The organism is Anaerostipes sp. 992a, assembly GCF_001940245.1.
In the GTDB taxonomy this organism is placed as follows: domain Bacteria; phylum Bacillota; class Clostridia; order Lachnospirales; family Lachnospiraceae; genus Fimousia.
In genome coordinates this window covers 1-45,000 of record NZ_MJIG01000006.1, presented here as the reverse complement: position 1 = coordinate 45,000, position 45,000 = coordinate 1, and the positions used below count along the sequence as shown (strand labels likewise).

The window sequence follows — 45,000 nt, the reverse complement described above, 5'->3', positions numbered from 1 at the left end:
CTTACTGAAAATCTCCAGTGTATAATTTCCCTCTGTTTCATCCACATCATGTTCGCGGACAATGGCAAAGTGATTCTCATCATAAGCAATGCTCTTGATTGTAGCATTGACCTTAATCTCCTTCTTTAAAGAAGGCTTGCTTCCAATCTGATAAATGGAGATTCGGTCATCTCCAAACGCACAGATCGTATGTTTTCCAAGAAATGTGACTGTCGGCACAATGGTATCCTCATAATCAAATCCACCCAATATATTTTCTGTCTTGGCACCATCCTCACTAAAATCATAGAAAGTCAGCCGATTCTTCGTCGTCACTCCATCTACAATAAAATAGCTGGCACACAAAATGGTGCCATCCGGTGATAAGGTAATATCCAATGGATATCCATTCTTGTCAATGCTGGTCTGAATACTCACCAGCTTCTCTCCAGACAACTTATACATCTCGATATAATTGGTACTTTGGGAAGAAAGTGCCACTGCAACGACTCCCTGCTCTGCAACTTCTGCATCGGTAATAGAATATGCCGTTTGAAAAGAATACTTCTTTCCCTTTGCATTAAATACATACACCTGGCTGCCATTCTTGTCCATGATCATAACATACTCTCCACAAACCTTAACCACAGGATTTTTTACTGAATACTTTTTTGACCAGATCTTCTTCCCACTGCTGTTATAATAGGCCACCTGATTCTCATTGTATTTTACAATTCCATCCTTGTAAACCTCCATATTCTTCTTAGTGCTCCCCTCGTCTGACACCGTCACAACTTTAGAATATGTCTGAAACTCTCTATACTGATAAGCCCATAATGCAGAAAGCAGAACTACTATCATCACTGCAGCCAGTAAAATCCTGTATCTAAAATACAGCTTCTTACGTCTGCTGGCACGCTCTATTTTCTCTGCGCTGTTTACATAAATTGAAAATTCTTCCATCTGTATTCCCCTTTAGCATTGGTACATTCATAATCCATTTACTTCATTAAGTGACCCTATTATAACACAACGCTTCTATTTTATCACTGGAATTTTCAATTCCTGTCCTGGATATATGGAATCCCCTGCCTGCAAATTATTTTCCTCCATAAGCTGTTCCACATAATCTTTGGAACCCAAAACAGCCTTGCTGATCTTCGTTAAAGTATCCCCTCTTTGTACCGTATATATATCTTTTCCAGTCATGGCTTCGGTCTTTTCTCCGTCCGTACCACTTTCCTCTTCTGCCGCGGTATCAGAGGTAAATACCGCCGATACAGACTCATTTTCCTTCTCTGTCCGTTTTCCAACCTGTCGGAGCCTGTTGGAAATGACAGCAACTGTTTGATCAGAGATCATATCTCCTCCAAATAGAAGATAGGTGGCCGATGCACCCATAAAAAACATAAGGAACGCTGCAGCAACGGCCTTTCCCAATACCTGCCCGGCCCCTCTGCGCTTTTGGGACAGCTTTTTCCGCGACTGCCGCACAATTCTTTCATCCCGCTTCTGCTCAAGCATCCTTTCATAAGATGCTGCTGCTTTATTTTCCTCCCGCTTATCAATCAGATATTCCTGCATTTCCTTATTCTTAACATAATAAATATAATATCCATTTTGCCGCAGTAGATCCTGCCCCCGATACGCATACATGGCCTCCTCTTCCTCCAGAGGATCTCTCACATATAAAATCTTCCCATCTCCAGGAAAATTCTCAAAATGGGTTTTCTTGATCTTGTCATTTAACCGGACGGACATTCCCATCCTGCACAAATACCACCCCACTACCTGGGCCTGTCCAAAATACTGCTCTTTCGTATCATAGATCTTCTTCCACACTTCATCATCAAATACCGTTTCATCCAGATCCAGCTCTATATTCTGGGCCTCCATGGCCCCTTTGACAAATACATAAGTAAAGCTGTCCTCCCTCTGGATCTCCCCAAATAAAATGGCTCCCCGTACATAAGTCCTACTGTCTTTTGTAATTGCAGATAAATATGTCATTACATAATCTTCTATATAAATTTTAGTCAGTCCTGCTGCTTCACCAATCTGACGAAAGTTTTTTGGCAATTTCACTGATTTTCCACCCCTTTTCTATTCTTATGAGGAGCATATCATAATCCTTTTGGAGCCTTTGCCAAATTCCGTCGAGGAACTTATAAATTTTATCTGATTTTTACGACATTTTTTCTGTTTAAAATTTCCTCTTACGTAAATACTAATGACGTATCAATGATTTGTGGAGGTATTCTAATGAAAAAGACCCTATACTTTCATCCGGATCAGGCATCCGCTTTAAATGATTTTTCCCAACAGCTGCTCCGTTTTATAAAAAAAACAAAAAAAGACAGCCAAACCTTAGTCCTGGTCTGTATCGGTACAGACCGGGCTACCGGTGACTGTCTTGGTCCTCTGGTAGGACACTATCTAGAACAACAGCTGTCCTCCCGGCTTCCTTTTATTTTTGGTAATCTTTCTCATCCCGTTCATGCCGCTAATTTAACGGAAACCCTGACCAATATTCAGGATGGGATTCCCTCTCCTTATATTATCGTTATCGATGCCTGCCTCGGCACCCCCGGACATGTGGGATATGTGACCCTGTCCAATCATGCCCTTCATCCGGGAAAAGGTGTGAACAAATCCCTGCCTTCCTTCGGCCAGATTGCCATTACCGGCATTGTAGACTGTTTTGGAGAAGAAAACTATTCCATCATCCAGAGCACACGCCTTCACCAGGTGGTCCATCTGGCAACTTTTATTGCAAACGGGATTGAAAAGGTTTTTTCTATTTAAAGATCAAGCTTCATATCTCCATCCTTAATCAGACCTTTTCTTCTCATAAATTCTGCGATCACATAGGTTAAAATGGCTGGTGCGATCACATGCATCACTATGATTTCGATAAGTACAACCTTGGATGCCAGTCCTTCTCCAACCATGGTCTGATAGCCCATGATCTGTCCAACCAGACCCGCTGTTCCCATTCCAGATCCAATGGCATTGTTGGTCATCTTTAATACAATCGTAGAAACTGGTCCCAAAATGGCGCTGGCCAATGTAGGCGGAACCCAGATCAGTGGTTTTCTCACAATATTGGGAACCTGAAGCATGGATGTACCAATTCCCTGAGCCACAAGTCCTCCAAACTTATTCTCTTTAAAGCTTGCTACTGCAAATCCTACCATCTGTGTGCTACAGCCTACGGCAGCTGCTCCTGCTGCAATTCCGGATAAATTTAATACTACACCTAAAGCTGCAGAACTGATCGGCAAAGTTAAGATCATCCCCATCAATACGGACACAATGATTCCCATTAAAAATGGCTGCTGCTCCGTTCCCCATTGAATCATGGCACCTAACTGGGCCATAAACTGTGAAATCGGAGGTCCTACGAACAAGCCTACCATGCCGCCCAGTAAAATGGTTACCATAGGAGTAACCAAAATATCCAGCTTGGTCTTTCCAGATACCAGATGTCCCAGCTCAATCCCTACATAAGCTGCAATAAATGCTCCCAGCGGTTCACCTGCTCCTGTCAGATGCAGAGCTCCTTCCACAATCACCTCACCAGCCAAAAGCTTACTGGCAAATGCTCCGATCATACCTGCACTGGCTGCAGATACCGTGACCAATGGAGATTCTCCATATTTATGTGCCACGCCCACACCAATTCCAGCTCCTGTAAGCACTTTTGCCACAGATGACATCATGACCAGATAATTTCCAGTCTCGCCTCCTACAATCGTTCCAATCTGACTGATGATGGTGCCCACGATCAGCGTGGCAAAAAGCCCCATCGCCATTCCGGATAATCCATCAATAAATACCCGATTTAACCATTTCTTTATCATTTATCTTCCTCCACTAAAAATCCTTTTTCTCTTAATGCATGTTCGATTCTCTGCAGTGTCTCCTCACTTTCTGCTTCAACCGTATGGATATGATTTCCGTTGGTCAATGCAAACAGCGGCTCCGTCTTCTGCTCTTCAATCTTCCTAATAAATTCATCCGCATCTCTTCGATTCTGGATGATCAGATCCGCAGTAATACTGCCATATACGTTATGCGTTACCGATACATCCAGCATCCTTCCACCATTATCTACAATGGCATATAGTTCATCGCAGATCTGATCTCTGTTATGCGCCACCTCAAATACTCTCTTTACTTTGCTCTTATCCTCTTTATATAGAAGATAGCCCCTGGTAGTGCTGATAATATTCTTATCAGAAGCCCTAAGAAGTGCCATATCCTGTACGATCACTTGTCTGCTCACTCCCATTTTCCTAGCCAGCACTGCTCCTGGCATCGGTTTGGCTGATATCTCAAGCTCCTTTATCAGCTGCCTTCTCCTTTCCTCTCCTGTCATATCTATTGCCTTTCTTTTGTCTTGTCTGTTAACATGTCACCTCATTATATCACAGATTCCTTTCTTTACAACCGTCCAAAAAGCAGATATACTGAAATTAAAGAATAAAATGATGAGAATCATGAATGGTGGAAAGAGAGGACTCCTTATGTTCCGAATGTGGGGTAAACTATTTAAGCAGAATCGCCTTATAAAGGATACTGTCATCACATATGAAGATACAACTATGACACGAACGCAAAAAGTATATGCTTCTTTGGAAGATATCTGTTATGAATTTGATTTAGAAAAGCCGATGTGGTTAGAATCTACGAAAATGGATTTTCTTTACCACAGCAAAACCAGATTTACCAGTGATAACTTTATCGAATCCATTGATTTCGATTACCTTGAAATACAGATAATTGAAGAAGATTAACCACAATCATAGTATAATTGAAATCTCTCTTTTTCTATAATATTACATGAATACGCCTTGAGGCCAACAAAACTTATAGAAAAGAGGGATATTTTTTTGTTCACAAAGGATAAAGACAAAGATGAATTATTGCGTATCCGGAAAATCGAAACTGCCTACCGCAAATACGGTAAAATTCTGGTCGCAGAAGTACAAAAACACTATTTTAAAAATCAACAGATTGCAGAAGACATTGTTCAGACCACTTTTGAACGCGTCATCAAATACGGACATGACTTTGCCACTTACGACGATAAGGTAGCCTTCCGCTTCCTTTACTCCATCATGAAACATGAAGCTTACAAATTGAAAAAGAAGGAACAGAAGCTCTCCCAGATAGCTGATGTTGATCAGATCATGAACGATCTATCCTTACCTCCAATTGAATCCTCCACTAATCCAGAGTTCTTATACTTAGAAAGAACGATCGTTCGCGAGGCAATGAAACAACTACCAGATGACTATGCATCCATACTATATCTGCACTACTACCATGGATATAAATTTCGTGAAATTGGTGATTTTCTTGGTATTTCAGAAAATACAGCCATTCAAAAATGCTATTACATCCGCAAAAAGCTAAAGCAGATACTCATAAAGGAGGGATTTCATGATGAAGCAGACAGATAACTTTGAGGATAAGATTTTAGATGACCTGTTAACGGATTCTATGGATGAGCTATACGACTTGGATGAAATCTCCTTTGACGATGCAGTGGAACCATCGAAATCGTTCACAGACTCTATGGATGCCATGTTCCAGTCTGAATACAAGAAGCTGTCTCGAAGACGCCGTCGCCGAACACTTCCAAAAATTGCTGCTGCCGTTGCTCTGTTCTTTCTCATCGGCATGATTTCCATCAGCCGTGTCACCGCATGGAAGGAACCGATCTATAATTTCTTCTTTAAGCCGAGTCAGGATGGAGAGAAGTCAAAGGTAAAGATTACAGAGCTGGAAGAAGAGGATGAGTTCCAGAAATATCTGCCGGATTATGTGCCGGAGGGATTTGAGTTGGTGGATAGTGAGTATGATGAAAATTTAGAACAAAAACTTTTTGTTTATAAAAATAATAAATTATTTTTCAATATCACAATATTAAAAGATGACTTTGATCAATATATGGATACTCAGAATTATAAAAAAATTAAATATTTGAATAGGACATACTATATAAATATGAATCACGACTTTTTATGGTATTACAACAATTATATTTTTACATTTACCAGTAACCTTGAAAAACATGAATGCTATAAAATCGTTCAATCTATTAATTAATTTATAATATTTTTATTTCCCAATGAATTTAATTAGTAGAGAACAAAAGGGAGAAAAAAATGAAAAGAAAGTATTTAAAAAGATGTCTCTGTCTCTTACTAACATTTGTATTATTATTTAGTGTAACAGTATCTGCCGACGATACAACTCCAGAAGATTTTGAAGATGATAACACAACAACTACTATTGACTTTTCAGAACCAAGCGATACTACTATAGATGATACTGTATGGACAAGAGAATATGACGACGGAACAGAAGAAATAGTAACATATGAAGATTTAAATCCAAGCCCTTACTTACGATGGAATGCCATTTCTACAGTTGGTATGAGTTTGGACTTTAAGACAGGCGGAAAGGCGGTTTTTGCTACCACTGTAACTACTCGAAGTACTTCATATTCCATGAAAATAGTCACTAAACTGCAAAGCTATCGCAGTGGTACTTGGAAAACACTTTATACAAAAACAAAAACTTCTAGCAGTACTGGTGCTATGAACTCTGGTTCCTATTACGTAACCAAGGGCTACAAGTATCGTACCCGCAACACCATTACTATTTACAATTCCAGTGGTAAGGTAATCGAAACAGATACGTTAAACTGTACCAGAACTTATAACTAATCCATTTGGATTACAAACAATGATGTAACTATTCAATTAATCACAATAATTTTGTTCTCTAACCAAAAGCTGTGGTCTTTCATGACTGCAGCTTTTCTTATGGAAGGCGTAGAATCGATTCTTTTTATGCAAAAAACCTTTGAAAAATTTTTTAAAATTTTTTCTAATATTCTTCTCTTATCATGGATTTATTATATGAAGAGAAAAAAGACAAAAGAATTCTGTATACATTTTCTTTCATGGGTTTTATCCATACACAAACATATATACCAACTAAATCACCAAATAACAAACCATGGATAAAATATTTGAAAAACAACAATAAAGCCGACAATTGATAGGAGTTCAGGGTCTTTTGATTGTTCATTTTTGAATTTGAAGGAGCATGTTGTGCTTTTCAAGTTGGATACGGATGCAACATCTTGATAAAAGAAATAAATGATGATTTCAAGACTATCCAATTGCAGATTTATCTGACTTTGAGAGGTTACAGAACGATCTTTTACATGTATTTCTCTTCACTTTTTTCGGAGCCGCAACGAAACATTCAATTCCAGTAATAAAAGGCTTGCGAATTACTATATGTATTAATATCGTACAGGGAAGCAGTCACTCGTCCTCATACCGCGGGTGGCTGTTTTCTATTATCCAATCGGTAATACAAAAGGAAGCACCGATGAACAGTGCTTCCTTAACCTTTACATTCTCTATTGTGTTGTACTGCCAAATCCTCCATTGCGAACGGCATCTGCTTCATCATCCAGAGTAATTCCATATTCTACAAAAATCCCCTGCATCATCCCCATACCGGCATCAATGGAAACCACTTTTCCTTCATTCGAATCATTGGTCAGCTTTACAAAAATATGACCTTCATTGTCAGAATCATAATAATCACTATCGATAATCCCTACTGTATTATTCAACTGGAGTCGATATTTAAATCCCAGTCCGCTTCTTGGATAACACTTTAACACCCAGTTATCTTCCATCCACACCCGGATACCGGTTGGAATCTTAATAGTCTCACCTGGTTTCAGTTTGAAACTCAACGGACTAAAGAAATCATAGCCTGCTGAGCCTTTGGTTGCTCTCTTTGGCAGCTCGATAAATTCATACACTCGTCTGACTTCTTCTTCGAAAGAAGTGCCAAAACAATCGGTCCATCCTTCATAAAACTGCTCAAAGCTTACTTTATGAAACTGTGCAATTCTCTTCATCTGTTATTTCCTCTTCTTCTGTCCTTCTATTTTTCTTACAGGCCTTTCGCTGGTGATTTTGCCTGTTTTCCCTCTTCTGGCTCTTTTACAGTCATATTTTATCAGACCTTTGATATTTATTCAACGTTAATCTTACCAAGATTGTTGAGATTGCCAAAGGTAAATCCTTCGTTTTCCAAATTGGTCAATACGGTATCCAATGCTTCAGCATTAGAGCTGGATACATTGTGCATAAGTGGAATGGCACCATTGTGATAATACTTTTTAAAATGGTCAATGACGTAGTCCGCTCCCGGCTGCTTATTCACATCATAATCCATATATGCCATACTCCAGAAAATCGTCTTATAGCCAAGATCTTTACAAATCTGAAGGGTCCGTTCACTGTATTCTCCCATAGGCGGACGAACAAAGCGGTCCATCTCATATCCTGTCGCTTCTTTGCAATAATCCGCACAGGTAATCAGCTCCTCCTTAATGTCCCGCTGCGAAAGCTCGGGCATGCTCTGATGCTTGACTGTGTGATTTCCTACCAGATGCCCCTCTTTCTTCATACGCTTTACCAAATCCACATTATCCCTGATATAAGTCTGGGTCACAAAAAACATGGCACAGGCCTTATGTTTTTTTAACGTATCCAGAATTGATTCCGTATATCCATTTTCATATCCACAATCAAAGGTCAGATAGATCACCTTCTTTTTCTTGTTTTTGGTATCCACGTAATAAGCATCGTATTTTGACAGATTGATTTCCTGCTGTGCCTGTGATTGCTCATGATTCTCCATGCGTTTGAGCCACCAGGACTGCTTCTGATTGGATAGTGTTGATAAATCTACAGAATCATTGGCTGTTGCCGGTACCTTTTCCGTCGTCTTCTCCTCCTGCAAAGAGGTTTCTTCCTGCTGCACTTCCATCTCTTTTGTATGCCCGCACCCAGTCAGACAGATTGCCAGTACCATGATCAGCCAGGTTCTTTTTTTCATTAAAATTCCCACCATTCCTTCAAGATCTGTCCAAACACCTCTATTTCCTCCTGAGACAGCTTTTCCTCTCTGGACACCGCTGCCTCTTCTTCCATCCTTCTTCTCTGACGCATCGGCTTTCCTACTGCCGCCTTCTTCTTATTTATCATTCCCTTTTCGATGGATAACAACAGATTCGTTCTGACAAGAGGGACGGCGGCTTTCGAATCAATCAAAAGCTCCATGATGAAAAATACCATCATCAGGTTCATTCCTGTTCCAAAGATCCAGTCTTCTTTTCCCTGACACGCTGCCAGTCCTATGATCAAAGCACATACCAATGGAATTTTACAAAACACTCTGCTTTTTAATCCACAAATGCGGTCCATTTCCATGTATTTATCCACAAAGTTTTCCGGGTTTTCCACCCGAAAGTTTAACTGCCCATATCCATCAAATCTTTTTTTCAATGACTTTAGCCACCTGGTATGTACTCTCTCCATCTGTTCTGACTCGCCAATCAGCCTGTTATAATGTATGAGAATACCTATCTTTGACAGAACTCCGATCAACACTGCTGCTTCCAGGGCAAATGCCCAAAATGACTGTTCCATGATTTTCTGTAACATAAAAAAACTCCCTTCTTTATTACATAACGCTTCCAATGCGTCTTAGAAATTTCTCTGGCCTGAGATACTTTCATTATAAAAAGAAGAGAGTTGTTTCTCATTAAAATTCGTTCGTCAAATGTGGATTATAATTTTGCAAACATCGCCTTTAACAGTCGAACTGTGTGTATAATTGCCTGTTCTTCAAATTCATTGTAATTCATTGTCGCACTGTGATCTGCCTTATCAGAAATAGCACGGATGACTACAAAAGGAATCTGATTCAAATATGCCACCTGGGCCATCGCCGCTCCTTCCATCTCGGCACAGTATCCTTGAAACTGCTGAATCAGATCATTTTTCTTCTCATCAGAGCTGATAAACTGATCACCGCTCAATACCCGTCCTACATATACGGAAATCTCCGGATTGACCTCTTCACATGCCTCCTTCGCCTTGGCGATCAAGTTCTGGTCACCATAGAAAACAGACTGCTCCATCTGCGGAATCACTCCCAGATCATATCCAAATCCGGTAGCATCCATATCATGTTGCAGCGTATCCGAAGATATGACAATGTCTCCAATATTGATCGGACCATAAAGTCCACCTGCCACACCGGTGTTGATCAGTGCATCCACGCCATAGATGCTTGCCAGAATCTGTGTACAGGCCGCCATATTCACCTTGCCGATGCCACTTTTTACAACCACGGCTTTCTTTCCCCATAAGCTTCCGTTATAAAAATCCATACCGGCCATTGTCTTTTTTTCGCTATCTGTCATCTGCCCGATCAGCTGCTCTACCTCTTCAGGCATCGCACCGATAATTCCAATATATTCCATACATTTCCTCCTGTGTTTTATCACTCATATTTAACCTTCTTCAGTATAGCATAGGAAGCGAAAAGCTTCCAGCTGGTGATAAAAAATCATGAAATCCCCAATTCGCTGTTTTTATTTCTAAAATCTATGCTATAATGTCCGTTGAAGCAGGATTCATAAAAGAACCTTTTTGCTTCACACCAAATGATTGTATACAAGAAAGGACGATTCTCTATGATTTATAAGACAAAAGGGACCTGTGCCCGTTCTATTGAATTTGAAGTAGAAGACGGAATTTTAAAAGATATTACATTTATTGGCGGATGCCAGGGAAATACGCAGGGAGTAGCTGCACTGGCAAAAGGACTTCCAGTCAATGAAGTAATCGACAAGCTTTCCGGCATTCAATGTGGTTTTCGCGGTACCTCCTGCCCTGATCAGCTGGCACTTGCATTAAAACGCTATCAGGAAGAGCATTAGGAGGTAGTTATGAAACGAATTATTTTAACCGGTGGCGGTACTGCCGGACACGTAACCCCTAATATGGCTCTTGTACCTGCACTGCAGAAAAAAGGCTTCGATATTCGTTATATCGGCTCTTACGAAGGAATGGAGCGCAAGCTGATCGAAGATATCAACATTCCTTATTATGGGATTTCTTCTGGTAAGCTGCGCCGCTACTTTGATCTTAAAAACTTTTCCGATCCATTTAAAGTGATGAAGGGATATTTTGAAGCCAGAGCTTTCATGCGTAAATTAAAACCAGACATCGTCTTTTCCAAAGGCGGTTTTGTTACAGTTCCTGTCGTTTTAGCTGCAAAACATAAAGGCATTCCTGTCATTATCCATGAATCCGATATGACTCCAGGTCTGGCTAACAAGCTAAGCCTTCCAAGTGCTTCTAAAGTCTGCTGTAACTTCCCGGAAACCTTAAAGCACCTTCCAGAAGGAAAGGCTGTTCTCACCGGATCTCCAATCCGTGAAGAGTTGTTCCAGGGAGATAAAGAAAAGGGATTACAGTTCTGTGGGTTTGACCATACAAAACCAGTTCTTCTGATCATGGGCGGAAGCTTAGGCTCTGTAGCCATCAACAATGCAGTCAGAGGAGAACTGGATACTTTATTAAAAAAATTCCAAATTGTTCATTTATGTGGAAATGGCAATCTGGACAAATCCTTAGAGGGCACTTCTGGCTATGTACAGTTTGAATACATTAAAGATGAGCTGAGGGACTTATTTGCATGTGCGGATCTTATGATTTCCCGTGCTGGTGCCAATGCCATCTGCGAGATTCTGGCCTTAAGAAAACCAAATATCTTAATTCCTCTTTCCGCACAGGCAAGTCGTGGAGACCAGATCTTAAATGCTGCTTCCTTCGAAAAGCAGGGCTACAGCTTTGTGCTTCAGGAAGAAGATGTTACGGAAGAAAGCCTGTTAAATGCAGTAAATACTGTATATGAAAAACGAGCAGATTATGTACACGCAATGGAACAAAGCAAACTGGCTGATCCGATTGCAACTATTATGGGATTGATCGACGAATTAGTAAAATAAATATGGAGGTAATAATGAAATGGAAACAATTATCAACAATATGATTACCAGAAGAAGTATTCGTAAATATAAATCTGATATGATTCCAAAAGAAACACTGGATACCATTCTGAAAGCTGGTACTTATGCTGCTACTGGAATGGGAAAGCAGTCTCCAATTATTATTGCGGTAACCAATAAAGAACTTCGAGATAAACTTTCTGCCATGAATGCCAAAATCATGGGAACCGATTCTGATCCATTTTATGGAGCACCTGTGGTACTCATCGTTTTAGCGAACAAAGAACGCCCAACTTATACCTATGATGGAAGTCTTGTCATGGGCAATCTTATGAACGCAGCCCATGCTTGTGGCATTGGAAGCTGCTGGATTCACCGTGCAAAAGAAGAATTTGAATCCGAAGAAGGAAAAGAACTCCTAAAATCCCTGGGTATTGAAGGTGATTATGAAGGAATCGGACATTGTGTCTTAGGATATATAGACGGAGAAGAACCAGAAGCTGCTCCTAGAAAAGATTCCTATGTTTTTTATGTAGAATAAGGGTGCCAGAACGTAAGAACAACCTGATGTCTGAATCTATCCAGACATCAGGTTGTTCTAATATTCCGCATATATCCTTTCGAAGAGAGAAACCTTACTTCCGATCAAAGAATGGTGATTTTCCACTGATGGACACTGGAATTCCCATGACTACCTGTGCTTTTCCCTCAAACAGATCCATCGCAATGGCTGCTTTTCCAATGGAATACATCACACGGGTATCTGCCCGCAAATCTGCCCCTACAGATACTGCTGATCCAATGGCAATCCCAAGATCCATACTGTCAAAGACACAAGTTCCTCCTGCTTTACTGCATCCCTCACAGCTTCCAAAATGGCAATAACCACATCCCTCTCCCAAACCACGTTTTCCTTCTTTCACACCAATCAATACCAGTGCCTGAGCTTGAAGAAGATTTCCTGCATCCCGGACATAAAAAGCAATGTTCTGCTGCTCTCCCATCTCCTTAAGCTTTGCAGCCAGCTGATCCTTTTCTTCCCCTGATAAAACCATGGTCTCAATGTAATCGATTCCTCTGGCCTTTGGTGCTGTTCTGGCTGCTGCACACATGTGCATTCCAATCTCCACTGCTGCTTTTGCTTCTATTTCTGCACTTTTGTAAATCATTTGACTTCCTCCTGTTCTCCAATGTTTTGTAGCTGTGACATAACCTCCAGAAATGTCTCCATTTTTTCTTCCCCTATCTCCTCATATACTCTTGTTTGTGCCCTTTGCCAGCCTTCCTGTGCCTGCTCCAATGCATCCTTTCCCTGCTGGGTCAAATGCCACTGACTGTTTCGTTTTCCCTTAAGTGAAGCATCCATGATCATCCCTTCTGCCGCAAGCCTAGACAGATTTCTCGCAAGAGTTGACCTTTCCAGATGTACCTCATTGGCAATCTGGCTGGTACTGCACCCAGGATTCTTTGTAATCTTCTCCATCAACTGATACTGGGAAATAGTCAATCCATTGGCTTCCAGAGCCTGATTATACAAAGCTGTAAGGGCCTGACTGCTTCTCCTGAGTCTGATACAAATACAAGGCAGATCTTTTGGTTTCATGCTTACCTCCTTTTGTTGTATATACACCATTTTAAATTATTTTTTCACATCTGTCAATTCAAATGAATACTGCTTTCATAGCCTTCCTATCCGCCGCAATGCGATCCTCACGCAGTGTTTTTATGGAATAGAAAAAGAAATATCCTATTCCATAAAAAAGGAGCCTCGCCCCAAAAGTAACATCCATCCAATCTCACTTTTTATGCGAAACTCCTATTTTTATAATCCTATATATTCTAGCAGATTTCTGCTCCTGGAGGCATATCCTTCTCTGGTCCAACGATGGCTAATTCACCCTTTTCGTTTTCTGCACAAAGAATCATTCCTTCAGATAATACTCCTGCTAACTTGGCTGGTTTTAAGTTGACAAGCACCATTACCTTCTTGCCTACCATCTCTTCTGGTGTATAATGTGCCTTAATTCCAGATACGATCTGTTTTACCTGAGATCCAATCTTTACCTGAGAGCAAAGAAGCTTTTTGGATTTCTTCACTTCTTCACAAGCAATGATCTCTCCAACCTGGAACTGCATCTTCATAAAGTCATCGAAGGTAACCTCTGGTTTTGGTTCTATGTCGATGAATGGGCCTTCTGCCTCTAACTTCTGTTTCTTCTGAAGCTCTTCTACTTCCTTCATCACTTCTTTTACATCCAGACGTGCGAATAAGATTTCTGGTTTTTCTGTTACCTTTGTTCCATTCACATAGGAGCCAAATGTATCCAGTTCTTCAAATGTCTTCTTCTTTGCATTTAACTGAGCCAGAATCTTTTCGGTTGTCTCTGGCATAAATGGTTCTAACAGTGCTGCACCTGTGCAGATTCCTTCTACCAGGTTATAAAGAACAGTTGCCAGACGATCCTTCTTGCTTTCGTCCTTTGCCAGAGCCCAAGGCATTGTCTCATCGATATATTTATTGCATCGTTTAAATAACGTAAAGATTTCTGTCATCGCATCTGCAACTCTTAAATCTGCCATCTTTTTCACTACTTTGGCTTTTGTACCAGTTACGACTGCTTTTAAGTCTGCATCTACCTCTTCTTCCACACCTTTATCTTCTACGATTCCATCAAAATATTTATTAGACATGGAAATAGTACGATTTACCAGATTTCCAAGTGTATTGGCAAGATCAGAGTTCATACGCTCTACCATTAATTCCCAGGAAATCACTCCATCATTTTCAAATGGCATCTCATGAAGTACGAAGTAACGTACAGCATCTACACCAAAGAAATCAACCAAATCATCTGCGTATAATACATTACCTTTGGATTTGCTCATCTTGCCATCTCCCTGTAACAACCATGGATGTCCAAATACCTGTTTTGGAAGAGGCAGATCCAATGCCATTAAGATAATTGGCCAGTAGATGGTATGGAAACGGATAATATCTTTTCCGATCAGATGCAAGTCTGCCGGCCAGAACTTGTTAAACTGTTCAGATCCGTCTTCATGATCAGCATCATATCCAATACCAGTAATATAGTTGGTCAACGCATCCAGCCATACATATACGATATGTCCTTCATCAAAATCAACAGGAATTCCCCATTTGAAAGAAGTTCTGGATACACATAAATCCTGCAGTCCTGGAAGCAGGAAGTTATTCATCATCTCGTTCTTACGGGATTCTGGCTGAATGAATTCCGGATGGGTATTAATGTGTTCGATCAAACGATCTGCATACTTACTTAATTTTAAGAAATAAGCTTCTTCCTTAGCTGGCTGTACTTCACGTCCACAGTCAGGACACTTGCCATCTACTAACTGAGATTCTGTAAAGAAGGATTCACAAGGAGTACAATAAAGTCCTTCATAATATCCTTTATAGATATCCCCTTTTTCATATAATTTCTTAAAAATCTTTTGAACCTGCTTTTCATGATACTCATCTGTTGTACGAATAAATTTATCATAGGAAGTATTCATCAAATCCCAGATTCTCTTGATCTCACCAGATACATTATCCACAAATTCCTTTGGAGAAATTCCTGCATCCTCTGCTTTTAACTCGATCTTCTGTCCATGTTCATCCGTACCTGTCTGAAAGAACACATCATATCCTTCTAATCTTTTAAATCTTGCAATACTATCTGCCAAAACGATCTCATAGGTATTTCCAATATGAGGCTTCCCAGATGTATATGCAATCGCTGTCGTCATATAATACGGTTTTTTACTCATCATTTTCCTCCGTCTTTCTCTTTTCATAGGCAATTATTCTAAGCACCTATGGCTTATCGTATCCTTTATTATAGTACATTGCACGATTAATCGTCAATGGACCAATCCCTCCTTTCCAAAAGATTTCCACATACTTTTTTCCTTCTTTTCATAGTTATTTGTAGAAAGACTTTTCTAAAAAGAATATGATCGAGGTTCTTTAATTATGAAGCGACATTTATTTTGTTTTTTCTTTATTCTGTTTATCAGCATTGGTTCTATGACCGTCGTATCCTTTCTCTTCGGGGCAAAGGAACCTACTTCTGGTGTTCAAAAGGATTTTACCGGCTATCTGGACCAACTCTTTGAAGATTGGGTAAGCGCAGACAGCATTACTCTTCACTATCGCTTATCTGCTCCAGAAAAATACGGCATTCATGCCTCCGCTCCCAGCCTGTCCGGCTCCTACTTTTCTGATGCTGATGACTACGAAAACGAATTAAAAAAGCTTCATTCTTTTTCCTCTTCATCCCTGAATAGAAAACAGAAAAAACTTTATCACATATTAGAAGATTACCTGACGAGACAAAAGAATCTGGCCCAGTTTCCTCTCTATCAAACAGTTTTTTCTCCGACTACCGGTCTCCAGGCCCAGCTTCCTGTGACCTTATGTGAATATCCACTCCGGACCGAAGAGGATATTCTGACCTATTTTGCCCTGCTTGAACAGATTCCCGATTACTTCCACCAGCTTTTTGAGCAGGAAGAGAAAAAATCTGCCCAAGGATTATTTGTCTGTGATCGTATTTTGGATCAGATTATCTCTCAGATGAATGCCTTCTTAAAGGAAAAAGAAAAAACGCCTCTTATTACCACCTTTGATGAACGGATATCCTCCCTTTCCCTCAGCCCAAAGCAGAAAAAATCATATGCTGCAAGAAACCAATCCCTCATTCTCCATACCGTTCTGCCAGCCTACCGTACACTGATGCAAAATCTTCTTTCGTTAAAGGGGACCGGAACCAATGATCTTGGGCTCTGCTATTATGATAGAGGAAAAGAATACTATGCAGCTCTGACTGCTGCCCTCACCGGCTCCGATCGTAGTCCTGCTCAGATGATCCAAATGACCGAAGACAATATCTCCGACTGCTATGACGAACTGGAAGAAATCCTATATCTCCATCCAGCTTCCTATGACCGCTTTTTAGATACAGACCTTTCAGAGCTTGTACCGTCTACTGAAAAAGACATACTAAGCTGGCTGCGCAATCATCTTTCAAAAGATTTTCCTACTCCTGCAAACGTATCCTTTCAGGTAAAAACTGTACCAAGCTGTCTGGAAGCTTACGTGAGCCCCGCATTTTACATGATTCCTTCCATCGATTCCTTTCACGATAATACCATTTATTTAAATCAATTTTCCCTTTCCTCCCTTACGTCTCCTTACAGTGTCCTGGCCCACGAAGGTTATCCTGGTCATTTGTACCAGATCACATATTTTTATAGCCATCTGGACCATCCCATTCACACACTCTGCGATTATAACGGTTATGTGGAAGGATGGGCCACCTATGCAGAAAATCTTAGTTATACATTTTTAGACTATGGGAAGGATAGTGCTATTATTGCCCGACTTTTTCAGATTAATCATATCTTAAATCTGGCAATTCCATCTCGCATTGACCTTGGTGTACATTATGAAGGATGGAACAAAAGAAATGTCACTAAATTTTTATCCCATCTGGGATTGGAAAAAGAAGAAGTATCGGAAGATATCTTTGACAGTATTCTGGCCGAACCCGGTAATTACTTATCTTACTATATTGGTTTTTTAGAAATATTGTCAACAAAGCAACATTACGACAATATAGCCAAAGAAACAAACAATTATGAGGATTTTTATTGTAGCTTTCTCACAAATGGTCCCTGTGATTTTTCTTATTTTACAAACTTTCCCACAAACCAAGATTGAAACTCAGCATCCGAATTGACACATTTGCCAAAATACACTATAATATTGGAGTAGTTTTTCAAATATGGTTATGAAGTTTTATAAAGTTTATTATTCATTCAAGAAATACAATCTGATATATAGATGTGAACTAGGAGGAACAATTATGTCAACAAAAGCAAATTATACTCATGACGAAATCGGCGCTGGTAAGATCGGTTTTTCAAAAACACGTTCTATCATTGAAGCCGCTTTTTATGGAAACAATGTTCAGAAAGTAACTTCTTTAAAACAGGCTTATAATTTAGCAAAGAACTCTCCAGGTACTATCGTAACCGATATGCCTGTTTACAAAGGAGAAGAATTTGGTCTGGAAAAAGATGCAAAGGTATTACTATTCAATGACGGTTCTGTAACTGGCCGTTGTGCTGCTGCAAGACGTATTGCCGGTGCCAATGGTGTAGACACAGATGATCTGGATAAGAAATTAATGGATGCTGTCTATGATACCCGTTGGAAGACATTATACCATGCTGAAGTTATCATCGGACTTGACCCTGAATTCATGGTAAAGGCTCATCTTCTGATTCCGGAAGGAGAAGAGAACATCTTATACTCCTGGATGTTAAACTTCCAGTATTTCTCTTCTGGATATTCCAAAATGTATAAGGAATCCCGTCCGATTGCAAATGAACCAGATATCTACATCTTCTCTAATCCTCAGTGGTCTCATCCAGAGCATCCTCTGGGACTGACCTACTTCAACACAGATACAAACTGTGCTGCTTTATTGGGAATGAAGTACTTCGGAGAACATAAAAAAGGAACTCTGACCATCGGTTGGGCAATTGCAAACCGAAATGGCTATGCTTCCTGCCACGGTGGACAGAAAGAATATACACTTCCTGATGGAAGCTCCTATGTAGCTTCTGTATTTGGTTTATCAGGATCTGGTAAATCTACCATCACTCATGCAAAGCATGATGGCAAATATCCTGTAACCGTACTGCATGATGATGCTTTTATCATCAACACAGATACAGCATCTTCCATCGCTATGGAACCAACTTACTTCGATAAGACAGCAGACTATCCAACAGGATGTGAAGATAATAAATTCCTTCTGACTGCTCAGAACTGCTCTGCAACCATCGATTCTGAAGGTAAAGTCGTTCTGGTTACAGAAGATATCCGTAATGGTAATGGACGTGCCATCAAATCCAAATTATGGTCTCCAAACCGCGTAGACCGCATCAATGCTCCAGTAAACGGCATCTTCTGGATCATGAAAGACCCAACCATTCCACCATTGGTAAAATTAAATGGTGCCTCTCTGGCATCTGTTATGGGGGCTACTCTTGCAACAAAACGTTCCAGTGCAGAACGTCTTGCTCCTGGTGTTGACCCTAATAAATTAGTTGTAGAACCATATGCAAACCCATTCCGTACATATCCACTGGCTAATGACTATGAAAAATTCAAAAAGCTGGTAGAAGAACGTAATGTAGACTGCTATATTTTAAATACTGGCGAATTCATGGGCAAAGATATAAAACCAAAAGATACTTTAGGGGTTATCGAACAGGTAATCGAAGGAAAAGCAAACTTCAAGCCTTTCGGTCCAATCTCTGATATTGAAGTATTAGAATGGGATGGATTCATTCCTGATTTCGACGATCCAGAATATGTAGAAACATTGAAAGCAAGAATGCAGGATCGTGTTACTTTCGTAAAAGAAAGAAGCAAGAAAAAAGGTGGATTTGATAAACTTCCTGCTGATGCATTAGAAGCATTGGAAAAGATTCTTAGAGAATTAGAAGCATAATATGCTATAAATACCAAAAAGCTACAGTCTTTCGTACTGTAGCTTCAGACTGTAGACAAAGTCCCGGCGAAAGCCGGGCTTTTCTATGTTTACGACCGTTTTTCTGATATAATTGAAATATCAGAAAGGCGGTGTTTTTTATGATGACAAAAAATGCAGACAAAAAAAGGGAACAGATGATGATGTTCTGTATGGATGACATGGTTCCTCAAAACCATATGCTGCGTTTGATTGATAAAGCCATCGACTGGACTTTTATCTATGATCTTGTAGAAGAAAAATACTGTTCTGATAATGGAAGACCCAGCATGGATCCTGTTATGCTGATCAAAATTCCTTTTATTCAATACCTTTATGGAATTAAAAGTATGAGACAGACTATCAAGGAGATTGAAGTAAACGTTGCTTACAGATGGTTCCTTGGATTAGACATGATGGATCCGGTACCACATTTTTCAACCTTTGGAAAAAACTATACACGCCGTTTTAAGGACACAGATCTTTTTGAGCAGATCTTTGCAAAAATATTGGAAGACTGCATGAAATTTAAACTGGTGGACACCGATCAGATCTTTGTGGATTCCACTCATGTGAAAGCATGTGCAAACAGCAAAAAAATGCGAAAAAGAGTTGCACAGGAACAGGCCCTTTGGTATGAAGAGAAACTACAGAAGGAAATATCCAGGGATCGTGAAGCGCATGGGAAAAAGCCTTTGAAAGAAAAAGACAAAAATGATCCCCCATCCGGCAGCGGGAGCGGTGATAATACAAAGGAAGAAGAAATTCCAGAAGGAATTAAAACGCAGAAATGCAGTATCAGTGATCCGGAAAGCGGCTGGTTTCGTAAAGGCGAGCATAAACATGTTTTTGCCTATGCAGTGGAAACAGCTTGTGATAAACATGGCTGGATCCTGGGATACAGCATTCATCCGGGGAATGAACATGACAGCCGGACATTCAAAACACTTTATGACAAGATAAAGATCTATTCACCGGCTATGATCATAGCAGATGCCGGTTATCGTACACCAGCAATCGCCCATGAGTTGTTAGAAGATGGTATCGAGCCGCTGTTCCCATACAAAAGGCCAATGACAAAGGAAGGTTTTTTCCGAAAATATGAGTATGTATATGATGAGTATTATGACTGCTATATATGTCCGGAAAACCATATATTATCCTATCATACGACAAACAGGGAGGGTTATAGGGAATACGTAAGCTGCGGAGAAATATGTGCCAGTTGTCCAAATCTTCATAGATGTACGGAAAGCAAAGAACATATAAAAGTGATCACCCGCCATGTGTGGGAAGAATATATGGAGAAAGCAGAGGACATCAGGCATACACTTGGCAATAAACAGATATATGACTTAAGAAAGGAGACAATCGAGAGGATTTTCGGAACAGCCAAAGAGCAGCATGGATTTCGTTATACACAATACATAGGAAAAGCCCGGATGGAGATGAAAGCGGGGCTTACTTTTGCATGTATGAACCTGAAAAAACTGGCCAGGATACTGGCCAAAAGGGAAGAAAGAATCTCAACCATCCATAATATTTGGCGGTTATTAAAAGAAAAGTCATTTTTCAAAGAAAAGTGGTGCTGGAGATTATCTCCAGCACAAACTTTGTCTACAGTCTGAAGCTACAGTCTTTCGTACTGTAGCTTTTTTATCATTTTTATTTTGTTTATTCTACATTGACATGATTTCCAGCTGCCATCTCATCCGATACATGATCTCTTCGGCTTAGCATGAGACATAACTCGTCCAATACGATATGCACAGACTGATCAAACAGAGAGCTTAATAATTGTATGGACGTATTTCCCTGATCACCTTTTACCCTTCCCGGCACTTTAATCACACAATCTGCCAACTTTGCCAGCTCTGATTCTTCCTTGCTGGTCACTGCGATTACTTTTAATCCCAGCTTTTTAGCCGCAGCTGTATTGCTGACTGTATTTTTGGTCTTACCAGATCCGGAAATCGCCACATACACCTGATTCTGTTTTAATGCCGGTGTAATGGTCTCTCCCATGACATACGGCTGATATCCGATGTGCATAAGACGCATGGCAAATCCCCTTGCCTGAAACCCACTTCTTCCTTCCCCATCTACAAATATAGCATTATCTTTACTCAATAAATCCATTGCCTTTTCCAGCTGACTTTCGTCCAGTTTATCCATAACATCTTTGATTTCATTCATAATCTCATCAATCAATCTCATTGTAGTTCCTCCTTAAACCGTTCTAATACTCTCTCCATATCATTGGTCTTTGTAATAGCAGATCCTACGATCACCCATTCAATCTTTTCTTTTTTAATTTCTTTACAAGCCTCCAATGTAACTCCACCTGCTATGGAAATTCGTCTAACCTGAGGAAATCTCTTTTTAAATCTACGAATTTCTTCTACTGGATCTGATACACCACTTTTATCCACGGATGTATGGAGACAATATACCGCATTTTCAAAATCTGCGATTTCCTCAATTTTTTCTTCCGAACATTCTAGTAGATCAATAAGCATTGTCTTTTGGTAAGATTCGCTTACGTGGTAACACTTCTCTAATGTTTCTCTGGATGAATTTCCCATGACTGTTAAAATATCAAATCCCTGTTCATATCCCTGTTGAAACTCATAGACCCCTTCATCACATGTTTTTAAATCTGCCAGAAGAAGCGTATCCTTTTTATAATTGTTGAATTCTTTTAAAGAAAGCAATCCATAATCCTTGATCAGTGATGTTCCGATTTCAATAATATCCGTTTTTCCTGCAAAAATTCTGACCATTTCTTCTGCTTGGTCAAAGGAAACCCGATCAATGGCTGTTTGTAATTTCATAATACCTCCTAATTCTTTTTCTGGTATGTTTTTAAAAACTCTTGCAAATCACTAATTGTCGGCAATCCCTCATTATCGCTTAAATTCATTACCTGCATTGCTCCAACAGCATTGCCTCTTTCTAAAATTTCCTGATCATCCAGTCCTTCCAAAGTCGCAGAAATCACTCCCGCTGCGAATCCATCTCCTGCACCAACCGTATCCACAACCGGTACTTTAAAGCATACCTCTTCACTTTCCTTAAAAGATCCATCTTCTAGCTGCTCTTTGGAATAAGATCCTGATGTTCCAAGCTTTATCACTACTTTTTTTACACCCTGATTCAGATAAAAATCAGCAATTTCTTCTTTTGTCTGAAGTCCAGTAAATAACTTTCCTTCCCGGAACCCTGGCATTACAATATCACACATACATGCCAATTGATTGATCTCCCGAATCATTTCCTCCTCGCTATTCCATAACACAGGACGTGGATTGGGATCAAAAGTTACTGTCAATCCATTTTGATGAGCCATTTCAATCAACTCTTTTGTCATGTTCCGTGTTTCTTTATTTAATGCTGGAAAAATTCCTGTAACATGAAGTACCTTACTTCCGCTAAAATCTACATCTCGTAACATTTCTTTCGTGGCTTTTGAAGCTGCTGATCCTTTTCGAAAATAGATTACTTCCGGATCTCCGGCATCTACTTGATTTTTGATCTGAAATCCAGTAGGTGCTTCTGATGTCATCTTTACATAACTATCGTCAATCTGTTCCTTTTTCAAAAAATCTTTGATATATTCACCAAATGGATCCTCGCCAACCTGTGTCATATAAGAGACACTATGTCCCAACCTGGATAATCCCATTGCCACATTCAATTCAGCCCCTGCGATCATCTTTGTAAAATGATTTACCTGACTCAATGGTTCCTTCGTATCCGCTAAAAACATTACCATAGGTTCTCCAATTGTTAAAACTTCACACATACCTTTTTCTCCTTATTCTGCTTCCTTTACAACCTCAATTTGCTTTGTTACCTCTTTCATAGAAATTGGATATTCTAAAAACACTTTTACACTGTCATCCAATTTTCCGATCATAGATTTCCATGGAATGATGCCATTCTCTAGCATGACCGTTTCTGGTTTTTCATTAAAAAATGCAATATTTTTTAAATGAAAGATAGAAATCTGATCACTTAACTCCTCAAATGCCTGTTCAGGATCTTCCTTCTGCCAATACCAGTTTCCTAAATCCATCGTATAACCAATTGGCAGTTTAAATTTTTGTATTGTATCTATTGCCTCTTTCGTACACTGGAAGGTCCCATTTTCCTCTGTCTGATCATTTTCAATCGTAATGGTCATATCATACAGCTCTATGATTTCCTTTAATTTTTCTACCCCTTCCTTGGTAGCCTTATAAAGACTTCCAATATTAAATTTGACATTTTTTACATTCATGCATTTTGCTTCTTCTAAGTAAATACCCAATTGTTCATTGGGGCTGTCATTTTCCATGATTTTTTCTGGCACAGAATAGTAAAGATCCATATGTAAATTTTCTGCTGCTTTTGAAATCGCTATTCTCTCCGCCTCATCCAGAATGTATTCTCTTCTTACTTCTGCCAGTGAAATTCCCTGCTCTTTGATTGTTCTCAGCAGACTGCTCTGAGGCATACCTTTCTCCAGCTGTTCTTTATATACTAAAAGATTAATTCCTAATTCCTGTCTCATCTTACTGTTCTCCTGTCTTTAATGGTTTTCTTGTAAATCCTATGATCAATGCTGAAACGACCATTCCAATAAAAATAGCAACTAAATATAATAACTTCTGAGTCAATGCTCCCTCAACAACCGGTGTAACAAAGATTCCTCCGTGAGGTGCAGGAAGTGAGATCTGGAACAGCATCGCCAATCCGCCTGCTACTGCAGAACCAATGATTCCAGCCGGAATCATTCGAACCGGATCCGTAAGTGCGATCGGCATACAGCTTTCCGTAATAAAGCTTGCTCCTAATAAATAATATGTCTTTCCCTGAATCTGCTGATCTTTTGTAAACTTACTTTTAAACAACGTAGTTGCAAGTGCCACTCCCAGAGGTGGAACCACTCCTCCCACCATAGCTGCCGCCATTGGATAATAGTTTCCATTGCTGATTGCTGCTACTGCAAATGTATATGCCACCTTATTAATTGGACCACCAAGATCCACAGCCATCATTCCTCCAATTACCATTCCTGTCAGTACAAGATTCTTTGTTCCAAGTCCATCAATAAAGCCGGTCAACCCCTGATTCAGCCATGCCATTGGTACTGCAACAGCACACAGCATAACAATTCCAATGACAAATGTACTGATAACAGGAATGATCAAAAGTTTTTTAATACTTTGAAAATCTTCTGGGAAGTTGCTTAAAAGCTTATTTAACAATTTAACAAGATATCCTGCTAAAAATCCTGCAACAATTCCTCCTAGGAATCCACTTCCTGTACTTTTTGCAATCATTCCACCAATCATTCCCGGTGCCAGTGCATCCTGTCCTGCGATGGTATGTGCAATAAATCCTGCAAAAATCGGAATCATCAAAAGCATTGCATTCTCATGTCCAATTTCATAAAGCACCTTTGCAAATTGATTGACTGAATCATCTCCAATCCGCATTCCAAACATAAACGATATGGCCATTAAAATTCCACCGCCTGCTACAAATGGAATCATCGGCCGAAGCCCTCCCATCAGATCATCATACACTACACTTCCTATACTCTTTTTCTTTGATCCATCTTTCATTTTTCCCTTTTCCTCTTTCTTTATTCCCTTTTGGTTTACCGTTTCCGTTTATCGTTTTAGTTTACCGGTTAACTAACTTAACTTTATGATAATTCCAGGACTCACTTTTGTCAACCTGTCTTTTTAAATTTGGTGTTTTCCACAAAGAACTCCGTTGCAATCCCTATTTCTATCCCCTCTTTTTTATGCATTTTTACTAATACAAAAAGACACACGCAAAAAAATAAGGTCGTTACCCTAAAATTTAGTGTAACAACCCTGTCATCTCAAAAATGCTTGTGTATTCTTTGCTTATTTTAAATGTGTAGAATCATAACGGCAGATATCTGCCTTGATTTCACGATAAATAAACTCTCTTTTTTCTTTTTTCTCAATTCTTTGAAATAATAAATCAGCAGCTGATTCTCCCATCTGAAATGGATGCTGCTCAATGCAGGTGATTCCTGGTCCACTGTACTTTGCCCATTTTTCATCTGCAAAAGCACAAACTCCTACATCTCTTCCTATTTCCTGCTGCATATGATATAAATACGAGATAATTCTTCGCAATACTTCATCATTATTTGCAAAAAAACATGTTCTTGGATGAACGCTGATAATTTGGGCAAGCTTCGCCATAATATCCAGCTTCTTTTCTCCTCCAAGAACAATGATTTGTCCATCCAATTTATGATTGTCAGAAAGAAATCTTTCTACCGTTTCTTTTCGTGTTGCTCTCGTACTGATTCCTTCTACAGACTCGGTAAGAAATACGATATACTCCCATCCCTGTTTCTCTAATTCCTGCATCATCTCTATGCTAACTGCCTCATTATTGCTAACAACACTATCACAAAAAATCGGCTGATAAGTCCTATCCAGCAAAACAATGGGTTTATTTTCTTCCGATTGGGAAATTTCCTGTATATAATCCCGATTATTGCCTACAGAATTAATGATCACACCATCTACCTGCTCATTAAAAAAGGATTCAATATTCTTTTTTTCCTGAACCAGACTATTATCAGCGTCTGCGATCAACAGCTGGCATCCCCGCTTTCTACACTCTGCCTGTACTCCCTTGATCAGAAGTGAAGAAAATGGATTCCCTATATCTGCGATTGTAAAACCAATGCAATTTGATCGATCCGCTTTTAAATTCTGTGCAGCCCGATTAGGTCTATAATTGAACTCTTCAATTACGGTCTGTATCTTTTTTCGAGTCTCCTCAGACATAAATTCGTAATCCCCATGAAGATATCTGGAAACGGTTGTCTTAGATACTCCCACTGCTGCTGCCACGTCTGCCATTGTAGCTTTTTTTCTTTTTCGTACTTTCTTTTCCACTGTATTCACCTTAGATATTCTGCCTCTTTCTCAATGTCATATAGATTCTTTACTTCTCTAACTTCTCCGACATATGACTCAGCGCTTTCTGCAGAACTACTACTTCCTCATCGTCTAAATCTTCCGTCAGACGCTTCACGATCGTCTTATGATACCTCTTATGATGCTCATATGCCCGTTCTCCAAGCTCGGATAAAGAAATAAAGACAACCCTTCTATCCTTCTCACTTCGCCTTCGGACCACATATCCTTTTTTCAGCAGATTATTAATGGCAATCGTCAGCGTACCTACTGTAATATTAAGAATAGATGCAATCTTCGACATATTCTTAGGTTCATCCATGCCGATGGCTTCAATGATATGCATATCATTGACAGAAATATTCTTAAATTCGCCTACGATCAGCGCACTCTCTTCTTCCTGCATAATGTTATTAAATATATTTACCACCAGTTTATTGATGTTTTCCTTATTCTGACTCATATCTCACCGTTCTATCCTGTTCTGTTCCAACACTCTTTCATTCAATACCCACCCAGGCATCTCTTTGCAATATTATAACATAGGGATTTTTCAGTGTATACCCAAAAAAAGTGCTCTAACAGGGAGATTTTCCCCATTAGAGCTCCATATTTTTCTTTTATTTACATTTTTTCAAAAGAGATTCCCATCTTCTATCTACTTCCTTCTGAAATTCTTCCAGAAGATGTTCATTGCCCTTTTTAAATAAATGTTTGAATCTTCCCTGTGGCCGTAAGAAATCTTCAATTGGCAGCTTTTTCTTTGGTTCATAACTTAAGTAGTACTCCCCTTCTACTACTTCAAACAGCGGCCAATAGCAGGTTTCCACTGCCAGATTACAGATATCCATAATATCCGGCGTATGATATCTCCATCCACGAGGACATGGAGCCATAATATTCAAAAATGCAGCTCCCTTTGTATAAATAGCCTTTTCCGCCTTGATATGTAAATCCTTAAAATTCTGTACAAAAGTGGTCTGGGCTGCGTATGGAATATCATGTTCTACTAAAATATTCGTCAGATCCTTTCGATTCTGTGGCTTTCCACTGCTGACAGATCCAACCGGTGTTGTTGTTGTATCTGCATACATTGGTGTGGCAGATGATCTCTGGATCCCTGTATTCATATAAGCACCATTATCATAGCAGACATAGACAAAATCATGATTTCGCTCTACCGCTCCAGATAAAGACTGAAATCCAATATCATAGGTTCCGCCATCTCCACCAAAAGTAATGAATTTATAAGTCTCGTCCTCTTTTAATTTTCCTTTTCTTTTTAATGCATTGTAGGCACCTTCTACTCCACTGATGGTCGCACCCGCATTTTCAAATGCATTATGAATATAGCTGTCCTTCCATGCTGTATATGGATACATAAAGGTAGATACCTCCATACATCCAGTAGCATTTCCGATTACTGCATGGTCTCCTTCATGAAGGGCACGCAATACATTTCTTGCTGCAATGGTTCCGCCGCAACCAGCGCACATTCTATGTCCTGGAGCAAGACGTTCTGGTCTGCTCATGATTTCTTTAAAATTATAACTCATGTTTCCTCTCCTATTCTCTGACACCCATATAACGGTATGTATCGCCTGTTTCCCCTGTTGCTGCGATTTGTTCTAAGGTCTCAAATACCTGTTCCATATCTTCCACCCGAACATCTCGTCCGCCTAAACCATATACATAATTAATTGCATATGCCTGAGAACGGTTTCTGAACAATGCTGCCATAACCTCTGCTCCCAAAGGTCCACCATGATCACTGAAGCTGTCTGCACGGTCCATCACTGCCACCGCCTTTACATTTTTCAAAGCCTCTGCAATTTCTTCTGCAGGGAATGGGCGGAATACACGAAGCTTTAATAAACCAACCTTTTTGCCCTGCTCCCGCATCTGATCGATCGCATCCTTTGTGGTCCCTGCTGCAGATCCGATCATAACAACTGCATAATCGGCATCTTCTAATCGATATTCTTCAAATAATCCATATTCTCTTCCAGAAATCTGTGCAAATTCCTTTGCAACATCTAAGATCACCTGTTTGGAGTTTTTCATAGCTTCTGCCTGTGCACGTTTGGCTTCCATATAGAAATCTGTGACAGAATATGGTCCTACTGCTGTTGGGCATTCCGGATTTAACAAGTAATTCTCCGGTTCATATTCTCCTACAAAGTTCTTCACATCCCCATCGTCCAATAATTCAATATTTTCAACCGCATGACTGGTGATAAATCCATCCTGACAGATCATGATCGGCAGACGAACATCCTGATGCTCTGCAATGCGAAAGGCCTGTACCATATTATCATATGCTTCCTGATTATTTTCTGCATAAATCTGAATCCAGCCAGAATCTCTGGCTCCCATAGAATCCGAATGATCACAGTTAATGTTGATCGGCCCGGATAATGCACGGTTTACCAAAGCAAGTGCTACCGGAAGACGGTTGGATGCTGCTACATATAGCTCCTCCCACATCAAAGCCAATCCACAGGAGGAAGTCGCAGTCAGGCTTCGTGCACCTGCTGCAGATGCCCCAATGGCAGCACTCATGGAACTGTGTTCACTTTCTACTGGGATAAATTCCGTATCCACCTGTCCATTTGCTACAAAGGAGGCAAAATACTGAGGAATTTCTGTAGAAGGCGTGATTGGAAACGCTGGAAATACATCCGGGTTAATCTGACGTAATGCGTAGGACACTGCCTCATTTCCTGATAAACGATCTCTCTTTGCCATTTTATAATCCCTCCATTTCGATTGCATCAAACGGACACACCTTTGCACAGATTCCACAACCCTTGCAATGTTTTAAGTCAACCTTTACCCGTTCGTTTTTATTTACCGGAATCGCACTATCTGGACATGCCTGTGCACACAATAAGCACTGTCTGCAGTCTTCTTCTTTTACATGAGGCTTTACGGATGTCCATTCTCCGGTATTAAATTCTTCTGATGTTCCGCCGGCATGAATCATCATTCCTGTAGTCAGATCCTGCCATCTTGCAGTCAATGTTAATTTACTGATATCTGTTGCCATTATTGAACCTCCTCTAATGCCATGGAAAGTGCTCTCATATTTCCTTCGATTACTTCCGGCTTACTTGCAAATTTGTGCTGGAAGGATGCTCTCATCTCATTTAAGAACAACTCTTCATCCATCAATCCAGTTACCTTTACAATTGCAGCCAGCATTGGGGAGTTTGGAAAATACTTTCCTAAGCAAGCTACAGATACCTTGCGGGCATCAATCGTATATACTTTCCCTTTATATCCTTTTAAATGAGGGAGAATCTCTTCTTTTGGTTTCGCCGTGTTGATAACGATGGCTCCTTCTTCCTTTAATCCTTTTGTTACATCTACCGTTTCCAACAATGTTTCATCTACTACCACAACATATTCTGGATCATAGATATTGGAATGAACCCGGACAACTTCGTCACTGATTCTGTTATATGCGGTAATCGGTGCACCCATACGTTCTGGTCCATATTCCGGGAAACCCTGCACATATTTACCTGTCTGGAATGCAACATCCGCCAGTAACAGTGCTGCAGTTTTGGCTCCCTGGCCGCCACGGCCATGCCATCTGATCTCTACACAGTTTTTCATCTTCTCTCTCCTTATCCTTTTCAATTTCTTACCATTTTTTGCATGTGAGCAAATCCGATTATACCAAAATTCTTTTCATGTTACAAATGAATTATATTCATTTCACTTTTTATTCTTTTAATGATTTCGTTCTATCGTCTTTCTTTGAAAAGAAAAATCATACCCTTACTTAAGAAAATACAGCCTGCCCAATCAAAATACTGGCTATGGTCCCAGCCATCATACTAAGCAATGCCCCCGGCAATGTCCATCTTGTTTTTTTAATCCCAACATACATAAAATAAACTGACATGGTATAAAACACCGTTTCGGTAGAGCTCAGGATCAGGGATGCTGTAAATCCAATCAGGGAATCCGCACCATATTCCTTATAAAGATCCAGAAGAATTCCGGTGGCGGCAGAAGAGGAAAACAGCTTTGCCACCACCACCGGAATGACTTCAACAGGAAACTTCACCGCCTCTCCAATTGGCCTTAATACCGTTAACATTACCTCCATGGCACCTGAAGTACGAACCATGTTGACCGCCATGAACAGACCGATCAATGTTGGAGCAATCTCCAATACAATTTTAAATCCTTCTCCCACCCCCTTTAAAAACTCCTGATAAACATCCTGCTTTTTTCTCCATCCATAAAAAACAATCATAAAAAAAAGAATGGGGATCAAGCTGCTAGAAATATAGGAAATCATATACTTTCTGCCTCCTGCACTTTTACTGTAATTTATGTACTTACTATGTTTTTTTATTACAAAAAAACTATCTGATCGGATGTAGAATGCGAACACTTCTACATCCAACCAGATAGCTTTTTGAATTCCTATCATTAATCCTTTTTCAGTTCTATATCGATCTTCCCTATCACATTTCGTTCCGGAACCTGCATACTCAGCTGCTCTCTCACATCTTTTTCCAGACGTTTTACATCTGCGAGCAGCTCTCTTGCTGATATGAGCTGACATCCCTGTCCCATAATGATAATCTGCTCCAGATGATCCGATGTGGCTACCGTAATATCATACTTTTCTCCATTCTCATGGGCAAATTTCTCAATATAGGCATCTGCTGTTTCCGCTTCTTTGGTATAGACGACGTGAATATTATGAAAATCAAAAATTTCCGTCTGATGCCCCTTTACCCGATAAGCATCAAAGACAACGATCAGTTCTCCCTGCCTGCTGCCCTGATAATTGGACAAAATATCCAAAAGCTTGTCCCTGGCACTGTCAATATTTTCCGAAGCCAGTTCATTTAGTTCTTCCCACGCAAAGATAATATTATATCCATCCACCAGCAGATATTTTCCCTTTTTCGGAACACGCTTTCTCGTACTTCCCTTATAATTTTGTGCCATGGCATAAGTATCTGGTTTTCGGTTCTTAAATGCACGTTTGGGTATGGATTTATCAGTCTTATTTGCATAAAATGTCTGTCGGAAGATGGCTTCGATTTCGTCCTCACCAATCCATCTGTCGCCTTCCTCCATACTATTTCTAACGGGAACCACTTTCTGTTCCACCTCTGCTTCTCTCTCCAAAATACTTTCTAAGTGCATATACTCCTTCACCTGATTCCATGGAACCACGAAGCCAGCTCCATGGGAACAAAAGACAGAGCCCGTTGGATTCTCCAGATCTCTGTCCGGATCATATCCAGATTCCTCTATGATCTGCTGCTGATTATGGCAAGGCTCATAGCCTTTCAGTCTTAGAAACAGCCGTCCATAGCCCTTTGTAAATGCCGTAAATTCCTGTTGATACCCTCTCATGCAGTCAACTGGTGCACTTCCAGTTAAAACTGTCATATTGACCCCATTTTGGGCGTTCTCATCGTATGAAATGCTGCAGGTTCCATGCATTCTTTCCACATCCATCATGGCCCTGCCCACCTCTGACTCCGGAATCTCCATGCGGAATTCATAGTATGGCTCTAGCAGCACCGATTCTGCCTGCATCAGTCCCTGTCTGACCGCACGATAGGTAGCCTGACGGAAGTCTCCGCCTTCTGTATGCTTCTGATGAGCTCTCCCAGCCATTAAAGTAATCTTTAGATCCGTAATAGCCGCTCCAGTCAGAACACCTCTATGTTCCTTTTCACATAAATGGGTCAGGATCAATCTTTGCCAATTTTTATCCAGCATATCCTCGCTACAGTCTGTTCCGATTACAAGACCGCTTCCTGGAGCTCCTGGTTCCATCAGAAGATGTACCTCCGCATAATGACGCAACGGTTCAAAATGTCCCACACCTTCTACGATATTTGCAATGGTCTCTTTGTATACAATATTTCCAGTATCAAAGGTCACATCTACGCCAAACCGCTCTTGGATCAGATTTTTTAAAATCTCAATCTGAACCTCTCCCATAATCTGTGCCTGGATTTCCCCAAGCTCTTCATTCCAGGTAATATGAAGCTGTGGATCCTCTTCTTCCAGCATCCTTAACTTGGGAAGCATAACACTAGGATCACACTCCTCTGGCAATCCGATCCGGTAATGCAGCACTGGTTCTAACATCGGTGCCATCTCACCTTCTTCACATCCAAGCCCTTCCCCGGCCCGTGTCATCGTGAGACCTGTAACGGCACAAATACTTCCCGGAAGCACTTCATTCACCGTCTGATACCGTGCTCCAGAATAAATGCGGATCTGATTCACTTTCTCCTCAAATCGCTCTGTCCGCAGCATATCCTTGACCTTCAAGCTACCTCCAGTGACCTTAAGATAGGTCAATCGTCCGCCCTGTTCATCCCTGGCAATCTTAAATACCCTTGCACCAAATTTCTTTTTATGCTCCATTTCCCCGGTATATTCATCAATCCCTTTTAAGAATTCTTCCACCCCGGTCAGCTTAAGGGCAGAACCAAAAAAGCATGGGAAGACTTTCCTGGTTTTAATTGCCTCTATAATCTGCTCTCTTTGTAAACTTCCATTCTCCAGAAAAGAATCCAACAGCGCTTCCTCTGTCATGGCAACACTTTCATAGAATTCTTCTGAATCCGTATCACTAAAGTCAATGCATCCGTCACTCAAACGGCTTTTTAATTGGGAAAGCAATTTCTCCTTGTCTGTTCCCGGCTGATCCATCTTGTTAATGAATAGAAATACCGGTATCTGATATCTGGCCAAAAGCCGCCACAAGGTTTCCGTATGTCCCTGACATCCATCTGCCCCGCTGATCACCAAAATGGCATAATCAAGCACCTGTAATGTTCTCTCCATCTCCGTAGAAAAATCCACGTGTCCAGGCGTATCCAGCAAAGTCATGCTGGTATCGCCAAACTTCATCTCTGCCTGCTTAGAAAAGATGGTAATTCCTCTTGTCCTTTCAAGCTCATATGTATCTAAAAACGCATCCTTCTTATCCACCCGTCCAATCTTGCGAATGCTTCCGGAGGTATAGAGCAATGCTTCCGATAATGTGGTCTTTCCTGCATCTACATGTGCAAGAATTCCAAAAACTAATTTCTTCATACATTCATCTCCAAGTTACTAATTACTTTTACTATTCATCCTATCATATTTTCATTGCTCCTATCAACTTTGGAAACTATCATTTTCGCTGCATCCACCTGCAAAACACAATCGCCACTCCCGTACTTACTGCTGTCGCCCCAATCCCGGGTGCCACGATGGCCGTTGGATCCACACTTCCATACTGGGCACGATAGGCAATTATATTGACCGGTATCAACTGCAATGATGAAATATTAAGAATCAAAAAAGTGCACATCTCCACACTGGCTGTATTCTGCCCTCCATTTAATTCCTGAAGACATTTCATAGCCTTTAATCCACTTGGCGTGGCTGCCCAGCCAAGCCCCAATATATTGGCTGCCATATTGGTAGCTATATATTGTGTTGCCTGAGAATTTTTTAAACCAGGAAACAAAAAATGTATAGCCGGAAGTAACATTTGTTCTATCTTTTTTAGAAAACCAATACTCTCTGCTGCTTTCATCATTCCAGTCCAAAGCCCCACAATGCCTGCCATATAGACAGCAAGATCAATGGCCTCTCTGGCAGAATCCAAAATTCCTTCCGATAGATTTTGCATATTCCCAGTAAAAATTGAGCAAATCACACTTAAGATAATCATTCCAGACCAAATATATGTAATCACTCTGTCATATTCTCCAATTCTCTTTTTACCATTTTATGAAATTCTTACCATTATATGAAATTTTTCTGAAATATTTGACTTTGAAAACTATATATGTTACCTTGAAAGTAGTATTTATGTTTCGTTTGTTTTAGGAGGTATTGGTATGAAAAGTACTGGAATTGTGAGAAAATTGGATGAGTTGGGTCGTATTACTTTACCGATTGAATTGAGAAGGAATCTTGACGTGAATGAACGTGATCCATTAGAAATCTTTGTAGATGACGATAAGATCATCTTGAAAAAGTATGATCCTAGCGACATTTTCACCGGAGACATGGAAGACCTTGTTGAATATAAAGGTAAGAAAGTTTCTAAGAATTCAATCAAAGAATTGGCAAGACTTGCTGGATTCACTATTTCCGAATAATGCACAACTTTACAAAGAAGTTGTCGTTTTCTTAAAACTTGAAAAGGAAGGCTGATCTGCCTTCCTTTTTTATTGTATCAAATTTCCATGAGAAATGCAGACAATGCAAAAAGAAGAAGGCTGCGATACAGCCTCACGTCTGCTCTAATCAAGCAATGCCTGATAAATGTCTCTTTTTCCCACTCCACGGTCCTTAGCTACCTGCTTCATGGCATCCTTTTTGGACAAGCCCTGGGATAAATACTTCTCCATATGTTCCTCTATAGAAATATTCTCCCAGCTTTTCTGTTCTTCTTCCTCCAGCTGCTGAAAGGTAACTCCCTCGATCACCAGTACGCATTCACCCCGAACCTCTTTCCCTTCATAGTAATCGATCAATTCCTGGATCGTCATTCTCTTATAATCCTCATGTCGTTTCGTAAGTTCCCGACAAAGGGTCATATTCCGGTTTCCAAGCTCTGATTTTAGCTCCTGAAGGGTTTTTTTCAGGCGATGTGGAGCTTCATATAGGATAATGGTTCTTGTCTCCGTTTTGAGCTGATTTAGCACTGCCTTCCGCTCCTTTTTATCCGCTGGAAGAAACGCCTCAAAGCAGAATCTTCGCGTTGGCAGTCCAGAAATCGTCAATGCTGTTACACAGGCACAGGCCCCTGGAAGAGAGGTAACGACAATTCCCGCTTCATGGCACTGACGTACCAGTTCTTCCCCTGGATCAGAAATTCCTGGCGTCCCGGCATCTGTGATCAAAGCCACATTAATGCCTTCCTGCATCTGGCGTACCAGATACACAGCCTTATCCACTTTATTATATTCATGATAACTGGTAAGCTTTGTCTTGATACCAAAATGATTGAGAAGCTTAATGCTGTGTCTCGTATCCTCTGCCGCAATCAGATCCACTTCCTTTAAGACATTCAATACCCTAAGAGTAATATCCTCTAAATTGCCAATCGGTGTGGCACATAAATACAACTGCCCTGCCATATCTTCCCTTACCTTTCCATACCATAGATATCATAGATCTCATCCTGATATACATTTGGTTCTTTATAAACAATCAGCGGAGGCTCCACCTGAATTCTCGGCTTTCCGCCTTTTAATCCTTCAATTAAAAATATATTTGGTTCCTTATTGACATATGGATGCACCATACGGATACGTTTGGGCTCAAGTCCTTCTCTGACCATCAGATACATAACCTCTGCCAGACGATACGTTCTGTGAACCATAAAAAAGCTACCGCCTTGCTTCAGTAGCTTTTTTGTCTGTATGATAATATCTTCTAATGTACACAGCCGCTCATGTCTGGCGATGGCCTTCGCTTCATTCTCATTCTGCTTTCCGTGTTGATCCACCATATATGGTGGGTTTGATGTGACCACATCAAACGAATCCTGTCCAAAAATCTCTACCGCCGACTTAATATCCCCCTCTACGATGGATATCTTATCCTGCTGCCCATTCATCCTGACACTTCTTCTTGCCATCTGTACATATTCTGACTGAATCTCTAATCCTGTAAAATGTCCTCCTGCAGTCTTTGCCTCCATCAGAATCGGAATAATACCGGTTCCCGTTCCAAGGTCCAAAACTTTTTTTCCTCTTTTCACCTTAGCAAAAGAAGAAAGCAGTACTGCATCCATGCCAAAACAAAATCCTTCTTTTTTCTGAAGAATCCGGTAACCTTTGATTTGTAAATCATCTAGCCTTTCCTCTGGCATCTTCTCTATCTTCATTACAGTTTTGACTTTCCTTCCTTACGCTCCAGTTCTTCTAATGCCTTTAACTCTGCATCCTGAACAGTCTGGTTATTCTTTTTCTTACGTTTTGGCTTAAAATGCAATTCACTGATCTTATATTCGTGAATATCTTTTTCACCATTCTCATCTTCCACGATCACCTTTACCTTCTGGCGAAGTACATTCACTCTCTGCACCTCTCCCTTAAGGCCATCGCTGGTTCTGACCTGATCTCCTATATTCGGAAGCTTTTTATTCAGATATTCATATGTTTCCTGTTCATGCTTCGGGCAACACATGAGTCTGCCACATACACCTGAAATCTTAGTCGGATTCAAGGATAAATTCTGTTCTTTTGCCATCTTAATGGATACTGGTACAAATTCAGATAAATGGGTATGACAGCATAAGCTTCTTCCACAGATACCGATGCCTCCCATAATTTTTGTCTCATCCCGGACTCCAATCTGTCTCAATTCGATTCTGGTCTTAAATACAGAAGCAAGGTCCTTTACCAATTCCCTAAAATCGATTCTTCCATCTGCCGTAAAATAAAATAATACTTTATTGTTATCAAACGTATACTCTGTATCGATCAGCTTCATCTCCAGACCATGCTTTTCGATTTTCTCCAGACAGATCTTAAAAGCATCCTTGCTCTTTTTCTTATTCTCTTCATTAATTTTATCATCTTCGGGCGTTGCAATCCGAATCACTGATTTTAATGTGGAAATAACCTTTTCAGACTTAATTTTTCTTCTTCCAAGGACAACCTTGCCGTATTCAATGCCTCTGGCAGTCTCTACGATCACATTCTGTCCCACTTCAATATTCAGATCATTGGGGTTAAAAAAATAAATCTTCCCATTTTGTCTGAAACGGACTCCTATTACTTCTACCATTTTGTTCCGTTCTCCTTCATTGCAAACAAAAGAAGCTCCAATGTGACATCGAAGTTTACATTGGCATTCAATCTTACCTTTGCTTTTTCTACTTCTTTGATAATGCGGTCAATTCCTTCAAAACTTAAGTATACAGACTGCTTTCTCATCAGAGAATACTTGTCTTTGAATACCGTCTTATTCGGAAGACCAGTTACCTTAAGGATCAGAATATCCCGATAGAAGATCGTAATAATATCTAAAAACTCGAATACTCGGTCTTTGTAATCATCCATCTGTTTCAGATAAAGCACGATCTCATGAATGTTCCATTCCTTAATATGTGCCAGCATATTCAGACAGCGATTCTTCATCTCTTCAAATTCCTGTGATTCCATTACCTTAATGGCTTTTCCTATATTGCCCATAGAATATGCTGCTGCAAGATCCTCTTTGCTATTATTCTCTCCATAATGCTTGCGAATATAATCTCTTACCTGCTCTTCTTTTAATGGTCCAAAATTCAACTGAATACATCTGGAACGAATGGTCTCCAGAAATGTATCTTTATTGTCCGCCAGCAAAATGATCACTGCATATTCTGGTGGCTCTTCAATAGTCTTTAACAGAGCATTCTGCGCCATTACATTCATCTTATCTGCTTCATCAATAATATAAATCTTATACTCGCTGCTATAAGGCTTTACTGCAATGGTATGATTTACCTGATCACGAATATCATCCACCGTAATCACTGATTTTTCATGAGTAACATAAATAACGTCTGGGTGGTTCATAGAATCAATCTGTATACAGGACTGACAATGCCCGCAGCTGTTCTTCTGCTCGCACAATAATGCCTTCGCAAATGCTTTTGCCACGGTCATCTTACCTATTCCTTCCTCCCCATTAAAAATATAGGCATGAGAAACCATTCCTTCTGCAATCGCTTTTTCTAAATGCTCTATGTTCTGTTCATGTCCTATAATATTTTGAAAATTACACATATTATCTCGCCTCTTTTCCATGAATCTAATACAGAACCTTTCCAATCTATTCTGTATCTAATATAGCATCCACAACCTCTATGATCTGGCTGTGAATTGCTTCGATGGTCTGTGTCCCATCAATCATATGGATTCGCTCTGGATGTTCCTTTGCTAACATCCGATATCCATCGGAAACCTTCTCGTGAAATGCGGCCGACTCCATCTCCATCCGGTCTAACTGAGCCTGCTTCTTCTTTCTCAGAATGCCTTCTTTTCCCTTAATATCTAAAAGGATCGTAATATCCGGAACCGTATCTCCCATTGCATACCTGTTCACTTCATAAACCAGCTGGGAGCCCATTCCTCTCGCAACTCCCTGATATACTGCAGAAGAATCCACAAAACGGTCGCATATAACGATCTTACCATCTTCTAATGCCGGACGGATCACTTCCTCCACCAGCTGAGCTCTCGCTGATGCATATAGTAAAAGCTCCGTCATATTCCCCATTTCCGTAAATTCTCGATTTAAAATTACTGTCCGAATTGCCTCGCTGATGACAGTTCCGCCTGGTTCCCTACATAATATTATATCATATCCTTTATTCGATAAATAGTCTTTTAATTTCTCAATTTGAGTAGATTTTCCTGCTCCATCTGCTCCTTCCATCGTAATAAATAAACCTGACATGCTTTCTCCTCTATTCTATTGCTCATTGATAATTTTTATCGTCTTCCCATCTGGATCAGCCATTCCCCGGACTTTTAATCCTTTTTTCTCATATTCTCTGATTTTATCAATGCAAGCCTGGTCCACCCGTTCGCCCGGAACGATCAGCGGAATTCCTGGAGGGTATAAGTAAACATATTCACCGCTTACTTTTCCTTCACTTTCTTCAATCAAGTTCTCCGTCATCTCCATTGCTCTCGCCCGATTTGGAACGTAAACCAGCTCATTTTCCATCATCCATTTGGAGAATACAACCGGTCTTTTGGTAACCAGGTTTCTGTCAATCTCTCTCAATGCCTGTATCAGCCTGTCATATCCCTCTTGCGTATCACAGACACTGGTCATTGCCAGACAATAAGTCTCCTGCGCCATTTCCATCTGAAGGTGATAATTATTTAATAATATATCATATAATTGTTTTCCTGTCATATTTGTTTTTGAAGTAGAAATTACTAGTTTCCCAGGATCATCTACAGGTACAAGGGAAAGATGTTCCAACTTCTTTAATTCTTCCCTGAGCCAGTACAGCCTCTGTGCATAATCTTCAAATTTCTCCTTTTTCTCGATTCCAAAAGATATGGCATCATCTATAGATGCTGTTAACAGATAAGATGGACTGGTTGTTTCAAAATAATCAATGCATTCCTGTACCCTTCGTATGGACACCTTTTCCGTACACACGTGAAGCAATGCTGTCTGCGTCAGTGCAGGCATCGTCTTATGAAGACTCTGAATGACCAAATCTGCTCCACACTCTATTGCACTTGTTGGAAACTGTAAATATCTTTCCTCTCTCTTTTTTAGAAATGGAAAATGAGCTCCATGCGCTTCGTCTACAATAAATGTCATTCCTGCCGTTTTCGTAATATCAGCTGCTGCCTTCACATCCATGGTCATCCCCTCATACGTAGGACTTACTAACATAACAGCCTTTGCATCAGGGTGGTTATCCACAATTGTCTGTAAATCTCCACAAAAAATGTGCGTGACCAATCCATTCTCCTCCTCAACCTTCGGATAAAGGTAAACTGGCTTTAATCCCAATAGCTCCACTGCCATGTACACAGACTTATGACAATTTCTGCTCATAATGATCGTATCTCCCAGCTGGCACACTGATGCAATTGCGGCCATAATCCCAGACGTACTTCCATTTACCAGATAAAAGGTCTCTCTTGTGCCATAATAACTTCTGGCTCTGTCCATGGATGCACGAAACATCTCCTCCGGCGCATGCAAATCATCCAGACCATCAATTTCTGTAAAATCCACTTCATATGGATGTACCCCGTCAAAGATATCCAATCCTCTTCGTTTATGTCCCGGCATATGAAAAGGATAATCTTCCTTCTGGCTATGCCTTTTTATTTTCTCATATATCATTCCCATAATCCTTTTCCTTTCTTTTTTCTATTTTCTCATTCTCCGCCTATTTTTTCTACACCAACTTTTCTTTTTGTCATTTCAAACCTAAGTGTTAGGCACAGGTTTTAAACAAATCATTTCTTTTCCCTAAAATTTTACCTGGGCTTCTCTACTTAGGAACATACCCCACGCTCTTATTAAAATGTATCTTACTGTAACGTACACCTGCAATCCTATCAGAGACTTGTCTTTTTTCAAGAAAATTCCCGAAATTCCATTAAGAAAAAAATAAGAAAAATATTCCATTTTTTTCTTGACTTAACCCTTAGTTTCAGCTTTATAATAAAAGCTGAAGATAACACTTTAAGACTTTCTTCTTAAAATTTAACACACACGAGTAAAAAGGCTGAAACAAATTTCGTTTCAGTCTTTTTACCTTTCCAACAAATCAAACATAAATAAATTAATATAGGAGTTATTATGCACGAAAAGAAAATAGGAACTCTGGCTAAATTTGCCGGAGTCACCTCCCACACCATTAAATACTACGAAAAAGAAGGCTTTTTCTCTTCTATTCGAGACAGCCATTCCAATTACCGATTTTACGATCTAAATAGCTGTACATATCTTCATGAATGTATCAAGTACCGCAATCTTGGATTTTCTGTAAAAGAATTGAATACTTTATGTAAAATTGCAAACAGCGATACAATAAATGATATGTTATTAAAGCATATGGATGATATTGATCTGGTAATTGAAGAATTACTGAAAAAAAAACAGATGACTCAATCCTATTATAAAGAACTCCGCTATTTAGACGCTAACTTAAACGACTGGTTTATCTGTAATTTTCCACCCCATTATTTTCTCGCTCAGACAAAGCAGCTGGAATATCTGGATGATTATCAAATGGAGAAAAATAATGTAAATCTCATTGATTACCTTCCTTATGCCAAATCCTGTGTATGCCTACCAAAAGAAACCATGGAAGGCTCTTCTAATATGTTTTATTGGGGACAGATCATTGAAAAAAAATATTTTCCAGAAGAACTTTTAGAAAAACGACCGGATCTTCAAACCATCGGAGGAGAGAAGCAAAAGGCTTTTGTGGCCTATTTGTCTATATGCACAAAAAATTATACTTCCGACGGCGAACTTGTCCGTCGTATCCATCAGATTTATAAAAATTTTTCTTCTGACTACCATGGCGATGCCTATGCCATACGCATAAAAATCGCCTATGAGCCGAAGGAAACCCATTATTTCAAAGTCTTTATTCCAATCTAATATTACCATTACATAAGAAATTCAGAGAATTTCTTATGTAATAACAAAAGCCTTAAGGAACATTCCTTAAGGCTTTTTCGTGAGCGTGCGGGGGTTCGAACCCCGGACAACTTGATTAAAAGTCAAGTGCTCTACCAACTGAGCTACACACCCATATCTATATTAACATTTATGCCTTTCGGCATTCAATGGAATGCCCAGAGCCGGAATCGAACCAGCGACACGAGGATTTTCAGTCCTCTGCTCTACCAACTGAGCTATCTGGGCGTACAAAACAATTTTTATTATTTTGTATGAGTTGCGGGAGCCGGATTTGAACCAACGACCTTCGGGTTATGAGCCCGACGAGCTACCAGACTGCTCCATCCCGCGCTATAAAAAATGGATGGAGAAGGATTCGAACCTTCGAAGGCGTTGCCAACAGATTTACAGTCTGCCCCCTTTGGCCACTCGGGAATCCATCCATAATCTTGCGCTTTAGCACAAAAAAAAGCCGACGATCGGACTTGAACCGATAACCTGCTGATTACAAATCAGCTGCTCTGCCAATTGAGCCACGACGGCATGAATGGGACCAACAGGGCTCGAACCTGTGACCCCCTGCTTGTAAGGCAGGTGCTCTCCCAGCTGAGCTATGATCCCATTTTTAGAAAATATAAAATTTTCAAACGACCCAGAAGGGACTCGAACCCTCGACCTCCGCCGTGACAGGGCGGCGCTCTAACCAACTGAGCCACTAGGCCGTATAATAGAAAAGACTAAAAGCACTCTGCTTTTGGCCTTATCTTTAGGATGTACCCTAAAAACTACATACAGATATCTTCTTAACCTTCCATCTCTTCCTGTACGTTCAAACATCTCTACAGCCATTCTCTGGTTAAGACCTCGACCGATTAGTGACAGTCAGCTCCATGCATTGCTGCACTTCCACCCCTGCCCTATCTACCTCGTCGTCTTCAAGGGGTCTTACTTCCGAAGAATGGGAGATCTCATCTTGAGGGGGGCTTCACGCTTAGATGCCTTCAGCGTTTATCCCTTCCAGACTTGGCTACTCTGCTATGCCGTTGGCACGACAACAGATACACCAGCGGTCCGTCCATCCCGGTCCTCTCGTACTAAGGACAGCTCCTCTCAGATCTCCTGCGCCCACGCCGGATAGGGACCGAACTGTCTCACGACGTTCTGAACCCAGCTCGCGTACCGCTTTAATGGGCGAACAGCCCAACCCTTGGAACCTGCTACAGCTCCAGGATGCGATGAGCCGACATCGAGGTGCCAAACCACTCCGTCGATGTGAACTCTTGGGAGTGATAAGCCTGTTATCCCCAGGGTAGCTTTTATCCGTTGAGCGATGGCAATCCCACTTTATACCACCGGATCACTAAGTCCTACTTTCGTACCTGCTCCACCCGTCGGTGTCACAGTCAAGCTCCCTTCTGCCTTTGCACTCTGCGAATGGTTTCCGACCATTCTGAGGGAACCTTTGAGCGCCTCCGATACCCTTTCGGAGGCGACCGCCCCAGTCAAACTCCCCACCTGACATTGTCCCCCAGCCGGATCACGGCTGCTGGTTAGAAATCCAATACTGCAAGGGTGGTATCCCAACAGCGACTCCTCATGGACTGGCGTCCATGATTCCACGTCTCCCACCTATCCTGTACATGCAGTACCGAATCCCAGTATCAAGCTAGAGTAAAGCTCCATGGGGTCTTTCCGTCCTGGCGCGGGTAACCAGCATCTTCACTGGTATTTCAATTTCACCGGGTGTGTTGTTGAGACAGTGCCCAAATCATTACGCCTTTCGTGCGGGTCGGAACTTACCCGACAAGGAATTTCGCTACCTTAGGACCGTTATAGTTACGGCCGCCGTTTACTGGGGCTTAAGTTCAGACCTTCGATTGCTCTAAGCCCTCCCCTTAACCTTCCAGCACCGGGCAGGCGTCAGCCCATATACTTCACCTTGCGGTTTTGCATAGACCTGTGTTTTTGCTAAACAGTTGCTTGGGCCAATTCTCTGCGGCCTGCTCTCGCAGGCACCCCTTCTCCCGAAGTTACGGGGCCATTTTGCCGAGTTCCTTAACAACACTTCTCCCGTCGGCCTTAGGATTCTCTCCTCATCCACCTGTGTCGGTTTACGGTACGGGCACATGAAATACGATAGCGGCTTTTCTTGACAGCCAGGGGCAAGGGCTTCGCTACTTATGTTCGCTCCCCGTCACGTCTTCGGATCGCACCGCGGATTTGCCATCGGTACTCCTACCTCGCTTGGACCGGACTTTCCATTCCCGGCTCCCTCTTCCTGTCTGTGTCCCCACAGTTCTGATTTCATGCGGTACAGGAATCTCAACCTGTTATCCATCGACTACGTCTTTCGACCTCGCCTTAGGCCCCGACTTACCCAGAGCAGATCAGCTTTACTCTGGAAACCTTAGATATTCGGCCAAGAAGATTCTCACTTCTTTCTCGCTACTCATTCCGGCATTCTCTCTTCTTAACCGTCCACTGCTCCTTCCGGTACAGCTTCCACCGTTTAAGAATGCTCCTCTACCAATCACTACGTGATTCCACGGCTTCGGTGTCGTGTTTCAGCCCCGGACATTTTCGGCGCAGGACCTCTCGACTAGTGAGCTATTACGCACTCTTTGAATGAATGGCTGCTTCTGAGCCAACATCCTAGTTGTCTTCGAAATCCCACATCCTTTTCCACTTAACACGCACTTTGGGACCTTAGCCGGTGGTCTGGGCTCTTTCCCTTTTGACCATCCAACTTATCTCGTATGGTCTGACTCCCATGAAACATCTGTCTGGCATTCGGAGTTTGATATGCTTTGGTAAGCTTTGACGCCCCCTAGGCAATTCAGTGCTCTACCTCCAGCAGACTATCATGAGGCTAGCCCTAAAGCTATTTCGAGGAGAACCAGCTATCTCCGGGTTCGATTGGAATTTCTCCGCTATCCACACCTCATCCCCACCCTTTTCAACGGATGTGGGTTCGGTCCTCCACTGCCTCTTACGGCAGCTTCAACCTGGACATGGATAGGTCACCCGGTTTCGGGTCTGCCCCTGCTGACTTTCGCCCTATTAAGACTTGGTTTCCCTTCGGCTCCGTGCCTCTGGCACTTAACCTTGCCAGCAGTGGCAACTCGCCGGACCGTTCTACAAAAAGTACGCGGTCCTACTTTAAAATAGTTCCACAGCTTGTAAACACAGGGTTTCAGGTTCTCTTTCACTCCCCTCCCGGGGTCCTTTTCACCTTTCCTTCACAGTACTATGCGCTATCGGTCACTAAGTAGTATTTAGCCTTACGGGGTGGTCCCCGCTCATTCCCACAAGGTTTCACGTGTCTCGTGGTACTCTGGATCCTGCTGGCTGGCTCCTGATTTCGGATACGGGGCTCTCACCCTCTCCGGCAGGCTTTTCCAAAACCTTTCTCCTATCT

At 40.9% G+C, this 45,000-nt stretch carries 44 protein-coding genes, 7 tRNA genes and 1 rRNA gene (1 of these 52 only partly in view); 13 read left to right on the top strand and 39 right to left on the bottom strand.

Features of this window, described 5'->3' with window-relative positions:
• Together BHF69_RS13205 and BHF69_RS13200 are read right to left on the bottom strand one after the other, a co-directional pair.
• Window positions 1-942, bottom strand: the 5' portion of a protein-coding gene (locus tag BHF69_RS13205) for a DUF5711 family protein (RefSeq protein WP_075672404.1). 234 nt of this gene lie to the left of the window's left edge; 942 of the gene's 1,176 nt are visible here — the first part of the coding sequence; the start codon lies at window positions 940-942; the stop codon falls past the left edge of the window.
• A gap of 75 nt (window positions 943-1,017) precedes the next feature.
• On the bottom strand, window positions 1,018-2,064 hold the full coding sequence (locus tag BHF69_RS13200) for a LysM peptidoglycan-binding domain-containing protein (RefSeq protein ID WP_075672402.1): 1,047 nt from the start codon (window positions 2,062-2,064) through the stop codon (window positions 1,018-1,020).
• Between the two features lie 177 nt (window positions 2,065-2,241).
• Here BHF69_RS13200 and yyaC point away from each other — a divergent pair, with 177 nt between their 5' ends.
• Window positions 2,242-2,784 carry a spore protease YyaC gene (gene yyaC / locus BHF69_RS13195; protein WP_242946164.1) on the top strand — a complete coding sequence of 181 codons (543 nt, stop codon included), beginning with the start codon at window positions 2,242-2,244 and terminating at the stop codon, window positions 2,782-2,784.
• On the opposite strand, the gene BHF69_RS13190 is transcribed toward yyaC, so the two are convergent.
• Together BHF69_RS13190 and BHF69_RS13185 are read right to left on the bottom strand one after the other, a co-directional pair.
• Window positions 2,781-3,842 carry a PTS transporter subunit IIC gene (locus BHF69_RS13190; RefSeq protein WP_075672398.1) on the bottom strand — a complete coding sequence of 354 codons (1,062 nt, stop codon included), beginning with the start codon at window positions 3,840-3,842 and terminating at the stop codon, window positions 2,781-2,783. The genes yyaC and BHF69_RS13190 overlap by 4 nt on opposite strands.
• Window positions 3,839-4,360: a transcription repressor NadR gene (locus BHF69_RS13185; RefSeq protein ID WP_075672396.1), complete on the bottom strand. Its 522-nt coding sequence runs from the start codon at window positions 4,358-4,360 to the stop codon at window positions 3,839-3,841. The genes BHF69_RS13190 and BHF69_RS13185 overlap by 4 nt, the downstream gene beginning before the upstream one ends.
• 148 nt (window positions 4,361-4,508) lie before the next feature.
• Between BHF69_RS13185 and BHF69_RS13180 the strand changes: the two genes are divergently transcribed.
• The 4 genes from BHF69_RS13180 to BHF69_RS13165 all read left to right on the top strand — a co-directional run bounded on the left by BHF69_RS13180 (window position 4,509) and on the right by BHF69_RS13165 (window position 6,719).
• The gene (locus BHF69_RS13180) at window positions 4,509-4,778 is read left to right on the top strand and encodes a hypothetical protein (RefSeq protein WP_075672410.1); all 270 of its coding nucleotides are present in this window, start codon (window positions 4,509-4,511) and stop codon (window positions 4,776-4,778) included.
• Window positions 4,779-4,874: 96 nt separating this feature from the next.
• Window positions 4,875-5,447: an RNA polymerase sigma factor gene (locus BHF69_RS13175; RefSeq protein ID WP_075672394.1), complete on the top strand. Its 573-nt coding sequence runs from the start codon at window positions 4,875-4,877 to the stop codon at window positions 5,445-5,447.
• Complete coding sequence (locus BHF69_RS13170) at window positions 5,428-6,096, top strand: DUF4367 domain-containing protein (RefSeq protein ID WP_075672392.1); 669 nt, start codon at window positions 5,428-5,430, stop codon at window positions 6,094-6,096. Before BHF69_RS13175 ends, BHF69_RS13170 begins: the two co-directional genes overlap by 20 nt.
• Before the next feature lie 59 nt (window positions 6,097-6,155).
• The gene (locus BHF69_RS13165) at window positions 6,156-6,719 is read left to right on the top strand and encodes a hypothetical protein (RefSeq protein ID WP_075672390.1); all 564 of its coding nucleotides are present in this window, start codon (window positions 6,156-6,158) and stop codon (window positions 6,717-6,719) included.
• A gap of 707 nt (window positions 6,720-7,426) precedes the next feature.
• Here BHF69_RS13165 and BHF69_RS13160 read toward each other — a convergent pair.
• The 4 genes from BHF69_RS13160 to BHF69_RS13145 form a co-directional block, all read right to left on the bottom strand.
• Complete coding sequence (locus tag BHF69_RS13160) at window positions 7,427-7,939, bottom strand: deoxyuridine 5'-triphosphate nucleotidohydrolase (RefSeq protein WP_075672388.1); 513 nt, start codon at window positions 7,937-7,939, stop codon at window positions 7,427-7,429.
• 116 nt (window positions 7,940-8,055) lie between these two features.
• Window positions 8,056-8,925, bottom strand: coding sequence for a polysaccharide deacetylase family protein (locus tag BHF69_RS13155; RefSeq protein ID WP_083651352.1), 870 nt, complete (start codon window positions 8,923-8,925; stop codon window positions 8,056-8,058).
• Window positions 8,925-9,533 carry a hypothetical protein gene (locus BHF69_RS13150; protein WP_075672384.1) on the bottom strand — a complete coding sequence of 203 codons (609 nt, stop codon included), beginning with the start codon at window positions 9,531-9,533 and terminating at the stop codon, window positions 8,925-8,927. Before BHF69_RS13150 ends, BHF69_RS13155 begins: the two co-directional genes overlap by 1 nt.
• A gap of 125 nt (window positions 9,534-9,658) precedes the next feature.
• Window positions 9,659-10,357 carry a 5'-methylthioadenosine/adenosylhomocysteine nucleosidase gene (locus BHF69_RS13145; protein ID WP_075672382.1) on the bottom strand — a complete coding sequence of 233 codons (699 nt, stop codon included), beginning with the start codon at window positions 10,355-10,357 and terminating at the stop codon, window positions 9,659-9,661.
• 213 nt (window positions 10,358-10,570) lie between these two features.
• Between BHF69_RS13145 and BHF69_RS13140 the strand changes: the two genes are divergently transcribed.
• From BHF69_RS13140 to BHF69_RS13130, 3 genes are read left to right on the top strand one after another with little or no spacing between them, the layout of a single operon-like run.
• Window positions 10,571-10,816 carry a TIGR03905 family TSCPD domain-containing protein gene (locus BHF69_RS13140; protein WP_075672380.1) on the top strand — a complete coding sequence of 82 codons (246 nt, stop codon included), beginning with the start codon at window positions 10,571-10,573 and terminating at the stop codon, window positions 10,814-10,816.
• Window positions 10,817-10,825: 9 nt separating this feature from the next.
• Window positions 10,826-11,890, top strand: a complete 1,065-nt coding sequence (locus BHF69_RS13135) for an undecaprenyldiphospho-muramoylpentapeptide beta-N-acetylglucosaminyltransferase (RefSeq protein ID WP_075672378.1) — start codon at window positions 10,826-10,828, stop codon at window positions 11,888-11,890.
• A gap of 19 nt (window positions 11,891-11,909) precedes the next feature.
• Window positions 11,910-12,431, top strand: a complete 522-nt coding sequence (locus tag BHF69_RS13130) for a nitroreductase (protein WP_075672376.1) — start codon at window positions 11,910-11,912, stop codon at window positions 12,429-12,431.
• A 94-nt stretch (window positions 12,432-12,525) separates the two neighbouring features.
• Here BHF69_RS13130 and BHF69_RS13125 read toward each other — a convergent pair whose 3' ends face one another.
• From BHF69_RS13125 to metG, 3 genes are all read right to left on the bottom strand, one after another.
• Complete coding sequence (locus tag BHF69_RS13125) at window positions 12,526-13,059, bottom strand: ferredoxin domain-containing protein (RefSeq protein WP_075672374.1); 534 nt, start codon at window positions 13,057-13,059, stop codon at window positions 12,526-12,528.
• Window positions 13,056-13,493, bottom strand: a complete 438-nt coding sequence (locus BHF69_RS13120) for a MarR family winged helix-turn-helix transcriptional regulator (RefSeq protein WP_075672372.1) — start codon at window positions 13,491-13,493, stop codon at window positions 13,056-13,058. Before BHF69_RS13120 ends, BHF69_RS13125 begins: the two co-directional genes overlap by 4 nt.
• Before the next feature lie 236 nt (window positions 13,494-13,729).
• Window positions 13,730-15,679: a methionine--tRNA ligase gene (gene metG / locus BHF69_RS13115; protein ID WP_075672370.1), complete on the bottom strand. Its 1,950-nt coding sequence runs from the start codon at window positions 15,677-15,679 to the stop codon at window positions 13,730-13,732.
• 205 nt (window positions 15,680-15,884) lie between these two features.
• Here metG and BHF69_RS13110 point away from each other — a divergent pair, with 205 nt between their 5' ends.
• From BHF69_RS13110 to BHF69_RS13100, 3 genes are all read left to right on the top strand, one after another.
• Window positions 15,885-17,633 (top strand): DUF885 domain-containing protein, encoded by a 1,749-nt coding sequence (locus tag BHF69_RS13110; protein WP_075672368.1) that lies wholly within the window; start codon window positions 15,885-15,887, stop codon window positions 17,631-17,633.
• Window positions 17,634-17,778: 145 nt separating this feature from the next.
• On the top strand, window positions 17,779-19,437 hold the full coding sequence (locus BHF69_RS13105; RefSeq protein ID WP_075672366.1) for a phosphoenolpyruvate carboxykinase (ATP): 1,659 nt from the start codon (window positions 17,779-17,781) through the stop codon (window positions 19,435-19,437).
• A gap of 140 nt (window positions 19,438-19,577) precedes the next feature.
• Complete coding sequence (locus BHF69_RS13100) at window positions 19,578-21,083, top strand: IS1182 family transposase (RefSeq protein ID WP_075669054.1); 1,506 nt, start codon at window positions 19,578-19,580, stop codon at window positions 21,081-21,083.
• A gap of 46 nt (window positions 21,084-21,129) precedes the next feature.
• Here the strand turns inward: BHF69_RS13100 and hxlB are convergent, their stop codons facing one another.
• The 14 genes from hxlB to BHF69_RS13030 all read right to left on the bottom strand — a co-directional run bounded on the left by hxlB (window position 21,130) and on the right by BHF69_RS13030 (window position 34,158).
• Entirely contained in the window at window positions 21,130-21,672 is a 543-nt protein-coding gene (gene hxlB, locus BHF69_RS13095) for a 6-phospho-3-hexuloisomerase (protein WP_075672364.1), read from the bottom strand.
• Window positions 21,669-22,289 carry an orotidine 5'-phosphate decarboxylase / HUMPS family protein gene (locus tag BHF69_RS13090; RefSeq protein WP_075672362.1) on the bottom strand — a complete coding sequence of 207 codons (621 nt, stop codon included), beginning with the start codon at window positions 22,287-22,289 and terminating at the stop codon, window positions 21,669-21,671. Before BHF69_RS13090 ends, hxlB begins: the two co-directional genes overlap by 4 nt.
• 8 nt (window positions 22,290-22,297) lie before the next feature.
• Window positions 22,298-23,260: a sugar kinase gene (locus BHF69_RS13085; protein ID WP_075672360.1), complete on the bottom strand. Its 963-nt coding sequence runs from the start codon at window positions 23,258-23,260 to the stop codon at window positions 22,298-22,300.
• Window positions 23,261-23,272: 12 nt separating this feature from the next.
• Window positions 23,273-24,010 carry a sugar phosphate isomerase/epimerase family protein gene (locus BHF69_RS13080; RefSeq protein WP_075672358.1) on the bottom strand — a complete coding sequence of 246 codons (738 nt, stop codon included), beginning with the start codon at window positions 24,008-24,010 and terminating at the stop codon, window positions 23,273-23,275.
• A 1-nt stretch (window position 24,011) separates the two neighbouring features.
• Entirely contained in the window at window positions 24,012-25,067 is a 1,056-nt protein-coding gene (locus BHF69_RS13075) for a PTS fructose transporter subunit IIC (RefSeq protein ID WP_075672356.1), read from the bottom strand.
• A 291-nt stretch (window positions 25,068-25,358) separates the two neighbouring features.
• The gene (locus tag BHF69_RS13070) at window positions 25,359-26,393 is read right to left on the bottom strand and encodes a LacI family DNA-binding transcriptional regulator (RefSeq protein ID WP_143249562.1); all 1,035 of its coding nucleotides are present in this window, start codon (window positions 26,391-26,393) and stop codon (window positions 25,359-25,361) included.
• 49 nt (window positions 26,394-26,442) lie between these two features.
• A complete protein-coding gene (locus BHF69_RS13065; protein ID WP_075672354.1) occupies window positions 26,443-26,877 on the bottom strand; it encodes a MarR family winged helix-turn-helix transcriptional regulator in 435 nt (144 codons plus the stop codon).
• A 157-nt stretch (window positions 26,878-27,034) separates the two neighbouring features.
• On the bottom strand, window positions 27,035-27,970 hold the full coding sequence (locus BHF69_RS13060) for a thiamine pyrophosphate-dependent enzyme (RefSeq protein ID WP_075672352.1): 936 nt from the start codon (window positions 27,968-27,970) through the stop codon (window positions 27,035-27,037).
• Window positions 27,971-27,980: 10 nt separating this feature from the next.
• A complete protein-coding gene (gene porA / locus BHF69_RS13055; RefSeq protein ID WP_075672350.1) occupies window positions 27,981-29,162 on the bottom strand; it encodes a pyruvate ferredoxin oxidoreductase in 1,182 nt (393 codons plus the stop codon).
• Between the two features lies 1 nt (window position 29,163).
• Window positions 29,164-29,463, bottom strand: coding sequence for a 4Fe-4S binding protein (locus tag BHF69_RS13050; RefSeq protein WP_075672348.1), 300 nt, complete (start codon window positions 29,461-29,463; stop codon window positions 29,164-29,166).
• Complete coding sequence (locus tag BHF69_RS13045; protein WP_075672346.1) at window positions 29,463-30,035, bottom strand: 2-oxoacid:acceptor oxidoreductase family protein; 573 nt, start codon at window positions 30,033-30,035, stop codon at window positions 29,463-29,465. Before BHF69_RS13045 ends, BHF69_RS13050 begins: the two co-directional genes overlap by 1 nt.
• A gap of 169 nt (window positions 30,036-30,204) precedes the next feature.
• Complete coding sequence (locus tag BHF69_RS13040) at window positions 30,205-30,729, bottom strand: spore maturation protein (RefSeq protein WP_075672344.1); 525 nt, start codon at window positions 30,727-30,729, stop codon at window positions 30,205-30,207.
• A gap of 134 nt (window positions 30,730-30,863) precedes the next feature.
• The gene (locus tag BHF69_RS13035) at window positions 30,864-33,509 is read right to left on the bottom strand and encodes a translation factor GTPase family protein (protein WP_075672342.1); all 2,646 of its coding nucleotides are present in this window, start codon (window positions 33,507-33,509) and stop codon (window positions 30,864-30,866) included.
• Window positions 33,510-33,588: 79 nt separating this feature from the next.
• Window positions 33,589-34,158 (bottom strand): hypothetical protein, encoded by a 570-nt coding sequence (locus BHF69_RS13030; RefSeq protein ID WP_075672340.1) that lies wholly within the window; start codon window positions 34,156-34,158, stop codon window positions 33,589-33,591.
• A gap of 145 nt (window positions 34,159-34,303) precedes the next feature.
• Between BHF69_RS13030 and BHF69_RS13025 the strand changes: the two genes are divergently transcribed.
• Window positions 34,304-34,567: an AbrB/MazE/SpoVT family DNA-binding domain-containing protein gene (locus BHF69_RS13025; RefSeq protein WP_075672338.1), complete on the top strand. Its 264-nt coding sequence runs from the start codon at window positions 34,304-34,306 to the stop codon at window positions 34,565-34,567.
• Between the two features lie 144 nt (window positions 34,568-34,711).
• Here BHF69_RS13025 and rsmI read toward each other — a convergent pair whose 3' ends face one another.
• Genes rsmI through BHF69_RS12995 form a run of 6 tightly spaced genes read right to left on the bottom strand, consistent with a single transcriptional unit; the run spans window position 34,712 to window position 40,295 of the window.
• Window positions 34,712-35,551, bottom strand: coding sequence for a 16S rRNA (cytidine(1402)-2'-O)-methyltransferase (rsmI, locus tag BHF69_RS13020; RefSeq protein ID WP_075672336.1), 840 nt, complete (start codon window positions 35,549-35,551; stop codon window positions 34,712-34,714).
• An 8-nt stretch (window positions 35,552-35,559) separates the two neighbouring features.
• Window positions 35,560-36,303 (bottom strand): tRNA1(Val) (adenine(37)-N6)-methyltransferase, encoded by a 744-nt coding sequence (locus BHF69_RS13015; protein ID WP_075672334.1) that lies wholly within the window; start codon window positions 36,301-36,303, stop codon window positions 35,560-35,562.
• Window positions 36,303-37,208 carry a PSP1 domain-containing protein gene (locus BHF69_RS13010; protein ID WP_075672332.1) on the bottom strand — a complete coding sequence of 302 codons (906 nt, stop codon included), beginning with the start codon at window positions 37,206-37,208 and terminating at the stop codon, window positions 36,303-36,305. The genes BHF69_RS13015 and BHF69_RS13010 overlap by 1 nt, the downstream gene beginning before the upstream one ends.
• Entirely contained in the window at window positions 37,202-38,194 is a 993-nt protein-coding gene (holB, locus tag BHF69_RS13005) for a DNA polymerase III subunit delta' (protein ID WP_075672330.1), read from the bottom strand. Before holB ends, BHF69_RS13010 begins: the two co-directional genes overlap by 7 nt.
• Before the next feature lie 46 nt (window positions 38,195-38,240).
• Window positions 38,241-38,867 (bottom strand): dTMP kinase, encoded by a 627-nt coding sequence (tmk, locus tag BHF69_RS13000; RefSeq protein WP_075672328.1) that lies wholly within the window; start codon window positions 38,865-38,867, stop codon window positions 38,241-38,243.
• A 15-nt stretch (window positions 38,868-38,882) separates the two neighbouring features.
• Window positions 38,883-40,295 carry an aminotransferase class I/II-fold pyridoxal phosphate-dependent enzyme gene (locus tag BHF69_RS12995; protein ID WP_075672326.1) on the bottom strand — a complete coding sequence of 471 codons (1,413 nt, stop codon included), beginning with the start codon at window positions 40,293-40,295 and terminating at the stop codon, window positions 38,883-38,885.
• Window positions 40,296-40,751: 456 nt separating this feature from the next.
• Here BHF69_RS12995 and BHF69_RS12990 point away from each other — a divergent pair, with 456 nt between their 5' ends.
• Window positions 40,752-41,561, top strand: coding sequence for a helix-turn-helix domain-containing protein (locus BHF69_RS12990; protein ID WP_075672324.1), 810 nt, complete (start codon window positions 40,752-40,754; stop codon window positions 41,559-41,561).
• An 80-nt stretch (window positions 41,562-41,641) separates the two neighbouring features.
• Here BHF69_RS12990 and BHF69_RS12985 read toward each other — a convergent pair.
• From BHF69_RS12985 to BHF69_RS12950, 8 genes are all read right to left on the bottom strand, one after another.
• A tRNA-Lys gene (locus BHF69_RS12985) sits at window positions 41,642-41,714 on the bottom strand.
• 41 nt (window positions 41,715-41,755) lie between these two features.
• Window positions 41,756-41,828 (bottom strand) — tRNA-Phe (locus tag BHF69_RS12980).
• Between the two features lie 31 nt (window positions 41,829-41,859).
• Window positions 41,860-41,933 (bottom strand) — tRNA-Met (locus tag BHF69_RS12975).
• 10 nt (window positions 41,934-41,943) lie between these two features.
• Window positions 41,944-42,025 (bottom strand) — tRNA-Tyr (locus BHF69_RS12970).
• A gap of 27 nt (window positions 42,026-42,052) precedes the next feature.
• Window positions 42,053-42,125: transfer RNA gene (locus BHF69_RS12965), tRNA-Thr, on the bottom strand.
• Window positions 42,126-42,130: 5 nt separating this feature from the next.
• Window positions 42,131-42,203 (bottom strand) — tRNA-Val (locus BHF69_RS12960).
• A gap of 27 nt (window positions 42,204-42,230) precedes the next feature.
• Window positions 42,231-42,304: transfer RNA gene (locus tag BHF69_RS12955), tRNA-Asp, on the bottom strand.
• Window positions 42,305-42,434: 130 nt separating this feature from the next.
• Window positions 42,435-45,000: ribosomal RNA gene (locus BHF69_RS12950) — 23S ribosomal RNA — on the bottom strand; the annotation flags it as partial.

Excerpts from the sequence above, each read along its gene's own strand:
- metG (WP_075672370.1), bottom strand. The coding sequence starts at position 15,679 with ATGAGTAAAAAACCGTATTATATGACGACAGCGATTGCATATACATCT.
- BHF69_RS13110 (WP_075672368.1), top strand. The coding sequence starts at position 15,885 with ATGAAGCGACATTTATTTTGTTTTTTCTTTATTCTGTTTATCAGCATT.
- BHF69_RS13105 (WP_075672366.1), top strand. The coding sequence starts at position 17,779 with ATGTCAACAAAAGCAAATTATACTCATGACGAAATCGGCGCTGGTAAG.
- BHF69_RS13120 (WP_075672372.1), bottom strand. The coding sequence starts at position 13,493 with ATGAAACCAAAAGATCTGCCTTGTATTTGTATCAGACTCAGGAGAAGC.
- BHF69_RS13190 (WP_075672398.1), bottom strand. The coding sequence starts at position 3,842 with ATGATAAAGAAATGGTTAAATCGGGTATTTATTGATGGATTATCCGGA.
- BHF69_RS13075 (WP_075672356.1), bottom strand. The coding sequence starts at position 25,067 with ATGAAAGATGGATCAAAGAAAAAGAGTATAGGAAGTGTAGTGTATGAT.
- BHF69_RS13130 (WP_075672376.1), top strand. The coding sequence starts at position 11,910 with ATGGAAACAATTATCAACAATATGATTACCAGAAGAAGTATTCGTAAA.
- yyaC (WP_242946164.1), top strand. The coding sequence starts at position 2,242 with ATGAAAAAGACCCTATACTTTCATCCGGATCAGGCATCCGCTTTAAAT.
- BHF69_RS13150 (WP_075672384.1), bottom strand. The coding sequence starts at position 9,533 with ATGTTACAGAAAATCATGGAACAGTCATTTTGGGCATTTGCCCTGGAA.
- porA (WP_075672350.1), bottom strand. The coding sequence starts at position 29,162 with ATGGCAAAGAGAGATCGTTTATCAGGAAATGAGGCAGTGTCCTACGCA.
- rsmI (WP_075672336.1), bottom strand. The coding sequence starts at position 35,551 with ATGGCAGGGCAGTTGTATTTATGTGCCACACCGATTGGCAATTTAGAG.
- BHF69_RS13155 (WP_083651352.1), bottom strand. The coding sequence starts at position 8,925 with ATGAAAAAAAGAACCTGGCTGATCATGGTACTGGCAATCTGTCTGACT.
- hxlB (WP_075672364.1), bottom strand. The coding sequence starts at position 21,672 with ATGAGATTGATTGATGAGATTATGAATGAAATCAAAGATGTTATGGAT.
- BHF69_RS13185 (WP_075672396.1), bottom strand. The coding sequence starts at position 4,360 with ATGACAGGAGAGGAAAGGAGAAGGCAGCTGATAAAGGAGCTTGAGATA.
- BHF69_RS13035 (WP_075672342.1), bottom strand. The coding sequence starts at position 33,509 with ATGAAGAAATTAGTTTTTGGAATTCTTGCACATGTAGATGCAGGAAAG.
- BHF69_RS13010 (WP_075672332.1), bottom strand. The coding sequence starts at position 37,208 with ATGGTAGAAGTAATAGGAGTCCGTTTCAGACAAAATGGGAAGATTTAT.
- tmk (WP_075672328.1), bottom strand. The coding sequence starts at position 38,867 with ATGTCAGGTTTATTTATTACGATGGAAGGAGCAGATGGAGCAGGAAAA.
- BHF69_RS13135 (WP_075672378.1), top strand. The coding sequence starts at position 10,826 with ATGAAACGAATTATTTTAACCGGTGGCGGTACTGCCGGACACGTAACC.
- BHF69_RS13100 (WP_075669054.1), top strand. The coding sequence starts at position 19,578 with ATGATGACAAAAAATGCAGACAAAAAAAGGGAACAGATGATGATGTTC.
- holB (WP_075672330.1), bottom strand. The coding sequence starts at position 38,194 with ATGTGTAATTTTCAAAATATTATAGGACATGAACAGAACATAGAGCAT.
- BHF69_RS13090 (WP_075672362.1), bottom strand. The coding sequence starts at position 22,289 with ATGAAATTACAAACAGCCATTGATCGGGTTTCCTTTGACCAAGCAGAA.
- BHF69_RS13160 (WP_075672388.1), bottom strand. The coding sequence starts at position 7,939 with ATGAAGAGAATTGCACAGTTTCATAAAGTAAGCTTTGAGCAGTTTTAT.
- BHF69_RS13180 (WP_075672410.1), top strand. The coding sequence starts at position 4,509 with ATGTTCCGAATGTGGGGTAAACTATTTAAGCAGAATCGCCTTATAAAG.
- BHF69_RS13025 (WP_075672338.1), top strand. The coding sequence starts at position 34,304 with ATGAAAAGTACTGGAATTGTGAGAAAATTGGATGAGTTGGGTCGTATT.
- BHF69_RS13125 (WP_075672374.1), bottom strand. The coding sequence starts at position 13,059 with ATGATTTACAAAAGTGCAGAAATAGAAGCAAAAGCAGCAGTGGAGATT.
- BHF69_RS13165 (WP_075672390.1), top strand. The coding sequence starts at position 6,156 with ATGAAAAGAAAGTATTTAAAAAGATGTCTCTGTCTCTTACTAACATTT.
- BHF69_RS13015 (WP_075672334.1), bottom strand. The coding sequence starts at position 36,303 with ATGAAGATAGAGAAGATGCCAGAGGAAAGGCTAGATGATTTACAAATC.
- BHF69_RS13065 (WP_075672354.1), bottom strand. The coding sequence starts at position 26,877 with ATGAGTCAGAATAAGGAAAACATCAATAAACTGGTGGTAAATATATTT.
- BHF69_RS13145 (WP_075672382.1), bottom strand. The coding sequence starts at position 10,357 with ATGGAATATATTGGAATTATCGGTGCGATGCCTGAAGAGGTAGAGCAG.
- BHF69_RS13170 (WP_075672392.1), top strand. The coding sequence starts at position 5,428 with ATGATGAAGCAGACAGATAACTTTGAGGATAAGATTTTAGATGACCTG.
- BHF69_RS13060 (WP_075672352.1), bottom strand. The coding sequence starts at position 27,970 with ATGAGTTATAATTTTAAAGAAATCATGAGCAGACCAGAACGTCTTGCT.
- BHF69_RS13080 (WP_075672358.1), bottom strand. The coding sequence starts at position 24,010 with ATGAGACAGGAATTAGGAATTAATCTTTTAGTATATAAAGAACAGCTG.
- BHF69_RS13045 (WP_075672346.1), bottom strand. The coding sequence starts at position 30,035 with ATGAAAAACTGTGTAGAGATCAGATGGCATGGCCGTGGCGGCCAGGGA.
- BHF69_RS13040 (WP_075672344.1), bottom strand. The coding sequence starts at position 30,729 with ATGATTTCCTATATTTCTAGCAGCTTGATCCCCATTCTTTTTTTTATG.
- BHF69_RS13050 (WP_075672348.1), bottom strand. The coding sequence starts at position 29,463 with ATGGCAACAGATATCAGTAAATTAACATTGACTGCAAGATGGCAGGAT.
- BHF69_RS12995 (WP_075672326.1), bottom strand. The coding sequence starts at position 40,295 with ATGGGAATGATATATGAGAAAATAAAAAGGCATAGCCAGAAGGAAGAT.
- BHF69_RS13140 (WP_075672380.1), top strand. The coding sequence starts at position 10,571 with ATGATTTATAAGACAAAAGGGACCTGTGCCCGTTCTATTGAATTTGAA.
- BHF69_RS12990 (WP_075672324.1), top strand. The coding sequence starts at position 40,752 with ATGCACGAAAAGAAAATAGGAACTCTGGCTAAATTTGCCGGAGTCACC.
- BHF69_RS13085 (WP_075672360.1), bottom strand. The coding sequence starts at position 23,260 with ATGTGTGAAGTTTTAACAATTGGAGAACCTATGGTAATGTTTTTAGCG.